Origin of the sequence: Planctomyces sp. SH-PL14 (assembly GCF_001610835.1) — a bacterium.
In the GTDB taxonomy this organism is placed as follows: domain Bacteria; phylum Planctomycetota; class Planctomycetia; order Planctomycetales; family Planctomycetaceae; genus Planctomyces_A.
Map to the genome: position 1 here is coordinate 5,505,609 of NZ_CP011270.1, position 57,671 is coordinate 5,563,279.

Consider the following 57,671-nt stretch of genomic DNA (forward strand, 5'->3'; position numbering starts at 1 on the left):
TCGAATTCCCAACTGACGCTGTTGGCTATGGGCTTCTTTTCCGAAATGAAGAAGGCTCCGCCTTTGTTGTGGCAGATCCACGTCCCAGCCTTGATCCACTCGGCCCATTTCCAAATCGGATAGAGAACAAGGCGACACTGTTCTCCCCAATCCCCCGATGACGTTTCGACTTGATTGAGGATGTTCAGGAATTGCTCACCCCGACGTGGCGGACGCCAGTCGGCCCGGTCCTCATACCCCTCAGGGATCTCAGCGGTGATCTGAAACGTCATCTGCGGCATGTCACGAACTCCGGTTGAAGGTGAAAGAAAAGGCCGGGCGACAGGAGTCAGCGGCGAAGGCGGGCCAGCATTCGCGGCCTCTCGACCATCGCCCGGCTGGACGGTTACTGCGGCGTGGGAGCGACTTCGGGCTCAGCGGGGCGGGCGGGATCGAACGTCCCGCCATGGCTCAAGAAGAGGCTGCGGTTCTTGGCCTCAGACTCTGCGAACTGTGGGTAGGGCGTTCCATCAACGAGCACGACCCGGAAGTTGTCGCCAAAGTCGTAGAACCCGTCTCCGCGACGAATCTCATCATCAATGTGGAATGCTTCGCGGATCTGGCGGAGCCCCATGGCGTAACTTCCGCTTCCGATGTGTTCCGTTGCTCCAAACAGGATCGTGAGGCCCGACATTCCCCACTCCTCAGCGATCATCGCGGCCAACTCTCCGAACGCTCGCATCAGGTCTTGCGCGTCGGCCTTCTCCTCGTCCCCGCGGAAGGTGTGCGACCAACCATCCCTTTTGTCGCCACGAGTGAATGACAGTTCGAACATGAAAGATCTCCAATGGAAAAAAACGGGTGGAAGAAATCCCCCTCGGCCGGGAACCGAGCAGGCGGGCTAGAACGAGCTCAAGGCTCGACCTGCCGAGGGGGATGGGCGGTTAGCCGCGGGTGTACCGGGCGACGAAGTTGTCCACAGAGGTGCGGGAGAAGATGACCTGCGCCCCGTAGTTGTCCCGCTTGAAGACGGGGTTCTTCTTCCCCGATCGGCGATACAGGAACGACCTCGAGCGGTTCGTGCGCTGCATGGCCTCCTCAAGCGTGTACCACTTCTTCGCGACGTCATCCGGGAGGCGTCGTGGTGCGATGGTCTTTTCGGCTGTCGTCATCGTCTCCTCGCTGTCTGTTCCGCGTGGTTGCGGCTTGTGTGCGAGGAGTTCTACACGTGCCTTTTTGTCGTTCCGGAAAGATCGGTCGTTGCCCGGAGATGATCGGAAGAGGTCCGAGAAAGATCGTCAAAGATCGGGCTTGACGGGGTTTTAGAAGCCTGCCGAGAGCCGCCGTTCGGCCCTGGGGTGGCGCCCCCTTACGGGACACCTCAACCCGGAATCCAGCGGGATTTCGTGACACAAAGAGGGCAGGGGCAATTGACCGCGACTTGCCCCTGCCAGTAGAGTTTTGCCGCGGTTGATGCCGCACCGGGGTGTAGCTCAGCCTGGCTAGAGCGCCTGCTTTGGGAGCAGGAAGTCGCATGTTCGAATCATGTCACCCCGACTTGATGGAACGAGAAGCCCTTCGGCGAGAACGTCGAAGGGCTTTCTCATTTGCGGGCTGAGACTTCCGCCATCCAAGCGGCAGTTCAAATAGACGGTTTCCACACTGCCGCCGCCGGCCGGTCGTTGGAGCGTGGCCGAAGCCAGTCGCTCCCGTAAGGCCGTCGGCCTGCTCGCGAATGTCTCCTGGTCGATTTCGACCACCGGCTGCCGGTCAGCGGGATGGCTTTGCGGAATATCACTTCGACCTGTCCAGCGCAAATCGCATCCCGCGGCTCGCGGCGGGGAGCAGGACCGAACCGTGGTCCTCTTCCGGGAACTCGCGGAACAGGACGGACAGCCCCTCGACCTGTGCGGAAGAGAGTCGCTCCGTCATCGCTCGGGCGTTCGAAACCATCTTCCTCGGCTTCAGCATCGCGATGCGGGCCGGGTCGGCGTTCGGCGGAGGCGTCTCCTCCCATGCGCCGCCAGTGATCATCAGCCGGGCGGGAGCTGGCTGCTTCCGCTGCCGCTCGAGGAACGACCGCTCTTCGTCCAGGATCGCTTCGTGGAACCACCAGATCGACGGGCTCGAGGCGACGTAGTTCTGGAAGGCCTCCGGACGCGTGAACAGCGCGTGCAGGGTGAACAGGCCGCCGAACGAGTGTCCGAACAACGTCTGTCGCGTCCGGTCGATCTGGTATCGACTTTCGATCCGCGGCTTGAGTTCCTCCTCGATGAACGCGAGGAACTGGTCGTTTCCCCCCGTCTTTCGACCGGCACCTCCCCCCGGCAGCGTCTTGAGGAACTCCTCCGACGCGGGGCCGACCAGGTCGTAGTACCGCCGGTCCTGATGAATTCGCGGATCGGCTTCCGGATAGCCGATCCCGACGACGATCGCTCCGACGGGATCTCCCTGCGACAGCCGCCGGGCGGCCGCGGCCACGACCGGGAAGTCGGCGTTGGCATCGGTCAGGTAGACCACCGGGGCTCCCGCCTCCTTCGGCTTCCCGTTGGGAAGCGACACGAAGATCCGGTATGTCAGGTCCTTCCGCGACGTGACGTCGAACTGCTCGGTTCGAGGCAGCGAGACGGCGACGGTCGGAAGCGGCTCTTCGGCGATCGCCGGCCACGCTCCCAGCAGTCCCGCGAGAGTGGCGGTCAAAGCGAAGGCTCGGGACAGGGAGAGAACTGGCATGGGATCGGAGAGTCCGGGTGATGTGGGAGGGCGGAGAGAAGGGACGTCAGGGCCGGGGATTCACTGTGTCGTCAGGTCGAACTGATCGAGCTCGTTCTCCCCTTCCCGGATGCTGACGCTGAGCGGAGTCTTCTCTCGATCGCTGTACTTCCCTTTCAGCAAATCCGGCACGGGAACGTCGGACCCGTCCTTAGTGACGTACTCCGCCAGGATCGTGACCTTGTACTCCCCAACCGGAACGCCGTCGTAAACGCGAAAGGTCGTCATCCGGAACGACCCGTTGTCGTCCGTCATTGCGGAGGGGCCGCACGCCTTTCCATCCGGCCACGGCGTGGTCCGGTGAAAGGTGATCGCGGCCCGGACCGCCGGCACTCCGTCGATCAGGAGGCTGCCCGCGACCGGATGGGTCGGCAGTCGCTCCGGCTTCGGTGGAGCTTTCGCGCAGGCCAGGGGGAGAATCAGTCCGGCCAGCAGGGCCGCGAGCCGGATTGTTCCGGTGAGGCGAAGAGTGTTCAAAGTTTAGAACTCCTTCGCGGCGCGGCCGTCGTTGACGTACATCATCTGGCTCACGACGCTCGCGGAGATCGCCTCCGCCAGGAAGTGGACGCTCCCGTCGCACATGACGACATTGGCCCCCTGCGGGTGAAATCCGTAGATGCCGCAGATGTTGTTGCAGTTGACCGCGCATCCCGCCGAGGCGCCGTTCGTCAGCCGCCCCTCCATCCCCGAGTAGTCAAAGAACGCCATCGCGTTCGAAGGGCCGCTTCCCCAATCGGACCAGGGGGGCTGCGTGTACTTCCGGTCGGCATAAGCCGCCGTCACGGAGGTCGGAGCCCCGGTGATCGTCGTGGGGCCGTTCTGCTGCTTCCCCTTGATGAAGTGCAGCGGCCGTCCGGCGAGCTCCACGATCAGGAAGGTCTGCGTCGGACCGTCGGTGATGTCGGCGATGCGGCGGGCTTTCTCGAGCGTGTATTGCGGATCGGTCGCTCCCGCGACAATGCTGATGACGTTCGCGGCGTCGACGAGAGGCCTCCCGTACCCGCCCCCTCCGAAGAGTGCGGTGTAGTCGGAAGCGGCCGTCTTGCGGATTCCGGCGACTCCCAGGTCGCTTGTCGACGTGGCCGCCGTGGGCCAGGTCGTCGCCGCTTCCAGGGCGACGGCCGTCGGGGTGGGGGCGGGCATGGCGTCCCGCTCGATCGCCGACGGACAGCGATAGACCGCCAGCCGGGACTGGGACATCTTCAGGTTCATCGAGCTGGGGGTATCGGCTTCGGACGCATACCAGGGGAGGTTCATGTTGAACTTGTCATAGATCGCCCCCTGGTCGATGAATGGCAGCACCATCAGCCCCCAGCCGTTGATGACTCCGCTGACGCCGCCGGCGTTCGTCTGTCGCATCGGGGGGAAAAGACCGTGCGTGCTTTCGTAGTTATGGAGTGCGAGACCGATCTGCTTGAGATTGTTCTTGCACTGCGAGGCGCGGGCGGCCTCGCGGGCCTGCTGTACGGCGGGCAGCAGGATGGCGACCAGGACGGCGATGATCGCGATGACGACCAGCAGCTCGATGAGCGTGAAGCCACGCCGGGAATGAAATTCTCTTGTCATGAGACGAGTTCCAGAGGAGGGAGCCAAAACAAGGTGGGAGGGAGGTCTGGCTGCACCCGGGCGTCCGGAAAGGCGGGAGACGCGGGGCTTTGGCTCGACAGGACGACAAATCCGCTCACTGCGAAAGCTCACCGGCGGCGGCCGGGCGAGAGCGGCTCATGCGGCCCCCCTTCCGGCTTGCAGGAGCGCGAGCGGCTCGGACCGGCCGGCCGAGATGGCCGGCCAGAGAGCCGCGAGGAAACAGAGGACGAAGGTCAGGGCGTAGCCGACCGCCAGCGCCCCCCACGGCACGGAGAGCGGCGTTGCCACTCCCTCGAACCAGGGATTGCTGACGTACCGGATCAGTCCCAGGCAGGTCCAACCGACGAGGATGCCGAACGCGAGGCTGAGCACGCTGGCGACAAAGCCGACGAGGAGCGCTTCCGAGAGGACCAGCCGCGAGAGCCGCCACCGCGTGACGCCGACGGCGCGCAGGACCCCGAACTCCCACCGCCGTGCCCGGACGGAGGCGGCAATCGTGTTGACGACCCCGAGCGAGACGACGACGAGAGTGATGAGCGGCAGGTAGCCCATGGCCTGGATCGCCGAGCCGCCGCGGGTCCGCAGGCCGTCTCGGACGTCGCTGAGAAAAGTCACCTGAACCGGTTCGGAACCAGGGCCTCCTCCGCCGGGGCCGCCCCCGCCCCCGCCCCGCCTCCGCGACGACCGCTGCCTGGCCCGGCGCCTGGTCCGGTTCCGGGACCGCCGCGCCCCGTCGGGGCGGAGCCCTCCGCCGCGACGCGTTCGCCGCGCGGTGCGGGGGACGCGGTCTCGGCCGCTGCCGCGGAACGTTCGCCTCCCGTGGCGGCTCCCCCTCGGGACCCGCGCGGCGCTGCCGCGGGGGCCAGCGGTCGAAGCCGCTCTTCGAGATCGGCTTTCGTCGCGTCCGGTTCGGTGTTGGCCCAGAAAAACTCGCCGGCCGGCAGAGCGAAGTCCTCGCGAACCTGCTGACGCGGCGCGAAGACGAGCCCCGCGGTCCGGACCGACTGCTTGCGGATTCCCGACGTCTTGGTGATCCAGTTCGAGCCGGGCATCTTCACAATGCCGACGATCGTGTACTCGATCGCCTCGGTCGGCTTCTTCGGCGGGATCAGCCCCAGCCGATCGCCGACCTTCATTCCGGCATACGTGAGGAACGTGTCCGGGACGAGGCAGTTCCGTCCCTCCCTGAGCTGGCCGAGGGCCGCGGCGCGGTCCCCCTGGACGAAGTCGAGCGTGAACAGCGGCGTCTCACCGCCGAACGCCCTGTCCGCGTCGAGACCGATGAGCGAGACGTTGTCCTGCCGGACGGCGGAGTCCCGCTCGCCGCTGCGGAACGGGTCGCCGAGAAGCCGCGTCTGCTCCACCGCGATCGGGAGGAACTGGTCGGCTTTGAAGCCCGGAGTCTGCCGGACCTTCTCGATTCCGGCTTCGTCGAGACCGGGCTGGAACTTCACGATCGTTCCGGGGGTCCACCGGCCGGGCAGGAAGCCGCCGAGCATCGACCAGCCCCACACCTGCGTCGCGGTGTAGAGGCCGAGCCCCAGCATCAGCGACGCCGCGATCCCGGCGGACCGCCACATGTTCGAGCTGAGCTGCGTCCGGACCAGGTTTGTCTGGAGCCGGAGCAGGCCGGCGACGAGCGGGGCGAACGCCCGCTCGACGAGCAGGACGACGAGCGGGGCCAGCAGAATGAAACCCAGGACGGTCGTCGGGGCACCGACCAGCAGGACCAGGGCGAACCGCACCTTCTCGGGAAGCCCCGGCAGGAAGACCAGGATCGGGTTCAGCGCAATCAGGAGAGCGCTGATGATCCCCGCCCCCCAGTACCATCGAGCGGAGGCCGGCGTCGTCGCGACCGGGGCCATCGCCTCGAGCGGACTGATCCGGGTCGCTTTCCAGATCGGGAAGACCGACGCCAGGAGCGCTCCGGCGAGCGAGCAGCCTCCTGTCAGGAGAATGCTCGCGGCTCCCATCGACACCCCTTTCGGGAAGAGCTGCGGACTGGCGCTGGCGATCGCCTTGAGGAGCGCGGCTCCTCCGGCCAGTCCGCCGATCCAGCCGAAGACCGCCAGGACGACCGCCTCCACGAGAACGAGGGCCCCGACCTGCGGCCGGCGAAGCCCCACGGCCCGCAGGACCGCGAGCTGCCGGGCCCGTTCGCTGACCCCCATGCTGAGCGTCGTGAAGATGATGAACGCCGAAGCGAGGATCGACAGCGCCGTCACGAAGTAGGCCTGTTTGCGGGCCCCCTCCGCTACGAACCCCGACGAGAGCTTCGCTTTCACGTCTTCGGGCCGGATGATCTCCGAGGCGGGAGTCGCCGCCGCGACGCTCTTCGCGATGCTGTCGAGCGAACTCCGGGGCTTCAGGCGGATCTCGACGAGATTGGTCCGCGGAGCGGCCCCCGTGAGTGCTTCGATCCGGCTCAGCGGGACATAGGCGCAGAGCGAGGCGGGACCGCGGTTCGTTCCGCCGGGCGCTCCCCCTTTGGTCCGGGTCATCGCGGACTCGACCTCTTCCACCTGCTCGGTGATCCCGACGACGCCGAGCGCCACGACATCGCCCCCTTTGGTCCGGAACTCGATCGTGTCTCCCGGCTTGAGCGAGAGAGCCTCGGCGACGCCGCTGCTGACGACCGCTTCGGAATCCGTTCCCGCTTCGAGCCAGCGGCCGTCGACGAGGGGATACCGCGGTTCGCCCGCCTCGGTCCCGACGATCATCGGCCCCATCCGCCCGAGCGTCCTCCGCGGAGGTCCCGCCGCCCCCTGCGGGCCGGGGGAGGGGGAGGTGGTCGGCGTCGGAGGAGCGGAGGGATCGGCCGCCTTGCGGAACGACATCCGGAACTGGGCGACGGGGTTTGCGGCCTCGACCGCGGGATCGTGCTGGATCGCGGAGACCAGCTCCGGGGCGAGAGCGTCATCGAGCGATTGCGGAACGACGAAGGCGGTGTAGTTGCCGACGAACTCGGCGGTCTGGTCGTCGAACCGGGCGGCGATCGCCTCATAGGCCGAGACGACCCACAGCACGACGCCGACCGCCGCGATCATGGCGACGGCGGTCAGGGCCAGCCGGACCTTGTGCTGGCGGGCCTGCGCGACGAAGAGTTTCCAGATCAGGCTCATCGGGCCACCTCCGCGGCGGTTTCGGCCACGATGTCCTGGTAGCGGCCGGCGAGGGCGTGCGCATCCGGGAACTCGGCCGCGGAGAAATCGGCACAGACCGCCCCGTCCTTCATGACGACGATCCGCCGGGCCCAGATTGCGACCGCCGGTTCATGCGTGACGACGACGATCGCCCGGCCGTCCCGGTCATTCAGTTCCTTCAGCAGCGTGCAGATCGCCTTACCGTTGATGGAGTCGAGACTCCCGGTCGGCTCGTCCGCCAGGACGATCGCCGGGTCGGTCACGAGCGCCCGGGCGATGGCAACCCGCTGCTGCTCCCCACCGCTCATCGCGTCGGGACGATGGCCGATCCGCTGCCCGAGTCCGAGCCGCTCGAGGAGCTTCGTCGCACGGTCCCGCATCTCCTGCGAGCCGCGGGAGCCCTCCGCCATCAGCGGCAGCATGACGTTCTCGAGGGCCGTCAGGGCCGGGATGAGATTGAACTGCTGGAACACGAGCCCGATCCGCCGCCGCCGGAAATCGGTCAGCGTCCCGTCGGCGAGTTCCGAAAGGGACTGCCCTTCCACCGCGACCGTCCCGGCATCGGTCCGGGTCAGTCCCGCCATGACGTGCAGCAGCGTGCTCTTTCCCGAGCCGCTCGCCCCCATGACGGCGACAAACTCGCCCGGCGCGACTCGGAGCGAGACGCCATGCAGAGCCTCGACCGTCGCGGTCCCCTGATGGAAGCGCTTCGTCACTCCCTGGACAACCAGCGGTGCAATCGATGGAGAGACGGGATCGGACATGACGACCTTTCGAGGAACCGAACTCAAAACGTGACGCGCCCCTGCTGAAGCAGCGTGAGGGGCCGGAGCCGTCCGATGGAGAGCGCCGGCCAGACCGCCGCGAGAGTCGAGAGCACGAGGACTCCCAACAGCGCCCCCCCGACGACCCGCCAGGGAACATGGAGGGCCGGATGCAGCCCTCCGAAAAAGCTGATGTATTGGGCCATTCCGCAACCGCACCATCCGGCGAGGAGGCCGAAGCCGAGACTGAGCAGCACCGCCACCAGCCCGATGAGGAACCCTTCCGCCAGGATCGCGCGGACGATCGACGACTGCCCGATCCCGATCGACCGGAGGAGGCCGAGCTCCCACCGCCGGCTGCGGATCGAGGCGAGGATGATGTTGAGGACCCCGAGCCCGGCAATCGCCGTCGACACGAGCGGCAGGAGACTGACGCCCCAGATCCAGCGGGTCGCGTTGTTGCGGGTCATCTGCCGGATGTCTTCGACCGCCATCAGGCGGATCTTCGGACCGTCGTTCTCGCGCGCCTCGGGCGGGAGCGCCTCGGCGTAGATTGCCTTCGCGGCGGCGGTGATCGCCTGGGAATCAGCGTGCTGGTCCGAATAGTCGAGCCACAGGTGCGTCGCTGCAGGAAGCGAAAAATCGTCGGCGACGGTCCCGTAGTTGGCGAACACGAGAGCGGCGGCCCGGTGTGTTCGCGAGCGAAAGCCGGTCAGCTTGGTCTGCCAGTGCCACCCCGGAAGCCGGAGCGCCCCCGCGATCCGGTAGCGGACCGGAGAGGTGGGGGCCTCGGGCGGGACCAGGTCGAACGAGTCGCCGATCGCGAGCTTCGTCTCGGTGAGGAAGTGATCGGGAACGAGGCAGCCCCGTCCCGCGACCATCTCGTCGATCGCCTGCCGGGGATCCCCGTCGGCCCATTCGACCTCGAACAGCGGCCGGTCTCCGCCGAACGCCTTCCGGGGGTCGATCCCGACCAGCACGACATTGTCCTGCCGGATCACCGACGCCCGTTCGGCGCTGCCGGTGACATCGTCCAGGAGCCGCGGCTGTTCGACGACGATCGGCAGGCAGTGCTCGGGATCGACGCCCGGGAGGCGGGCGATCTCCGGGACCTTCGACAGCGGAAGCCCCCCCGACTGAAAGGCGAGGACGGCGTCCGGCGCCCACGGCCCGACGAGAAAGCCGTCGAGCATCGTGAAGCCCCAGACCTGAACGCCGATGAAAAGACCGAGGCCGACCGCCATCGAGAGGGCCGCGGCGGCGGTCCGCCAGACGTGGCTCGTGATCTGGCTGCCGAGGAGCTTGGGATCGATCCGGAACAGGCGGGCCAGCCCCGGGCCGCCGAACCGGTCGACCAGGGCGACGACCGCGGGGGCGATCAGGACGAAGCCGATCGACATCGACACGAAGCCGACCGCCATCGCCAGGTAGACCTGCTGGTCGAACCGCGGCGGGAAGACAAAGGTCACGAGCGGATTGACCAGGATCAGTGCGATCCCCAGGAGAATCGTCCGGATCGGCAGCCGGCTCGCCACGGGGGCCTGTCCGGGGGCCATCGCGTCGACGGGCCGGGCCCGCGTCGCCCGCCAGGCCGGCACGATCGCGGCCAGGAACGCCCCTCCGAAGGTGGCGATCGCCGCCAGGCCCAGGCTGTAGGGACCGATCGTCGTCCCATGGTGCAGCAGCCGGGCCGCGACACGCCCGACGACACCGAGCAGCAGCCCGCTGAGGAGCAGTCCCCCCAGGAACCCGGTCAGCGCGAGGAGCATCGCCTCCGTGAAGATCAGCAGGGAGAGCTGCGTCCGCGTCAGCACGAGTGCCCGCAGGACCGCGAACTGCCGGATTCGCTCCGTCACCCCCATGCTGACCGTGCCGAAGATCACCAGCATCGCGACCAGCATTGCGATTCCGGTCGTCGCATAGGACTGAATCCGGACGTTGTCCGCCGAGGCACTCTCGTCGAGGGCTTCCTCGATCTCGAACGCCTCCTGGAACTGAACAGGGGTGTCGTAGCGGCTGAGCCGGGGCCCCCAGCCGAACCGGAACTTCGTGAGGTCCGTCTCGGACTTCACGGCGACGCCGACAAAGCTGATCTCGGGCGGGCTGCCGAAGATCCGCTCGGCTGTCGCGGTCGAGACAAACAGGTCTCCCGCGCCGGGCGTCCGGATCTGCGGCACGGCATACGTCCCGGCCCCGAGCGACGGCGCGTCCAGCAGCCCGGTGACAATCAGGTCGGTCGGCCGCTCTTTGGCGGTCACGGTAACCGTGTCGCCGAGGCGGACCTGCAACCGCTCCGCAGCCGCCCGGGTCAGGGCCGCTTCGTTGTGGCCTTGGCCCGCCGTCAGCCACTTCCCTTCAAGATCGAACGGAGGGACCGCGGAATCGAACGCGAGAAGCGTGTATTCGGAACGCCGCTCCGGGGGACCGCCGAGTCCCCGCAGCCGGCCTTCGGCCGAGTCCGCAGCCCGTCCGGGTCCGGCATCGGACCGCGGCCGGACGGTCACTCGGCTCATCCAGACCGGTTCCGCCGACGCGACCGAAGGATCGGACCGCATCGCCTCCAGCACCTCGCGCGGAACCGCGGGGTTTCCTTCGGTGGCGATCGGGCCGATCGAGAGCTGGTAATGCCCCAGCGCCTTGCTCGCCCAGTAGTCGAACGTCTGGAGCAGCGAGTCGTACCCCGAGGCAATCCAGATCACGAGACAGGTCGCCGCCGTCGTCGCCAGCGATGTGAGCGCCACACGGGCCGGATGTTCGCGGAGAAAGGCGACCGCCAGCCGGAAGACCTTCCTCATCGGATCGCCTCCGTCCGTGGCTGAAGCGCCTGCTGGTAGGCGGCCGCGATCTCCTGCGGGTCATGGCGGCCGGTGGTCTGGAACTCCGCCTGATTCCGGCCATCCTTGAGGACGACCACCCGGTCGGCCCACATCGCGACGTGCGGTTCGTGTGTGACGATCACGATCGTCCGCCGCTGTTCGTCGCACAGGCCGCGGAGGAGCCGGCAGATTTCCTGCCCGGAGACGGAGTCGAGACTCCCGGTCGGCTCGTCTGCGAGCAGAATCGCCGGATCGCAGACCAGCGCCCGGGCAATGGCGATCCGCTGCTGTTCGCCTCCCGACAGCGCATCCGGACGATGCGTCCGCCGCTCGGTCATGCCGAGCCGATCCAGCAGCGAGCGAACCTTCGCCGTCAGATCGGGGGACTCGGGGGCGGGGAGACGGATGTTGTCTTCCGCGGAAAGACTCGAAATGAGATTGAACGCCTGAAAGACCAGTCCGATCCGGTCGCGGCGAAAGCGGGTCAGCTCGGCGTCCGAGAGTCGGGAGAGATCCTGGCCGTCGACGGTCACGCGGCCGTCGTCAACGTCCGTCAGTCCTGCGAGAGCATGGAGCAGCGTGCTCTTCCCGGAGCCCGAGGCCCCCATGATCGCCACGAACTCCCCCGCCTGGACCGTCAGCCCCACACCCCCCAGCGCGGTGACGGAGTTCCCCCCTTGACGGTAGCGCTTGACCACATCCGTGGCCTGCAATGGCGTTCCAGACAGCATCCGAAGTCACAGTCCCCAAGGTCGATCGCCGCGAGCGGAGAGCCGTCGCGGCGATCACGGCGCAACGTCCCCCTCGTCCAGAACCCGCGATGCCTTGGTACCGCCCCCGCTAGCGATCGCTCCGACCAGCCTGATTCGTGGCACTCCCTATCACCGCCATCGGCCGCAGAGCAAACGGCAGACCACAGCGGGATTCCTTGGAATTCGTTATCCGACACTCGCCACGAAACGCCCTCGTCCGGATTGGCTGGCGAAAAAAGCATCGTTGTTGGCCAGCGAGCGGCCGCGTCAACGCGAACTGGCGAACGACCATTTGCCTCACCGGGCATCATCTGAAACCGCAAGCGATAGAAGTTGTCGTCAAGTCGGCAAGAGGATGCAGATCATGCGCAGCAATGCCCGCAAGAAACTGTTCAATTGGCGTCCGGTCGCCCCGACTGAAAGTGACGCCTCCGTCGCGGGCCTGTCGTGTGGTTGCCGTTGTCGTCGCGTGACTCACCACATGACACGGCCCCGGATGTTGGCGGTGCCCCGCAGCTGTCGTTCCCAGCAATTGACAGCTCGGAACTCCCAAGCTAACACTCAAATTGATGTTTGATCGTGAGCGGGGGAGTCATGGCTGTCGAGACGGGGACGAGTCGTTCCGAGGCGTTCCGTGAACTGGGGTACTGCGTCGTTCGCGGCCTGTTCTCGCGGGAGGAGATCGCCGCCGTCAGTGCGGAGGCGAATCGCGTCTTCGGTCGGAAGGAGCTGATCGACTTCAACAACCTGCGGTGCCGGTGGCTCAATCATCACGAGACGCAGGAGTGCCGGTTCGACTGCTTCGACCCGATCACCGACCTGAGCGACGCCATCGACCGGATGGCCCGCGATCCGCGGCTGCTGGACCTGCTCTCGACGGTGTACGGCGAGGAGGCGTGCCTCTTCAAGGACAAGCTGATCTACAAGCCTCCGGGGGCGATGGGCTACGGGCTCCACCAGGACTACATCAGCTGGGAGTCGTTCCCCAAGAGCTTTCTGACGGTCCTGATCCCGATCGACCCGGCGACGGATGAGAACGGGGCGACCGAGGTCTTTCCGGGGACGCACCGGAACGGGTATCTGTCGGCCATCGACGGGGATTACCACGAGCTCGACGAGTCGGCGATCGCCGGTGTCGAAGGAGTCCGGCTCTGCCTGGAACCGGGGGATGTCGCGGTCTTCGACGGAATGCTGCCGCACCGCTCGGCTCCGAACAAATCTAGCGCGTGGCGCCGGCAGCTCTACCTGAGCTACAACGCCAAGTCCGACGGCGGCGAGCAGCGGGACGCCCATTACCGGGAGTTTCACGGCTGGCTGAAGAAGAAGTACGCCGAGTACGGCAAGACCGATACCTATTTCCGCTGAGCCCCGCGGCCGGCTCCGGTGAGTTCCATGTCGTCGAGAACCCTTCCCCAGCGGCTCCCCGTCTACTACGGGTGGGTCAACGTCTTCATGGCGGCGGTGGCGATGATCGCCACCTTTCCCGGGAGGACGTTCGGCCTGGGGATGATCCAGAAGAAGCTCCTCGAAGACCTGCGGATCAGCGAGCTGGAGTTCACCGGGATCAACCTCCAGAGCTCGCTCCTGGGGGCGCTCTTCTGCCTGCCGATGGGATATCTCATCGACCGCTTCGGCGTCCGGATCGTTTCGGCGTTCGTCATCGGGGCCCTGGGGCTGAGCGTCCTGGGGATGACGCAGATCCAGGGGCCGACTTCGCTCCTGCTGGCGTTGATTCTGATTCGCGGACTGGGGCAGACTTCGCTGTCGATCGTCAGCATGGCGATGATCGGGAAGTGGTTCCGCCGCCGGCTGGGGATCGCGACCGGCGTCTATACCGTGCTGCTGACCTTCGGGTTCATCTCGACGATCGTCGGGATCGGTTCGGCGGTTGCCCGCTTCGACGGCTGGCGGACGCCGTGGAGCGCCGTCGGCTGGGGGCTGCTCGGCCTGGCGCCTTTCACGCTGCTGCTGGTCCGAAACACCCCCGAGTCCTGCGGGATCGAGCCCGACGCTCCGGTCCCGCCTCCCGTGCCGGAACCGGGCGTCGCCGCCCATCGCGACTACACAGTCTTCGAAGCCCTCGCGACCCCCGCCTTCTGGGTGTTTGTCCTCGGGACCTCGGCGTTCAATCTCGTCTTCTCCGCCATGACGCTCCTCAACGAGTCGATCATGGGGGAGAACGGATTTTCGCAGAACGACTCGATGATCGTCATGGCGTATCTGACCGGGGTCGGCCTGCTGGCGAACTTCTTCGCCGGGGCAATCGCCCGGCGGCACCGCCTCGGGGCGCTCCTCGGCTTCGGGCTGGCGATCATGGCCGCCAGCCTCGCCTGCTTCCCGATGATCCGCTCCCACGGGGCGCTCTGGGTCTACTCGGCCGCCTTCGGGTTCGTCGGCGGGTTCGTGACGGTCGTTCACTTCGTGGCCTGGGGGAACTTCTTTGGACGGAGCCATATCGGCCGGATCCAGGGCGTGGCCCAAGTCGTCTCGGTGTTTGCTTCGGCGACCGGGCCGGAGATGATGGCCTGGTGCCGCGAACGGACCGGCTCGTACCACCCGATCCTCTATGTCTTCGCGGGGGCCGCGGCGATCAATGCCGTGGCCGCCTTCCTGGTCCCGACTCCCCGCCTGATTCCGGCCGCCGAGCCCGATCCGACCGTCCTGGACCCGGTCCCCGGTGACACCCCGGTCTCGCCGTACCTGCAACCCACGCCTGCGTCTGCCGCCGCCCAGGAGTAATCCGTGGCCGATCTCCCTGTCATCGAACCGCCGAGCCTCGACATCCCGACCTGCTGCGGAACGTCGTCCGCGGCGGCCCCGCACGATGTCACGACGCGGTTCCATTTCTCGCTGAACGTCTCCGACATCGAGACGTCGGTGGCGTTCTACCGCAAGCTGTTCAACTGCCCGCCGGCGAAGCACCACGGCGACTACGCCAAGTTCGAGCTCTCGGAGCCGCCGCTCGTCTTCTCGCTCGTCCCCAACGCTCCCGGCTCGCAGGGCTCGCTGAGCCATCTCGGGTTCCCGGTCAGCAGCACCGAGGAGGTCCAGGCGACGGCGGCCCGGCTCGCCGCCGCGGGACTCTCGACCACCTGCCAGGACGGGACGGTCTGCGGCTATGCCCGGCAGGACAAGGTGTGGGTCGCCGATCCCGACTCGAACTACTGGGAGATCTACGTCGTCCACGAGGATGTCGACCCGGCGACGGTCCGGTCCGCCTACGACGGCGAGGCTCCCGAGGCGTACGCGCCGGCAGTCGAGGCGAAGGCTCCGGAGCGGCAGATCTACGAGCACCGCGTGACCGATACCGCCCCGGACTGGTCGGGGGTCGAGGAGGGGAGCGTCGACGAAGTCCGGCTGACCGGGACCTTCAACTCGGCCCTGTCCGACGACGATCGGCTGCTGCTCCTGAAGGAGGCGGTCCGGATCCTCAAGGCGGGGGGCGAACTGAACGTGCACGGGCTCGTTTCGAGCGCGCCGGTCGGGGACGTGGCGCCGAACCTGCCCGGCGTGGCGTCGCTCGTGAAGCGGATTCCGACGGAGGACGAACCGCTCCGCGAACTGGCGGCGGCCGGACTCGCCGGCGTGCGGATCACCAAGCTGCCGGAGTCCCCCGTCTTCCAGACCGGGGCTCTCGAGATGCGGGAGATCAAGGTCTCGGCCTTCAAGCCGTCGGAGCGGAGTTCGAAGGCCGGCGAGCGGACCGTCGTCTACAAGGGGCCGTTCGCCCAGGCGACCGACGATTCGGGACAGGTCTATCGCCGCGGGGTGAGGACCGTCGTCACGGCCGAGCAGGAGGAACTGCTGGCCCGCAGCTCCGCGGCGAAGAGCTTTCTCTTCATTCAGGATGAAACGACCTGCGGCGCGGGAGCGAGTTGTTGAGAATCGACCGCCGCCGCCCCTGAGATCCGTCCGACCGTCGTTCCCCCCCCCCGCACCCCGGCTTCTCACACGCGAACCTGCCATGCCCGCCACGCTTGCTCCGCCGACGACCCGCAAGTTTCACTTCGGCCTGACGGTCTCGGACCTCGACCGTTCGGTCGACTTCTACCGCATCCTCCTCGGGGCGGAGCCGGCGAAGCACTATGCGGACTACGCTAAGTTCTCGGTCGAAGACCCGCCGGTCGTCCTGGCCCTGCACCCAGGGAAGTTCGCGACGAGCGGAGCGCTCAACCACGTCGGGTTCCGGCTGGAGAACTCGGAAGCGCTCGTGCGGGTCCAGGAGCGGCTGGAGCTGCAGGGGATCCGGACGCAGCGGGAAGAGGGGGTCGAGTGCTGCTACGCCCTCCAGACCAAGTTCTGGGTCCCGGACCCGGACGGGAATCTGTGGGAGGTCTACACCCTCCATGAGGACCTCGATCACTCCGGCTTCGGCGGCGATGGGCAAGGCATGCCCCCGAAGCCCGGCGTGTCGGCGGCAGCGGTGACGTGGGACCACATGCTGATTCATCCCATTCCGAGCCGCATTCCGCACGAGGACGGGACCGTCGATGAGGTCCGGCTGGAAGGGACGTTCAACATGAGCGTCCCGGCCGAGACGCGGCAGGCCCTCGTGGCCGAGGCGTTCCGTGTCCTGCGTCCCGGCGGCCGGATCTGGATCCACGGCCTCGTCGCCGACCGGCCCTTCACCGACAAGCCGAACCTTCCCGGTCCGGCCGCGATGGTTCAGTGGATCCCGGTCGAAACGCTTCCCGCCGAGGAGCTCGCGCAGGCCGGGTTCATCGGGCTCAACTACGACAAGCTGGGCGACATCCACTGTTTCCGCGTCAACGGGACGGAGCTGCGGCAGCTCCAGCTGGCCGGGTTCAAGCCGACCACGTCGGCCGACGAGCAGGATCACTACGTCCTGTACCGCGGTCCGCTGGAACAGGTGACGGACGACCGGCAGCGGATCTACCGCCGCGGAGTCCGGGTGCCGGTCGACGCCGCCACCTGGTCGTTGTTCCGCCAGTCTCCCTACGACGAACACTTCACCTGCTTCCGCTGCGCGACCTCGCGCTGAATGTTCAGCAGGCGGTCCCGCGTTGTTGAGTCACCCTCGTAAATTCAAAATGTATTGAGGAACGATGCCTTCAAGTTCTCGCTTCACCGTCCTTTCGAGCACTCGCCAAAGGGCATCGAAGTGCTGAAGCTCGGGGTACTCGCGGGGACCATAGCCGGAAACCAGAACGGAGAACTCCTCTTCGCCGTCCTGCACCTTGAGGACTCGAGCTCCAAGATCCTCCATAGGATATTCGTATCGATCACGCAGTCCCTTGAGAGGCCCGACGAACGGACGAAAGAGGTCGGGCTGAATGAGAAACGTCCGCTCCCATCGATGGGATTTGTAGTCGAACCATCTCGCCTCCAGGGACGCGTCCTCGCCGATCGTCTGGAGAGACCAACCGAAAAGGAACTCGGAAAACCCCGAGTACAGGGCGGCCTCCATCGCGAGCAACTTGGCCATGACTTTGTCCCTCCTCCCCGTCGCCCTTCCGCCCCTCAACACGTGACTTGGAAAGATACCGAGTCCGTGCGTGAACATCGTTCCCGGAGTTCTCCCATGAGTGTCCGACGTCTGTTGATGATTGTCACTGTCTGGACACTCGCGGGTTCGTTCGAGATCCCGTCGCTCGCCGGCGACTGGCCGCAGTGGCTGGGGCCGAACCGCAACGGAGTCTCCGAGGAAGTCGTTGAGGCCTGGAAAAAGTTCCCGAAGGCCAAGTGGAAGCGGACGACCGCCAGCGGCTTCGCCTGCCCCGTCGTGGCCGACGGTATCGTCTACGTCCACACCTCCGTCCCCAAGGAGGACAAGGAAGAGGTCATCGCGATCGACGCCGTGACGGGCGAGGACCGCTGGACCGACTCCTATTCCCGCGCGGTCTTCCGCAGCCAGCTCGGCGTCGGGCCGCGGGCGACTCCCAGCGTGATCAAGGGGAAGCTGGTGACGACGGGGATCACGGGGGTCATCACCGGCTACGACGCCAAGAGCGGCAAGCGGCTGTGGCAGATCAATCCCTGGGAAGACCTCAAGATTCCGCGGCCGAATTTCGGCGTCTGCGCGTCGCCGGTAATCGTCGACGACCGGCTCATCGTGGCGGTCGGAGGGGAAGGGGCGAGCATCGTCGCCTATGACGTCGAGACCGGCAAAGAGGCGTGGAAGACGCTCGACGAGCCCGCGGGGTCGGCCTCGCCGATCGTCGTCACGCGGGGCGAAGGAGACCAGAAACGGAACGAAGTCGTCGTCCAGACGACGCTCCGGCTCGTCTCGCTCAATCCGAAGGACGGCTCGATCTACTGGGAGCATCCGCTCGTTTTCCAGCCGAGCGGCGTCTCGCCGACCTCGCTCGTGCAGGGGAACCTCCTGATCTGCTCGACGCAGGACACCGGGACGCTGGCCCTCAAGATCCCGGGCAAGGATGAGACGGCCCCTCCCGCGCTCGAATGGTGGAAGCAGGACCTTGCGAGCTATTTCTCGACGGGGAGCCTCGACGCCAAGGGGCGGGCGTTCATCGTCACGAACCAGGTGATGCCGCTGCCGCGGGCCGATGTCCGCTGCGTCGATGTGAAGTCCGGGGACGAGAAGTGGGTCAAGACGGGGCTCGGCTACTTCCATGTCGGGATCATCGTCCTGGCCGACGGAAAGCTCCTCACGCTCGACGACGCCGGGACGCTCGTCCTGGCGGACCCGACCGACACGGAGTTCAAAGAGCTGGCCCGGGCGAAGGTCTGCGGCGGGACGTTCTGCAACCCGGTCCTGTCGAACGGATCGCTTTTCGTCCGGGACAGTGACGACATCGCCTGTTTCGATCTGCGGGGGAAGGCCGAAGAACCGGCGAAAGAGTAGATCCGGTTGCGGTAGGATGTGTCACAATGGCGGCGGCGTTCGTGGGAGCATGGGGGACAGAAGACGATGGTGAGAACGTGGATCGCCGCCGCGCTGTTTGGCCTCGCGCTCCTGGCGTTGCCGCAGGGCGTCATTCACGCCGCGGAACCGCAGGATGTGGCGCGGGCCATCGACGCGCAGCTGGAGTCGCGGCTGAAGGCGGAGGGGATCGCTCCCGCGCCGCTGGCTGACGACGCCGAGTTCTACCGGCGGCTGTCGCTCGATCTCATCGGCCGGATTCCGACGGAGGACGAGGCCCGGGCGTTCCTCGATGCCCAGGGCCCGCGGAAGCGCGAGGCGGCGATCGACCGGATGCTGGAGAGCGCCGAGCATACGGAGCACTTCGCGAACGTCTGGCGGGCGCTCCTTCTCCCCGAGGCCGAGACCGACCGCCAGATCCGCTACTTCCTGCCGGGCTTCGAGGCCTGGCTGCGGAAGCGGCGGGAGGAGAACGCCGGCTTCGATCGCATCGTCCGCGAACTGCTGACCGTGCCGATCACCGGCACGGAGGCCCGCCCGCAGCTCGTCCTGACCGACCTCCGCTCACCGAACCCGATCGCGTTCATTGCCGCCAAGGAGGCGGACCCGGGCAAGCTCGCCGCAACCGCCACTCGGCTGTTCCTCGGCATCCGGCTCGAATGTGCCCAGTGCCACAACCACCCGTTCGACAAGTGGACCCAGGAGCAGTTCTGGAATCAGGCGGCGTTCTTCGCCGGGGTCCAGCGGAAGGGGCGCGGGCCGTTTTCGCCCGTCCTCGAGAAGCCCGAGACCCGCACGATCGCGCTCATGAGCGACGCGTCGAAGACCGTTCCGGCGGTGTTCCTCGACGGGCAGGACCCGCAGCTGCGAGACGAGGACCGGCCCCGGCTGCAGCTCGCGCGGTGGATGACCACGCGGGAGAACCCGTACTTCGCCCAGGCGACCGTCAACCGCGTCTGGGGGCAGCTCCTCGGCCGGGGGATCGTCGATCCGGTCGACGACTTTCATGAGTCGAATCCCGCCAGCCACCCGGAGCTCCTGGCCTTCCTGGCGGACGACTTCAACAGCTCCGGCTTCGACCTGACGCGGCTCTACCGGGTTCTGTGCCGGACCGAGGCGTATCAGCGGACGAGCCGGCAGAACGAGACGGCGCAGTCCAATCCCCAGGCGTTTGCCCGGATGTCGGTCAAGCCGATGTCGGGAGAGCAGTTCTACGACAGCCTCGCCCAGGCGGTCCGGCTCGAGCAGCGGCCCCCGTCCAAGATCATGACCCGTAACGAAGACCCGGTCCGCCGCCGGTTCCTCGATACCTTCGGCCCTCAAGGCGACCAGCGCGATCCCGACACGTCGGTCATCCAGGCCCTGACCCTCATGAACGGGCCGCTCATCGGGCAGGCGACCGGCGGAGAGTCGCGGCTGCTGTCGGCCCTCAAGGCAACCCACGGCGACGACCGGGAGCGGATCGTCGAATCGCTCTACCTCGCCGCTTTGAGCCGCCGGCCGACGGACGAGGAGAAGGTCCGCATCGGCCGGCATCTCGACGGGGGACCGGCCGAAGAACGCGACCGGCGGCTGGGGGACGTGCTCTGGACGCTCCTCAACAGCGCGGAGTTCCGCTGGAACCATTGAGACAACGCTACGACTCTGGAGAATCGCCGATGGCCGCCCCGACCCCCTTTGAACGATTGCTGAGCCGCCGCAACTGGCTCCTGGGCTCGACCCTGGCCGGTGCCTCGGCGACCGGATGGTTGCCGCTCCTGGCGCGGGACACCGTGGCGAAGGGGCCGAAGCGGTCGTGCCTCGTTTTGTGGATGAACGGCGGGCCGAGCCAGACCGACACGTTCGACATGAAGCCGGGCCACGCCAACGGCGGTCCCTACAAGGCGATCCAGACGAGCGCCCCCGGGATCGAGGTCTGCGAGCACCTTCCGGAAATCGCGAAGTGGATGCACCAGTTTGCCGTCGTGCGGTCGATGAGCACGCGGGAAGGGGACCACGGCCGCGCGACCGAAGACCTGCGGACCGGCTACCGCCCCCAGGGGCCGATCCAGTTCCCGATCCTCGGCTCGCTGGTCTCGAACGAGTGCGGCCCCCAGGCGGGAGACCTGCCGAACTACGTCAGCATCCTCTCCCGCGGGCTGTTCCGCGCCGGGATTCCGCCCGCCGGGTTCCTCGGCACGGAGTTCGCGCCGCTGCTCGTCGATGGGGGCGGCGGAGGCGGAGCGGACCGCAAGCTGACCGTCGAGAACCTGGCGCTGGCCCGGGGCGTTTCCACCGATCAGTCGAGCGACCGTCTCGCTCTCCTGGGGGAGATCGAAAAGCCGTTCCTCGAGGGCCGGCCGGGGATCGCCGCCGAGGGGCACCGGACCGCCTACGCGCGGGGGATGCGGCTGATGAGCGCCCGGGCCGCGGAGGCGTTCGACCTCGACAAGGAGTCTCCCGAGACCCAGGCCCGGTACGGGACGTCGATGTTCAGCCAGGGCTGTCTCCTGGCCCGGCGGCTCCTCGAACGGGACGTGCCGTTCGTCGAGGTCTCGCTCGGCGGGTGGGACACGCACTACGACAACTTCGATTCGGTGAAGAACCTGTGTGGCACGCTCGATAAGCCGTGGGCCGCGCTCATGCAGGACCTCCAGGATCGCGGGCGGTTGGAGTCGACGACGATCGTCTGGATGGGAGAGTTCGGCCGGACCCCGGCGATCAATCCGCAGGGGGGCCGCGATCACTATCCCAAGGCGTGGACCGCGCTCATCGGCGGGGGCGGCGTGCAGGGAGGAGCGGTCGTCGGCGGGACCGGCGCCGACGGGCTGACGGTCGAGGACCGGCCGGTTTCGACGCCGGACTTCCTGGCGACGATCCTGCTGTCGCTCGGCCTCGATCCGCAGAAGCAGAACCTCTCGAACGTCGGCCGCCCGATCCGTCTGACGGACCCCGTCGCCAACCCCGTCCGCGAGATCGTGAAGGGGTGATGCCTTCCAAGGCCGAGAAGCGACCTCGTCCCGTTCTCAAGCTCGCGTGTCGAAGGCTTCAAAGGCGTTGCATCGCCACGACTGAGCCACACCGACGAAGCCATCTCTGCGCTCGGCTGGCTCCTGATGAGAAGAGGTTGGAAACACGGAGACGCAGAGGACACGGAGAGGGACGGTCGGAGAGCAGAGTATGCGAGGCGTTTCGGGAGAGAGTGGAAGCCACAGATCAACACGGATGGACACAGATCGAAGCAGGAAGCCGACCCATTAGCCTGCCCTCCGGTCTCTTTCGTCTCCGTCTCCTCTGCGCCTCTGTGTTTCTGAATTTCAGTCCGCGTTTCTCAATCTCAGTCCGTCTCGCGGAAGCGCGATACGTCGTTTCCGATCCCTCGCTGGCGCTTCGGGCTGGTGGTGGCGAGACACCCGCGAAAAGAGGTTCGCCACGTCCGGCACGGGTCACGCCAGGATGTCTTTGACGACCCGCCCGTGGACGTCGGTCAGCCGGAAGTCGCGGCCGCTGTAGCGGAAGGTGAGCCGCTCGTGGTCGAGGCCCAGCAGGTGCAGCAGCGTGGCGTGCAGGTCGTGGATGTGGACCTTGTTCCGGACGGCGAAGTAGCCGTAGTCGTCCGTTTCGCCGTACCGCATCCCCCCCTTCACGCCGCCGCCGGCCATCCACATCGTGAAGCCTTCGGGGTTGTGGTCCCGGCCCTTGTTCCCTTCGACCGTCGGCGTCCGGCCGAACTCGCCCCCCCAGAGGACGAGCGTGTCATTCAGCAGCCCGCGGTTCTTGAGGTCGGTCAGGAGGCCGGCGATCGGGAGGTCGACTTCGCGGGCGTTCTTGGTGTGTCCTTCGAAGAGGTCGCTGTGCTGGTCCCACTGGACCTTGGAGTCGCTGTGGGTCACCTGCACGAAGCGGACCCCCCGCTCGGAGAACCGCCGGGCCATGAGGCACTGCCGGCCGAAGTCCGCCGTCACGGGATCGCCGAGGCCGTAGAGCTGGTGGGTCGCTTCCGTCTCCTGCGAGACGTCCTGGACCTCGGGCATCGACGTCTGCATCCGGAAGGCGAGCTCGAAGGAGGCGATCCGCCCTTCGAGGTCGCGGTCGGGGCCGGTCTCTTCGAGGTGCGTGCGGTTCATCCGGGCCAGGAGGTCGAGCTGCCGCCGCTGCTCGTCGCGTGAGTAGCGGCCGTTGGCGATGTGCCGGACGATCGCCTGCTGGGCCGGGATGCCGGCGTGGCCGATCGGCGTTCCCTGGTTGGTCGTCGGCAGGAAGGCGGCGCTCCAGTTGTTGACGCCGCCGTGGGCCAGCGTCGGGCAGATCGTGACGAACGACGGCAGGTTGTGGTTCTCGGTCCCCAGGCCGTAGCTGACCCAGGAGCCCAGGCTGGGGCGGACGAAGGTGTCGCTGCCGGTGTGGAGCTTGAGCAGGGCTCCGCCGTGGGCGGGGTTGGTGCCGTGGAGCGAGTTGATGACGCACAGGTCGTCGACCCGCTGGGCCACGTGCGGGAAGAGCTCGCTGACTTCCAGGCCGCTCTCGCCGTGCTTCTCGAACTTCCACGGCGACTTCATCAGGTTGCCGGTCTTGGCGAACGTGACCCGCGGCTTGTCGAAGGGGAGGGGCTTGCCGTCGTCCCGCGTCAGGAGGGGCTTGGGGTCGAACGTGTCGATGTGCGACGGCCCCCCTTTCATGAACAGGAAGATCACCCGCTTGGCCCGCGGAGCGAAGTGCGGCGCCAGCTCCGACACCTTCTTCTCAAGCGCCGCCGTCCCCTCCTTGGCCCGTGCCTCGTCGGCCAGGAGAGCCGACAGCGCCAGATGCCCGAACCCGACGGCAGAGGTCTGAAGCAATCGGCGGCGGCTGGTCGGCGGAGCAGGGACGAACTTCATTCGCTTCTCTGTGGATTCAGGAGATTGAGGAGAGAAGAGTTAAACACCAAGACACCAAGGAGGCACAAAGAGCACAAAGGATCTGCCTCGGGGATGAGTCCTTGGTGTCCTTGGTGAAATCTTTGTGTCTTGGTGTTTAATCCTGATCCGCCGATCTATCGCACGTACAGGAACTCGTTGCTCGTCAGGAGGACTTGAGCCAGGGCCTCCCACGCCCGCTGCTGCGGCTTCGCTTCGGTCTGATCGCCCGGGGGCGGGCCAAAGCCGGTAAGGAAGTCGAGGGCGGCGCGGGTCTCGGGCGCGGTCGGGGAGCGGCCGAAGGCGAGCTGGTAGGCGCGGTCGATCCGCTGCGAATCATCACGGTCCGGCTCGGCGAGGAGGCGGGCGGCGAGCTTCTCCGACGAGCTCAGGACGAGGTCGCTGTTGAGGAGGAGAAGCGCCTGCGGGGAGACGGTCGTCGAGGCCCGGTCGCCGCTGACGACGCTCGGCTCGGGGAAGTCGAACTGCTGGAACAGGTCGTAAACGTGGTTGCGGATCACCGGCAGGTAGATCGACCGCCGCGGGATGTCGTACCCGGTCGCGTCCTTCGAAGTGTGGTCGAAGATGTAGGAGCGGTTCCCCAGCTTGCAGGTGTCGCCGCCGACGGTCCGGTCGAGCGTCCCGGCAACCGCCAGCAGGCCGTCGCGGATCTCTTCGGCTTCCAGGCGGCGGAGGGAGAATCGCCAGTGGAGGCGGTTCTCCGGATCGAGCCGCAGCCCGTCGGGATTGGGATCGGAGCTCCGCTGATAAACCTGCGAGAGCAGGATCACCCGGTGCAGCTTCTTGATCGACCAGCCCTGCTCGACGAACTCGCTGGCGAGCCATTCGAGGAGCGGCGGGATCGCGGGCCGTTCGCCCAGGATGCCGAAGTTGTCGGTGGTGTTGCTCAGCCCCTGGCCAAAGTGCCACCGCCAGACCCGGTTGACCATCACGCGGGCGGTGAGCGGGTGCTCGCGGCGGGTCAGCCACTCCGCCAGCTCCAGCCGGCCGCTCCGCTCCGAAGGGATCGCGGTCATGATCGGCGCGTCGGTCGTGGCGATCGCCCTATCGTCGGCCGGGGCCTCGGTCGAAACCACCTGCAGGAACCCGCGGGGGACTTCCTCGCCGAGGGTCAGGTGGCTGCCGCGGCGATGGATCTTGAGGTTCACCGGTTCCGCCTCGGTCACGCCGAGGGCGGTCGGGAGGACGGGGGCCTTCTTCTCCAGTTCCTTGAGCTCCGCTTCGAGCGTCGGCTTCTCTTCGGCCGTGGCGGCGGTGATCCGGGCCTTCAGGTCGGCGACCTGCTTCGTATGGGCGGCCGCCTGTTCTTCTTCCGCGGCGCTGGCGATCGAGTTCTCCCACCAGCGGGAGACGATCCCCGCCCCCTGCGGCTCCATCGTCTTCGTGCTGCGGAGGATGCCGGCGAGGGCGTAGTAGTCGGCGGTCGGGACGGGGTCGAACTTGTGGTCGTGGCACCGCGCGCAGCCCAGCGTCAGCCCCAGGAACGCCTTCCCGAGGGTGTCGACCTGCTCGTCGATGATGTCCATCTGCATCTTGGTCTTGTCCGGCTCCGCCAGGACCTTTGCCCCGAGCGACAGGAACCCGGTCGCGATCAGCCGCTCCTGCCGGCGGGCGGGGTCGTCCGTCGCGATGAGGTCCCCGGCGATCTGTTCCCTGACGAACTCGTCGTACGGCTTGTCGCGGTTGAACGCCTGGACGACGTAATCGCGATACCGCCACGCGTTCCCGAAGGCGACGTTCTCATCCAGCCCGTTCGAGTCCGCATACCGCGCGACATCGAGCCAGTGCCGCCCCCACCGCTCGCCGTAGGCAGGCGACTCCAGCAGCTCGTCGACAACCGTCGCGAAGGCATCGGGCGCGGGATCGTTCACGAACCGCTCGACCTGCTCGGGCGTCGGCGGGAGTCCGGTCAGGTCGAAGTAAGCCCGGCGGATCAGGACGCGGCGACTCGCGGGTGCGGCCGGAGCGAGCCCTTTCTCTTCGAGGGCGGCGAGGACGAAGCGGTCGATCGGCGTGGCCGCGAGCGACATGTCGCGGACGGCGGGAAGCTCCGGCCGAACGACGGGCTGGAAGGCCCAGAACCCGCGTCCGTCGGCAACGCTCATCCCCATCTTCTTGCGGGGGGCGGCCGGGTCGGCGGCGTCTCCCTGCCGGGGGTCGGGAGCCCCCATCTTGATCCACTGGGCGAGCAGATCGATCTCGGCGTCGGAGAGCTTGTTCTCCGGCGGCATCTGGAGTTCGCTGTCCTTGTAGCGGACCGCCCGCATCAGGAGGCTGGCGTCCGGATCGCCGGGGACGAGCGCCGGGCCGCCGTGTCCGCCCCGCCGCCAGCCTGCCGCGGTGTCGAGCCGGAGGTCTCCTTCGGGCTCGGATCCTTCGGCGGAGTGGCAGTCGGTGCAGTGCTTGACGAACAGCGGGCGGATTTTCTTTTCGAAGAACTCGATTCCGTCGGGGGTCGCGGCCGCGGCCGGGGGGGCGTCATCGGCTCGGAGACTCGACGAGACCGGGTCCAGGGGAGCGACGAGCAGGAGCAGAGTGGGGAGCGCGAGCCGGAGCGTGAGGAGCGGCGGGCGACGGGATGGCATCCGGGAAACTCCCAACGGTCGCGGACAACCGTCTTCCGCGGCGGGGATCGCGGACCGGTGAGGCGGCGGTCCAGGTTCCGACGGCAGAGAGGCGAACGGGGGCGAGGGGCGGGGCAGGCGGGGGACGGGACGAGCCGTGGGGCGGACAGTCTCCGTCGACAAAAACTCTACCCGGAAATGAGCCCCGTCGCGATTCCCGATCCGGGAAAGGATGATTTTGCGCTGCCTAATACTGGGGAGATTCCGGGATCGCGAACCACGTCCTTGCCGGCACAGCGCTGATCGCTCAAACCCAACGTGCGACGGCAGCCGGGGTCAAGGGGGCCTCGCCCCCTTGCCGCCGGAGGCCTCTTCCATGAGGAACCGTGGTAAACAACGGACGTCCCCTTTGTGGTACCGGCGATGAGGACTCCCCGCTCGCCCTGCCATCCCCGCGCGTTGGTGAGGGGGCATACGACACGTCGTCCGCGCTTGGACCCTCGCTCCTTCAGAAAGATCGGGACGAGACGGGCCTCCGGCGGGCAAAGGGGCGTTGCCCCTCTGCACTCCCCACCAGGGGTTACCCCCTGGACCCCGGTTCGGTTGCGCCCGGGATCATCCGTCGATCAATGGCTTCCTCTTCCACTTCGCCGGACCGGCGCCGGCACCAACGATCGCCGCAAAGCCTCCCGAAAAATCTCCACCGGCCGCGACAGGTGCGCAAACTTCCGCGTCACCACCGCCACACCAATCGAATCCGCCTGCTCCGGCAGCGGACGAATATGAAGCTTCGAAGCCCCAGCACTCCCCCCCGCAATGTGCACCAGAGCAATCCCCAGCCCCGCCGCCACATACTGCTGAATGTTGTCCAGCAGCGGCGTCTCCATCACGATCCGCACCCGGTCGACCAGCTGATGCTGCACCAGCACCTGATCCAGCGACCGCCGCGCATACGCCCCCTCAGGCGGAACAACAAGCGGATACGCCACCCAGTCCGCCGGCGTCACGACCCGCTTCCGGGCCAGCGGATGCCGCGCCGGCGTGATCAGCGAAAACGGCAGATCCGCCACAAACTCAAAGTCGACCTGCGGCGGCAACGGCTCCTTGCGGTCCTGAAACACGATCCCGATATCCGCCTGCCCCCGCTCCACCAGCTCAACAATCTGCTTGATCCAGATCAGCACGCGGAGCTTCAACCGCACCTCCGGGTTCTCCGCGGTGAACGTCCGGACCGCCGCCGGAAGATGAGACGACGCCAGATACGGCGTAGCGGCGACCGTCAGCTCCGGCGGCAACTGCAACTGCCGCGCGGCAAACAGCGACTCCAGCGAATCCAGCCCGCTGACGTGCGGCTGAACGATATCAAGGAGCACCCGCCCTTCATCGGTCAGCTCAACAACCCGGCCACGACGGCGGATAAGCGTGGTCTTGAGATGCGTCTCCAGAGCCCGGACCTGCTGCCACACGGTCGGCGTCGAAAGCCCCAGCCGGCGAGCCGCAGCGGTGAAATTCCCCTCAGTCGCAACGACGCAGAAACTCCGCAGTTGCGGCAGCTGGATCTCCTTGTAGCGGTCGGTGCGGTTCATGAGGGAGGGCGAACCCGTAAGGACTGGCGAGCGACGGCCACTCTAAAGGGACCCTCCACGAAATCGAAGCGAGGTCACCCGCGGGCCGTCGAAGAGATGAAACACAGAGACACGGAGAGCACAGAGAGGGGAAGAATAAGAGCCACAGATGAACACGGATCAACACAGATAAAGGCAGGGGACACGAACGGTGTCGAGCCCCCGTCGCGGGATCGTGGCCCCGATGTTCAGGCCCGTCCGGTTGAGGAGTGAGTCGTGAGCGTCGGAAGATGTTTCCAAAGAGGGAACGCCGAAGGCGTTAAACAACTTAGCCTGGGGCAACGCCCCAGGTTTGCGTTGCGTCTCAATCGGTGAGCCCTGAAGGGGCGACACAAGGCCGTTGTTGTGGCGCCCCTTCAGGGCTTCGGATCAATTGTGATCGCCATTCCTGGGGCGTTGCCCCAGGCTGGTTTGTTTCACGCCGTTGGCGTGGCCCTGCTCTCAAGGTCCGCGTTCTCCGGGCCTCCCCGCGTGACGCTCATTCCGCCCATCTCACGCGGGCCCGAACCGTCTCCAGAGCTCCTCGAACGCGACCGCCTCCATCGTCGTTCCGGTGAACTCGTGCTGTTCGTTGATCTCCGACAGGGGGGGGCAGGGCACTTGGCCCAGCCACGTTCCTCCGGAGCATTGGTCTGCATCGGCGAAGTCGACATGACCGTCCGCAAAGAATTCGAGCTTCCGCACCTCGTTCCGCTCCGCGTCCAGCTCCGAAACGAGCCGAACCGGTTCGTCGGGAAAACTGTGATGCCACAGAACGTCGATGTACTCCACGGCGCGTCCTCAATGGTGTTCGGTGAGTGCCACGGCCCTCTCGCGAAGCCCCAATCCTGCGGCGAGTCGTCATTCCTCCTCGTCGTCGTCGTCCTCCTCCTCGGACCCAAACTCCTCGCCCGAGTCCTCCGGATCGTTCCCGCCGGGAGCGAGGTCGCCGAACAGTGCGAACCTCAGGGCCGGCATGCCGAAGGCGATGAAGGCCAGGATCGCGTTCAGCAGGCTGGGCTGGGAGCGGCGATCGATCAGCGGCAGTCCGCCGACAACGCCATGAACGAGATAGGCCGCGCATCCGGCGAAGACGATCCAGGCGACCCCCCGCCACGCCCAGCCGAACCGCTCGCCGTTCCAGAGCCCGAGGAGGACGAAGACCGAAAGCAGTTCGGTAGCGGCGAGGACCACCACGGCGGTGACCGTCTTGAGCCCGCCAAGCAGCGGCAACGCCAGAGCGAAGATCAGGAAGGACGGAAACAACGCCCAGAATACGAATCCGCGGGCCGGCATGCGTGCTCCCCGTGTTGAAATCGGCCCGTGCCTCTCCGGGCGAACGCGCGTCTGAAGGGGGGCGGCGGTTCGCCTCCGGTTACTTCTCCTCGTCGCCGACGTCGAACGTCGCCACGACCTTGATCTCGAAGTCGAGGGCCCGCCAGTTCTTGCCCCAGACCTCGTCGTCCTCGCGGCGGATGTTCTCCTCGCGGACGAGAGCGGAAGTGGAGGAGACGTCCGGGTTGTACATCTCGTAGGCCCCCTCCTCCATGAAGGCGGGAACCCGCAGGCTGCGGAGCCGCTGGAGCGGAGTGCCGGCTCCGGCGGCGAGGATCTCGGCATCCCGCTTCGCCCGGGCAAAGGCGCGGGCCGCGCACTTCTTCTGCTCGTCGAGGGGCAGGTGCGCGACGAACAGGTACTTCGCCACTCCCGGCGAGAGGGTCGGCATGAGGCCGAAGCGGTTGTTCTCTTCCTCCTCCTGCGGGTCGTCCCCGTCTCCACCGTCCTCGCCGTCGTTGACCTTGGAGAGGTCGGCGTCACGGATCTTCTGCTGCAGCGTCCCGATCTCGACCGCCAGCTCGATCGGCTCGCGGGCCTTGAGCTCCCAGTCCGCCGTCAGCGACATCGAGGCCGAGACCTTGCGGGCGGGAGCGGCCGCGGGGGCTTCGGCCGGCGGGGCGTTGCCGGCACCCGCGGCGGCCGCCTTGGGCTTGGCCTCGTCGTCCTCTTCCGCGTTGGCCGCCTCGGCGCCGTCGATCGGCTGGTTCTTCCGGATCCCCGGGTCGCCGAAGCGGATCGACTCCGGGATCGCACCCAGGACCTGGAGCTGTTTGCGGTCCCGTTCGATCAGGACCTTGAGCATCGCCATCGCGTCGGCGATCGACTCTCCGTGGACGACAAGTTCCATCCGCAGCCGCATCTTCTCCGGGCGGAGCCGGACGTTCGCCGTCCCCGACGCCTGGATCCCTTCGGAGCGGATGATCTGAGCCTGAGCTTCGGCGGCCGCGAAGACCGACAGTGAGCACAGGAGGGCGAGCCGGATGGAGGATCTCAAGTCGGGACCTGCGAGCCAGGGGAAGGCGATTCGGGGTCGAGGGGCCGTCTCGTCGATGGGCGGCGCGATCGGAGGGAACGCCCGGTGTGGAGCCCTGCCGCGAGTCGCCCTTCGATGCATCGACACAGACGGACATCGATCGCTGCAGTGTCGGTCGTGGCTGAGCGGCGGGTCAAGCAGACCGCTGGTTGGATGGACGGGGGGGACATTTGCCGATTGGTGGTCACCCAGATACTTGCCAACCGGGTCCAGGGGCACCCTGGTGGGGGATGCAAGGGGGCGACGCCCCTTTGCCCGCCGGAGGCCTGGCCGTCGGAAGATGTCTGAAGGAGCAAGTGTCCAATCGCGGCCAACGTATCGTATGTCCCCTCACCAACCCGCGAGGATTGCAAACCCAGCGGTGTGATATGAGGGAGTCCTCAACCCCGTTACCACAAAGGGGACGTCCGTCGTGTACCACGGTTCCTCACAGGAGTGCCTCCGGCGGCAAGGGGGCGTGGCCCCCTTGACCCCAGCCTGCCGTGGCACGTTGGGTTTGAGCTGGCAGAGTCGTGCCGGCATGGACGCGGTTCGAGACAGCGGACCACCCCCCGCGTCACTTCCGCACCGCAACCACCCGGAACCCGATGTGGTCATATCGCCGCTCCGGCTCAAACCGCACCCGGAACGCGCTTCGGCAGGGCCAGCCTTCGTCCGCCCAGCAGCCCCCGCGGCGGACGCGGGAGAGGGCGCCGTTCCGGCTCGGGGCGGCCGTCTCCCGGGCATCGCGAAGATCGGGATCGGTCCCTCCCGGCAGACGGCCGTGATACCAGTCCCGGCACCACTCATACGTATTGCCGTGCATGTCCCGGAGTCCCCAGGCGTTGGCGGGATACTGGCCGACCGGTGCCGCCCGGCCGAGCGACGGACCCGCCGGCGCGCCGTTGTAGGGCTGGCCCTTGTAGTTCGCCTGCCCGCTCCCGAGCCGGTCGCCGAACGACGTAGCGGTCGTGGTCCCGGCCCGGCAGGCGTACTCCCACTGGGCCTCGGTCGGGAGCCGGAACTCCCAGTCCTCCGGTAGCTCCCCCGCCTCACGGGCCTTTCGCGTGAGACTCGCGCAGAAGCCCTCCGCCTCGGCGAAGTTCACGTTGCCGACCGGGAGATCGTCCTCCGCGGGAAGCTCCTGCGTCGGCTCTCCGGGGAGCGGGCCGACGATCCGCTTCCAGTCCCCCTGCGTCGTCTCGTCCTGGCTCGTCCAGAAGCCCCGCGAAAGCCGGACCTCGACCTGCGTCTCATCCGGCCGCCGCTCCGGCTCGTCCGGCGGACTCCCCATCGTGAACCGCCCCGCCGGACACCAGCGGAGCGTCAGCCCCTGGACCTTCCGCTCGTCGCCGGGGCTCTGGCCGTCGAAGGACGACGAGGGGGCGGTCCGTGCCGAATCGTCCCCCTTCGCTTCAGGCTCGTCACGGCGACAGCCCGGCCCGACGGTTCCCGCCACGACCAGCAACAGGATCCACCGGAACACCACCTCCGCTGAGCCGCGAAACATCATCGGCCTCCCGACCCGGACCCACCCGCAGGAACACCCGTTGTCGCCTGCACGGTTCCTCGACGGGGGGCCCCCTCCGGCGGCCAAAGGGCTGCCGCCCCCTGGACCTCCGGCCCCCGCCTCGACCAACTCCAATGCCGCCGCACCCCTCCACAACCGGCACAGCATGTATTTTCGGCAAACTCGACGTATTCGCCCCGTATAACCCAAAATCCCCATTCTTGCATTGCGTCCGACCGCCCGGTCAAATACCGCGAAACCCTTTGGCGCGACACAACTCAATTTTCAACTACGGGGGCTTGTGATGAAACGATGGATTTTGGCAGCGACGGCGATTGCGGGCCTGTTCGCGTCTCAGGACGCAGAGGCCGGCCGTCGCCACGGATCGAGCGGCGGAAGCCACGGGTCCTCGGGCGGTGACGTCGACTTCGGCTCGTCGGGCGGCTCGTCCGGCGGTTCCTCCGGTGCCTGGGGCGGCTCTTCGGGCGCCTGGGGCGGTTCGTCCGGTGCTTGGGGTGGATCCTCGGGCGGCTGGGGCGGCGGATCTTCGGGCGGCTCCTCCGGCGGACACGGTTCGTCGGGCGGCTTCCGTCACTGGTGGCGCGGCGGTTCCTCGGGCGGCTCGTCCGGTGGTTCCTCCGGCGGCGTCCATGGCTCCTCGGGCGGTGCTTACGGTTCGTCGGGCGGAGCCTACGGCTCGCACGGCAGCAGCGGCGGCGCGTGGGGCGGCTCCTCGGGCGGACACGGCCCGGTTTACTACGGCGGCCCGATGGGCGCCCTCCCGGCTCCGGTCGCCCCGGTCGTCGCGGCTCCGGCTCAGGTCAAGGCCCAGCTCGTGATGCACGTTCCGGAATCGGCCGACGTGTACATGCTCGACCGCAAGATGAGCCTCACCGGCGAAACGCGGAAGTTCGTGACCCCGCAGCTCGAAGCGGGCCGGGTCTACACCCTCACGATCCGCGTCGAATGGCAGAAGGACGGCGTCAGCTACGTCGCCCAGGGCCAGCAGAAGGTCCGCGGCGGCGACCGCTTCGAACTGGAAGCCCGTCTGAACGACGCCGGCTCGGAGCTCGTGGTCGTTCCGCGTTCGGCCCAGCCCCGCGGCTTCGAGTTCACCCCGGCCGCTCCGGTCGTGGCGGACGCCAAGGTCGTCCTGAAGTGATCTGCCCGGGAGAGTGAGAAAACCGGCCCGGAACGCTCCGGTCCGGCAGAATCGATTCTCCCGGCGTCCTGATCCGCGAATGCGTCTTTCGGCACGGGATCCCGTCCCAACAGGGTCCCGTGCCGTTTCTATTTTGGAGGCCGGACCGGAACCATTTCCGGCCCGACGCGTCCACGTGTTGTCTCGCCTCATGACCTCTTCCTCCCCTCCTCCCGACAGCGAAGGAGCCCGCCCCGCGGCCGTCCCTTCCGTGATGGAGTCCGGCCCGAACCGTGGCCCCGCCTCCTGGTGGTGGAAACTCCCCCTCAGCGCCGCGATCCTCTACCACCTCGCCGCGATCGTCCTCGCCCCGGCCTCGATCTCGCCGTCATCGGCCCTGATCCGCGAAACGTGGCGGGGCGTCGGGCACTACCTCCAGTTCGTGAACCTGAACCACGGGTCGCACTTCTTCGCCCCCGATCCCGGTCCCGCGACGCTCGTCCGCTATACGGCCAAACTTCCCTCCGGCGAAGAAGTGAAGGGGCAGATCCCGGACCGCACGCTCCAGTGGCCGCGGCTCCTCTACCATCGCCACTTCATGCTGACCGAGTTCCTGGCCTCGAGCCGGTATCTCGACCCGCGGATCCGGCCTCTCCATGTCCGGGCTCTCGCGCGGCAGATCCTCCGCTCGCAGGGGGCGGACGAGGTGACGCTCGAAGAGGTGACGCACCAGCTCCCGCAGCCCGAGTGGGTCCGGTCCGGGTTCTCGCTGAACGATCCCGAGCTCTTTGAAGTCCAGCCGATCGGCCGATTCGAGCGGGGTGACTTCTGAACGCTCTCTTTCGCGAAGTCCGCTCCACGCTGGCCCGCGGCCTGCGGAACTGGGACCGCTTCTGGTTCGAGCCGCTCCGTCCGGAGGCCCTGTGCCTCCTGCGGATCCTCTCGGGGATGATGCTGCTCTACACGCACCTCGTGTGGGGGCTGGCGCTCGAGGCGTTCTTCGGTCCGGACGGCTGGCAGGATACGCTCCTCGTCGCCACGCGGCAGCAGGAGAGCGGCGCCTGGTCGCTCCTGTGGTTCGTTCCGCCGGAGCATCTCCGGACGTTCCACTATGCAGGTCTCGCGGTAATCGGCTGCTATACCGTCGGGCTCTTCACGCGGGTGACCTCGGTCGCCGCGTGGATCGTCGCGGTCTCGTACATCAACCGGGCGCCGATGGCGAACTTCGGGCTGGATCAGGTCAACTCGATGATCCTGCTCTACCTGTGTCTCGCGCCGTGCGGGGCGGCGTTCTCGGTGGACCGGCTGTGGCAGGCGTATCGCTGCCGGCAGGCGAACCGTCCGGTGCCTCGTCCCGCCGCGACCGTCATGACACGGGTGGCGACGCGGCTGCTGCAGGTCCATGTCGCGGTGCTGTACCTCTTTGCCGGCCTGTCGAAGCTCAAGGGGCAGACGTGGTGGACGGGGGACGCGGTGTGGCTGGGGGCGGCGAACTATGAGTATCAGTCGGGGAGCCTTGAGTGGCTGGCCTGGCATCCATTCCTGGTGAACTTCCTGACGCACGCGACGGTGTTCTTTGAGATCTCGTTCTGCGTCTTCGTGTGGATGCGGCCGCTGCGGCCGATCGTGCTCCTGGGGGGGACGATGCTGCACCTGGGGATCGGCGGGTTCCTGGGGATGTGGACGTTCGGGCTGGCGATGATCCTCACGTACGTGAGCTTCCTGCCGCCGGAGTGGATCGCCTCCGCGGACACGAACCCGCCGCCGCCCGGCCCGCCCGGTCCTCCGGCGAAGTCGCGCGAAGAGGGATTGTCCGCGTCATCGGCCGCTGTGTCGTCGGAGTCGTCACGCCCGGTGAGCCGGGAAGCCGTGCTGCACCTGGGCCTGTTGCCGATCGGGCTGGCGCTGCTGCTGGCCGGATGCGGCGTGGAAGGGGCGGCTCGCGGTTCCGCGGAGGACCAGCTTCTGGAGCGGGGCCGGATGTTTGTGGGGCGGGAGGATTACCCGAAGGCGATCGCCGCTCTGACCGAGGGGTTGGGAGCGGCGCCGGCGGATGCGGATCTGCTCTATGAGCGGGGGATCGCTTATGAGCGGTCGGGGCAGCTTGATGCGGCCCTGGCGGACTACACCGCGGCGGTGGCGGCGCGGCCGGGGTTTGCACGGGCGATGAACAATGAGGCCGCGATTCATGCGCGGCAGGGGCGGCTGGTTGCGGCGGTCGAGGGGTTCGGGCGGGTGCTGGAGAGGGATCCGGCGGATGCGCTGGCGCTGCGGAATCGGGCTCAGGCGCTGCTCGATCTGATGCGGTTTGAGGAGGCGGAGAAGGATCTGCTGCGTTCGATCGAGCTGGATCCGGCGGCGCCGGAGCCGTGGCATCAGCTGGGGGTGGTGCGGGAGCGGGCGGGGCAGGTGGAGAAGGCCATCGAGGCGTTTTCGGCGGCGCTGCGGTTGAATCCGTTGTCTGCGGAGTCGTGGCAGAAGCGGGGGGAGTTGTATCGGCGGCTGGGTCGGGAGGGTGAGGCGCGGCATGATCTGGCGCGGGCTGCGGAGATCAAGCCGGCGCTGGAGTTGGGGGTGGAGGAGATGCCGGTGTTGCCGGTGGAGGAGATCGCGCCGTTGCCGGTCGAGCCAAAGCCCGTCGATGAGATCCCGCTCCCAGAGCGTTCTTAAACCGGGTCCAGGGGCACCCTGGTGGGGAGTGCAGAGGGGCAACGCCCCTTTGCCCGCCGGAGGCCTGGCCGTCGGGTGATGTCTGAAGGAGGGCGTGTCCAGACGCGGACACCGTGCCGTATGCCCCCACACCAACCCGCGCGGATTGCAAAGCGAGCGTGGAGTCCTCAACGCCGGTACCACAAAGGGGACACCCGTTGCGTACCACGGTTCCTCACAGGAGTGCCTCCGGCGGCAAGGGGTGACCCCCTTGACCCCGGCTGCCGTAGCACGTTGGGATTGAGCTATGGGAGCTGCGCCGGCAAGGACACGTTACTCGGCGGGCGGAGTTGTCGTTGGCGGGACGGGCACCACATACATCGGCTCATCCACCGCCACCGGAATCTCCAGCATCGCCCGATACACCGCACCCAGATACCCCGCATCCGACCCCTTATGCAGCACCGGCCCACGGCTCGCCCGCTCCAGCTGCATCGCCACATCATCAATCAACAGCTCCCGCTCGCCAATCGCCCCCTCGCCCAGAAAGTGCAGAATCAGCAACCGGTGGAGATCAAACCGCCGCTTCGCCAGCGGGTGCAGGGCAAAGTCCGGAACCTCGATCCGCGAAGCCTTCGTCTCCGGAGCCGGCGAACTCGAAGTCGCGGCCGCCGCGTCCTCCAGTGCGACCAGCCCCTCCATCAACCGCATCCGCTGCTCGACCGTCAGCAGGTCGGACTGCAGCAGCCCCTGAAGAATCGCAATGTCGTCCACGGTCGCGCTGGGAGCGGTCCCCAGCCGCCCCGCGATCTCGGAGACAAGGTCCGCCAGCGGCCGCTCGACCAGCCGACCCTTCACATCCGGCCCCTGCAACGAGATCCGCCGGACCCGCGGACCCGCCTTCGCTCCCTCGGCCGGCTTCCCGGGAGCCTCGAACTGCGCGGCGTCATTCTTCAGGGCGGTCGCCCACTGCTGGATCGCCGGAGACAACCACTCCATCCGCGGCAGATGCCCGATCCGGTCATGCAGCCGCACGGCGTCGATGAGCATCGGCCGCGACCGCTCGAACTCGGCCCACGCCTGCCACAGGTCGCGGCTCATCCCCGCCGCGGACTCGATCGGCTTCGACTCCATCTCGATCGCATCCAGGTCGCGCCCCACCTTCTGCAGCCCGATCTCGATATCGGTCAGCTCCGCCGAGGAGTGCGGCTCGAACAGCACCTGCTCCTCCGTCCGCGCCAGGAGCGCCGCCACCGAGAGCAGCCGCCGCGGCGCGGAAAGCAGCGGCCACCGCCCCGGCTCCTCAGGCGGACTCATCAGCGCCGTCAGCCGGGTGCGGCTCCTGCGGATCGACTCCAGCAGCGCCTTCTGCGGCGTGACGCCGTCCTTCACGGGGGGCGACGGCTTCGACTCCGCAGACATCGGCTCGGCCTTCTCCGCGGCGATCGACAGGAGCGGGTCTCCATCGGGGGCCGGATTCTCCGCACTGACGAGACGCCCGCCGCGGATCGCGATCGGCCGGTCGGGCGCGGCCCCCCCGGAGAGGGCGGTGCGGAACTCGCCGAGCGACAGCGTCTGGTCCTTGTTCCTGTCCGCGGAGGCCGGGGCGGCGAGCGTCCCCCGGACGGCGGCAAAGAACCGCGTCGCCGACAGGTCGGGCCGCAGGAACTCTCCGCCGTGCGGAGGCCGTGAGACCAGGATCGTCGTCGGTCCGCCGGCCGCAGGACCCGCTTCCGCTTCCGCGCTTGCGGGCGGAGCGGCCGTACTCTCTTCGGCGGCCACCGAAGGATCGACGCGGCCTGGAGCCGCGAGGCCGGCAAGGTAGTCGTCGAGATAGACGCCGAGGCCCGGCTCCAGCGGAAGCGCTCCCGGCTCGAGGACGAGCAGGCGGCACTGCGCGGGGGCGGCATCCATCTGGCGGACAAGGTCCGCAATCGGAACAACCCCCTTCCACTTCGCCCCCGCCTTGGCGTCGGCAGCGGCCCCGTCTCCCGAAGGAGTCGGGTTCAGCCGCGCGTCACCGCAGACCAGCGAGGGAACGCTGAGGCCGGGGACGAGGTGCGTGCGGACGTAGACCAGCAGACTGTCGCCGGGAGCATGCCCGGAGAGCGCCTCCCGCAGCCCGCTGCGGACCTGCGCTTCCGTGGCGGCGGGAATCGGCGTGACCCGCAGCGGGGGATGAAGGTCCGTGGACTCGGAGCCGTCCGCCTCGGACTGCCCGTCAGCGATCCCCTGCAGGGCGGACCGGCTGGCGTTCGCGTACGGCAGGAAAGGGAGGTCGATCCGGTCGTTGGGGGCCGCGATCCAGACGATGTGGAGCGAACGGCCGGGAACATCGGCCACCGGGGCGGGACCGCTCTTGAGGAACGGCGTCGCCAGCGCGGCCGCCACGACGCACGCGACCAACCCCATCAGGAGGCGATCGGCCACCAGCCGCCCGCCCGTGAGCGGGGGCCCTTCGGGAGCCTTCCAGCGCTTGCGGTCAGAGGCGGCCATCGAAGCCCCTCGCGCGATCGCCGGAGACAATCGATCCCTCGGCCGGGCTCTCGACCGCGGCGCTCTTCGGAGCCAGCCAGCTCCGGACGGCGTTCACCGTCCCCGCATCCGTAAGCCGCATGAAGCACAGGGCCAGCACGGCGACGAGCAGGACCGTGTTGAGGACCGCCAGGGCCGTCCGGCCCATGTGGTAGCGGGAGTCCGCCTGGATCGCCTCGTAGGTCCAGCTCAGCTCATCCTCCTGCTCCATGACCTTGTAGAAGACGCTCTTCACGAACGCCTGCCGGTCGTCCTCGACCCCCGTCGCCGCAAAGTACAGCCCGCCGAACAGCAGCGCCTCGGGGTCGTCCGTGCTGCCGTACCCGTCCGAGAGGACGGCGGTCAGCTGCTCCTGGAGCTCGGACCGCATCCGGCAGAGCAGGGCATAGAGCTTGGGATTGCCGGGCTTCATCAGCCCGTCCGACTGCGTGAAGAGATGGTACGTCCAGTCCTCGAACGCCCCGCAGGCATGACGGACGACCGCCTCGACGAGCTCCGGCTGGGGCTGCGTCCACAGGTCGTTCCCCTTGCCGAAGCGATGGGCTTTGACGGCGTCCCGCCCGAGCCGCCGCACGAGTTCGCGGAACCCCGACTCCGTCTCCATCCCCCCCACGAGGGCCGTTACCGGGCAGCGGAGCTGAAGGCCGTCCCGCAGAAGAGTCAGGTCGCTCGCGACCGCCTGCCGGATCTTCTCGGGCATCGGGTTCCCCGCGCCGCCGAAGGCCCGGAACGGCAGGATGCTGATGATGCCGTTCACCGGGACGTGCGGCTGGCGGGCGAGCCGCAGGAGATGGCACAGCGCGCGGACCCGATCCTCCATGAGGGCGATGTCCGCCTCTTCGAGCTCCGGCGGCGGAGCGGCGAACGAGATCTGGTCCATGACGGCGAGCGACCGCGTCGCCGCCCGGACCGCGTCGGCCTCGGGGAAGTGCATCGTTCCCCGGCCGGCACCGCCCGCCATCGCGGGGACCGGCGTGGGGGGTGACGCCAGGTACTGGCCGATGTCTCCGCCGGGGACGGCGATCGTCTTCGAGAGGCGGCCCGCGGCGCGGCGGACCGAGTCGGCGCTCGCCGGGGGGGAGAGGGTCCGGGTGATCTGCCCGACGAGCGAAACGTCCGTCAGGCACAGGAAGACGGCGTCCCGGTTGGCGTACCAGTAGAGGGGGGCCGGGGGGGCGTCGGCCGCGGGGGCGACGTCAAACTTGATGTCCGCCGACTGGATCAGCGCCTTCAGCGCGACCTCGTGCTCGAGCCCCGTCACGAGAAAGAGCGGAGTCTCGGCCAGGCGGATCCCCTTCTGCTCGAGCGTCGCCACTCCGGAGCGGAACGCCTGCTCGATATCGCGGAACCGCGGGGCGTCCCCTTCGGCCCAGCGGCGGGCGAGGTGGTAGCCGACGAACGGCAGGACCCCGGCGACCGCGACCAGCACCGCCGCGAGCCGCGGATCGCGCCAGGCAGGCGAGTCCGGAGCGAGTCCGCCGGGCCGGAGCAGCGCGACCGCCGCCGCGACCGAGAGGATTCCAAAGAGAGCCAGGAACAGCGCGACCCGCGCCGGGAGGGTCATCCCCAGCACCCGCCGGGGGGTGGCAAAAAAGCCCAGGAACCGGGAGGCCATCCACGCCGCCGGCGCCGTGAGCCGATCGATGATGGCCAGCGGTTCCCTCATTCGGCATCCGCCTTCGCCTCGGCGTCCGGCTCGGGCGGCGGGCCGGACTTCCCGGGCTTGCCGGCGGCGTAGGACCAGCCGAGGGTGGCGAGGACCAGCAGCAGGACGAGCGTCGTCAGTCCGTTGGCCAGGAACTGGTACTTGCTCCGCAGGGGCCGCGCGGTCTCGCCCGGCTCGGGCTTCACGGGGATCGGCGGGCGGCCCTGGCGGAGGGCCAGGCCGCTCCGGACCTGCCGGGCCCAGACCTTGATGTCGGAGGGGAGGCTGTACTGCTTGAGGGTCGAGCCGTCGCCGGGGTCGTTGCGGTAGACGCCGCGGAAGCCCAGGACGACGCAGATGTAGTAGGCTTCGAGCCCGTCCTTGAGGGAGAACTTCTGGGCCTGCTCGGCCTTCTGGAAGAAGACGGAGGGGGCCTCGGTGGTGCCGAAGAACTCGTACTCGAGGGGGTGCTGTTCCCAGTCGGCGGCGGCGGCGAAGTTCATGACCTCGTCGATCCAGGCCGCGATGGCGTACTTGGCGAGCTTCCAGTCCTCGTTGTTGGCGAGGGCGGTCTCGGCCCCCTGGAAGGCGGTGATGAGTCCGGCGCGCTCCTCGAAGATGTCGAGCTGGGCACCCTGCTCGATGCGTTCGAGCATCCGGATGGCCCGGAGGAAGAGGGGATCGACCGCCTTTGCAAAACGGGGAGTCATGGGTCTCTTTCGGTGGCCGCGTCGCCCGCTGCCCTTGTCTGTCGTACCCGGTCGGCGTCCGCGGACGTGGGGATGCGGGCGGAACTCGTGTGGACGAGGTGGTAGCCCGCGACGTCCGGGGAAGGGATTTCTCCGGGGTTGCGTTGCCAGTCTAACCGGGTGTGACGGGGGTGTCAGCCGACGATTTTTCGGCGGAGAGCATTTCCCGGCGTGCCCGGCGGCGTCCGTTCCCCGGGGCCCGGCCGGGGCCCTGGCGAGGGGGACAGGGGGCCGGTGTCGTTCCCCGGGCTCCCCGTCCGCCGGAGGCCCGACCGTCGGAAACCGTGGAAAACGGGTTGTGTCCGGTCCACGGATGTCTGGCGACATGGTTGTCGCCCTCCAGTCGGCGCGCCGGGTCGCGTTCCCTTCCCCGTGATCTCTGTGCCTCTGTGTTTCCTTCTTCCGGACGAATTCGGAAACACAGAGGCACGGAGGACACAGAGAAGAGGAGAGAGGCGGGCCGAGACCGCCGTTCCTCTACCGGGGGAAGGATTGATCGGCCACGAAATCCCCCTCTGCCCCTTCGCCCGTCCACTCTCCCGCCCCGGAAGCGGACGAATCGGGATGCCCAGACGTCCGCCGATCTGCAAGAATGGCGGTCGCCTGCCGGCCCCCTCACTTCCGCACTTCCCCCGCGTTCCAGACTGAGTCTGACTGCCGATGAGAATTGTCCTCGAGGTGAGAAACGGGCCGCGTTCGGGACACCGCACCTGGCTGGCGGACGGGCAGGAGCTCAAGATCGGCCGGACCGAGTGGGCGGACTTCGCCTTCCCGGACGACCGCACCATGCCGGACGTGGGCCTCGTCCTCAAATGCGGCACCCGCGGGTGCGACGCCAAGTCCCCCTCCGACCGGCACCGCTTCCTCGTCAACGGCCAGCCGGTCCTGACCCACACGCTCAAGGACGGCGACATCCTCCAGGTCGGGAACACGGAGTTCCTGGTCTCCGTGCCACTTGCCGGGAACGACCGCCGGATCAGCGTCCCCCTGATCTGGACCAAGGGCCCCCGCTCGAGCGCGACGATCCCAAACTTTCCCTACGAGATGCGGCGGTGCCATTCCGGCCTCGTCTGCTACCGGGCCGACGCCGCGCGGTTCCCGATCCGGGCCCTGCTGCCGATCCTGGCCCGCCGGATGATCCTGTACCTCCTGGTGAACGGGGACCTGGCGGCCGAGGAAGAGAAGCCCGGGCTGGCCGCCTACCGCGAGTTCCCGCACGACATGACCCGGCCGGACGACGTCCTGGTGGCGAACCTGCGGGTCGTGACGCCCATGGACCCGGTCGACCGGGTGGCGCTCGCCGCGCGGCTCTGGCCGTCCGGGTGCGTCACGTGCGTCCTCTCCTCCCGCGAGCCGGACCACTTCATGACGCACCTGGCGTCGAGCGCCTTCCTGCTCTCGCGGCACGAGATGCTGCTGGAGCGGCTGGAGGGGGCGACGAGCTCGGTCCTCTCCGACGCCTTCCGCGGCGTGGCGGCGGTGGTCCTGCCCGACTCGACCGCCTCCTGGTCGATGTTCGCCGACCCGCAGCCGCGTCCCGTCTGGCAGAACCTGGGCCTCCCGACGGCGCCGCTCGGCCCGGCCAACAGCGTGAGCCGCGAGATCACCGACTCCAAGCGGTTCGGGTAGCCGGGCCGGGCGGGGAGTTAAACACCAAGACACAAAGAAGGCACCAAGTGCACAAAGCCCGGGAGGGCGAGGCTCCAGCCGAGCCGCGGCGGTGGCTTCCGAGCCCGCTGTGCCCTCAGCATCTCCGATGAACGAGGGCCGCGACGTGGCGTCGAATGCCGAGATCGAGATGCGCTGGGTGGATGCCTGGGAGGCCGTGCACGACATCGTCGGCGACCGCCGCGACGTGCCGGTTCTGCTCCCGGACTACTCGGTCGTGACGGTCCCTGAGCTGCTGGGCTGGCTGCAGGACTCGGTCTATCTGGGGTACGCGGTCCGGGTTGAGGCGGGTTGGGTCGGGCACCGGCAAGGCCTCATCGCTCATCGCACGCCACCCGACTTCGACGAAGGAAGGAGTGGGCCACAGATGAACACAGATGCACACGGATAAGAAACGTCTCCGTGGCCTCTGCGCTCTCTGTGTTTCAAGAATCCGCCGGGGGGGCCAGAAGGCGAAGACCAGGCGACGTTCCTCCCGCCCGTCGCCCCTTCGTGTTCTTGGTGCCGTCTTTGTGTCTTTGTGTTTAACCGCCTTAAACGCTCGCCCCGCGCACGAAAACGCCCGGCGATTGCGGTCGATCGCCGGGCGTCGTTCTTCGTGTTCTTGGTGCCTTCTTCGTGTCTTGGTGTTTAACTCTTCTTCACACCACTACCGCGCGGCGATCGTCGTCCGCGCGGGGGCGTCGCCCCGAACCATGTCGCCCCGCTGCGGGTCGGTGTCCGGTTCGCTCGGCCAGAGGTTGACGTTGCCGTCGCGGCCGACGCTCACGAGGAGCCCCTTCCGCGAGACGTCGAGGGCGGTCACCGCCTCTTCGTGACGGGTCATTTCCACGAGCTCGCGGGCATCGACGATCCCCGCCATCGTGTCGACGCGGCCGAGGCGCGGGTCCCAGACGCGGAGCGAGCGGTCGCGGCTGCCGGTCACGAGACGCATCGTCGGGCCGGTCCCGAGGAACCCGACCGCCTGGACTTCGCGGGAGTGGCCGACGAGCCGACGCAGCGGGGCGGCGTTCGCGGCGGCGTCCGCGCTCCACAGGTAGGCGTTGCGGTCCGCGGCGACGAGAATGAACTGGCCGTCCGGCGAGAAGCGGCCCGTCACGAAGGGGACCGTTTCGCCGTTGAGCTCGGTCTTCGGCAGGCTCAGGACGCGGAGTTCCTGGCCGTTCTCGACCGACCACAGCCGGGCCGTGCCGTCATCGCCGGTGCTGAGGATCTGCGTCCCGTCCGGCGAGTAGATGACCGAGCGGATCGCTCCCTTGTGGCCGGCGAGCGAACGGACTTCCTTGAAACCCGCTCCCGCTTCCCAGGTCCACTGCTTGATCAGGCCGTCCGAGCCGGAGGTGACGAAGTGGTACACCGCGCCGGTCGCCTTGGGCGAGAAGTCGAGGCTCCAGGTCGGGCCCTTGTGGACCGTCTCCAGCTTGGCGATCGCCTTGCCGGTCTTTGCGTTCCAGAGCTTGAGCGACTGGCTGCAGTTCCCGACGATCGCGCCGTCCGCCGAGAAGGCGGCCTGCGGGACCTGGTAGTGCGGCCGGTAGCTCAGCTTCATCGAGAAGCTCTGGGCGTCCCAGCGGTAAACCTCGTGGCCGTGGATCGTAAACAGGTCCCCGCTCTTGTCCGAGAGGACCGCCACGGGGGCCTGGAGGGCGACGGGGAAGGCCCGCTCCTTGGCGAGCTTGGCGCCCCGGTCCGAACCCGCTTCCCACGTGGCGATCGAGGCGGGCTGGTTGCCGGCCGGCTCGAGGAGGGTGTGGAACGTCAGCGATTCCGGCGCGAAACGGACCGCCCGGAAGCCGGGCTCGCCCGTCTTCGGCGTGGCGAGGACGCGGACCGCCATCGTCTTGAGGTCGACGATCGCCAGGCCCGACGGATCGGCGACCTTGCTCCCCGGCTTGGGGGCCGGGACGACGATCACGACCGCGGCCGAGTCGTCGTCCGAGACCGCCAGGCCGTCGACGAAGCCGTCGACCTGGGCTCCGGCACCGGCGGCGAGCGTCGGTCCGGTGTACTTCCGCAGCGAGCCGTCGTCGGCGGCGATCAGGAGGTCATCGTTCGCCAGGGTCCGGATCTGGACGACGGGGGTCTTGCTGGGGGTCAGGGTGGCGGTGATTTCTCCGCTCGCCGCGTCCCACACGAAGACGACCCCCTTGTCGGTCCCGCCGTAAACCTTCTTCCCGTCGTTCGAGATCGCGAGCGACGTGATCCGCTCCGAGGCCGCCCCCTTGCCGGCGAAGTCGCGGACGAACTGGAGTTCGCCGTCGGTGATCTTCCACAGCTTGGCGAGCGACGCGGGGTCGCTGCTGCCGGTCACCATCCACTGGCCGTCGCGGGTCACCGCGAAGCCGCGGAGGTTCGTTCCGGTGCGGGCCGCCGTCGAGATCTCGCGGCAGCCGTCCGCCCCCACGTCCTTCCAGACGCGGACGATCGAGTCCGCTCCGCCGACGATCAGGTAGTCGCCGCGGCGCTCCATGGAGAAGACCGAGAAGTCGGTCCCTTCCGCGAGGGTCGCGCCGGCCCGGAGGGCGGGCTCGTCCTCGAGGACCAGGACCGAGACCGCGCGGTTGGTTCCCGCTTCGAGCTCGACGATCCGCGACGTGTGGTCGCGGCTGGCGGTGACGAGCCGCTTCCCGGCGGCATCGAACCGGACCGAGAAGATCTCGTCGTTGGCGTGCGGGCGGATGACGTCGGCGCTCTGCTCGGCACCGGTGAACTTGAGCGTTTCGCCGGCCCGGGAGAGTTCCCAGCCGAGGAGTTCGCGGTCCTGGCCGATCGAGACCACGACCCCCTGTCCGAGGGGCGAGATCACGGCGCCGAGGACCGGCGAGCTGTGGCCGCGGAGGACATGCTGTTCCCGCTGGGCCGCGACGTCCCACACCTTGACGAGGAAGTCGTCGCCGGAGCTGACGAGCTGGCGGCCGTCCGCGCTGAAGTCGAGCGAGCGGACCGTGACGAAGTGGGCGGCCGACTCGGCGTCGGTCACCGAGACGTCGCCGAGGCGGGCGGCGTCGCTCTCTCCCTTGCCGGAGTGGAGTTCCTGGTAGGTCTCGACGAAGTCGTCCTGGGCCCGGTCCGCCTGGGCGGGACCGCGCTTCGAGAAGGCGGCCGCGACGGCGGAGCGGACGGCGTCTCCCTGGCTGACCGCCCGCAGGTCGCGGGGGGACCAGAGGAAGATCCGGCCGGTCTCGTCGGCACTGGCGATGCGGTCCCCGTCCGGCGACACGGCGACGCTCGTCACCGGGGCGGCGTGGGCCCGGAAGTCGGTGCGGGTCACGAGGCGGTACTGTCCTTCGACCTTGTCGAGGGCCCACACCTTGACGCCGTCCGTGCGGCGGCCGGCGTAGGCGGCGGCGACGATCGTTCCCTTGTCATTCGTGACGCTCGAAAGGTCGACCACCTTGTCCGGATGCCAGGCGGTGGCGACGACCTGCGGGGCGCCCGAGTCGCCGATCTCGACGAGCCGGATCGTGCGGTCCGCACAGCCGGCGGCCAGGAGCGTCTCGCTCAGGAAGGTCGCGTCGGCGATCGTTCCATTGGTGATGGCGGCTTCGCCGAGGAGCTTGCCGTCGGCGGCGTCGCGGATCTGGAGCTGTCCTTCGGTCGTGGCGACCGCCAGGCGGGCGCCGCTCCGCGACGGGAGGGCGAGCGAGGCGCCGGCGACCGTCGCGACCGGACGCGCGGCGAGCGCCACGCGGCCCGAGGGGTCGACGTCGGCCCGCCGGACCTCGCCGTCATGCAGGACCACGTAGGCGGCCCGTCCGTCCGGCGAGAGCCGCACGGAGCGGGGAGTGCCGCTCGGGAGCGAGGCGCTCGAGGTGGTCGGCCGGACTTCCCGCAGGAGCCGCTGGTATTCCCAGCCGAGCGGGATGCGGTCCCGATCCGCCTGGGCCCGGATCTCCGAGAGGACCTCGCGGGCCCGCTCGAAGTTGTTCTGCTTGATGAGAGCGAGGACGCTCTGGATCTTGGTGAGGTACTGCTCTTCTGCGGCGAGCTGGCGGGACGATTCGGCCTGCTTTTCGGCTTCCTTCTTGAGCTCTTCCGCCTTCTGCTTTTCCTGGGTGGCGAGCATCGTCGCCTGCTCGGCGGAGGCCTTGGCCTTCTCGGCCATCGCCTTTGCCATTTCGGCGTTCTTCTGGGCCGCTTCGGCCTGGGCCAGGTTCTTCGTGGCCGCGACGACGAGCATCTCGGCCTTCTTCGCGTCCGCGTCCGCCTTCTTGGCGTCTTCCGCCGCCTTGGCCGCGGCGATCGTCGCCTTCATGGTCTCGGCCTGGGCCAGCTTGGTGTCCTCAGCCGCCTTGATCTTGTCCTTGTTGGCCTGGACGAGGTCGGTCTTGGCCTTCTCGGCGTCCATCTGCGCCTGGGCCGCCTGGTTGGCGGCGAGCTTGGCCGTCTCTTCGGCCTTCTGCGCTTCCCCGAGGGCCTGCTTCTGCCGCTCGACCGCCAGCTTGGTGTCGTCGACGGCCCGCTGGGTTTCCTTCCGGGCGATCCCGGTCGCGATCTCCGCCTCTTCCTGGGCCTTCTTGGCGTCGTCGGTCTTCTTGTCGGCCAGGGCGGTTGCCTGGACGGCGTCGTTGATGAGCTTGACCGAGAGCGCCCCGCCCCCGATCAGGACGAACAGCAGCCCCAGCGACGCCCGGCGGAGCCAGACGATGCGGGACTGGCGGCTCTTCCGCTCCTGCTGGCCGAGCCGCAGCTTCTTGGCGACCGGACGGTGGGCGTCGAGCCCTTCGTCGAGGAGCGAGAGGCCGAGGTCGAAGTCTTCCTTCTTCCCCGCCTTCTCGGCGTACTGGACCCGGGCCTGGATCAGCCCCTGGCGGGCCTCGTCGTTGTCGGCCCACAGGGTGAGGGCTTCCTCGTAGCTGAAGATCGCCCGGTTGAACTTGTTGTAGTCCCCGCTCTCATTGGCCTCGTCGAGGTCGCTCTCGGCCTTGTTGACGAGCTTGATGCTCTCCGCGTGGGAGAGGTAGCCGCGGACCGCCGCCTGGAAGTGCTGGACCGAGGCGTAGCGGTCGACTGGTTCCGTCGCCATCGCCTTGCGGGCGATCTGGATCAGCTCGTTCCCCTCATGCTTCTTGCTGACCGGGAGGATGATGTTCTGCGCCGCGTTCCGCAGGCACTCCGTGGCGTTGTTGCCGGTGTGCGGCGGGTAGCCGGTGACGATCTCGAAGAGGGCCGCCCCCAGCAGGTAGATGTCGCTCGCGGGGCCGATGCGGGTGATCGGGCCGGTCGCGAGTTCCGGGGCCATGTAGGCCGGGGACCCGCCGAGGCTCGCCGTCTGGTGGACCGTCTCGGCCTTGGCGAAGGTCGCCGTCGGGACCGCGAGCCCCCAGTCCATGAGCATGACGACGCCGAAGTCGCCGATCATGACGTTTTCAGGCTTGATGTCGCGGTGGATCACGCCGCGGGAGTGGGCGAACGCCACGGCGTCCCCCACCTTGAGCAGGATCTCGATGTTGGACTCGAGCGTCCGGGCCGCGATGTCCTTCACCCACGGCGTCCCCTCGACGATCTTCATCGAGTAGAACAGCGAGTCGTCCGAGCCGCGGGCGACGTCGTAGATCGGGACGATGTTCGGGTGGTCCAGGTGCCCGGTCACGACCGCTTCCGAGAGGAACTGGTCGCGGCGGGTCTTGAGAGTCTTGGCCAGCCGGCCGCTGCTGTGCAGCCGCTCCCGGTCGGCGTCGGTCAGGGGCTTGATGACCTTGAGCGCCACCTTGCGGTCGAGCGACCGCTGCTCGGCGACGTAGACCGTCCCCATCCCCCCCTGGCCCAGGACCTTGACCAGGCGGTAGTCGCTGGCGACGACCGGCGCGGAGCCGATCGCCTGCATGGTCCGCTCGCCGACGTTGAGGCGGGTCTCGGTCCCGACCGAGGCGGAGCGGCGCTGGGCCTCGTCCGGCAGGGCGAAGTCCGCCGCCTTGGCGCCGGTGATCTTCTTCCAGTGGTCGATCTCGTCTTCCGGCAGGTCGCGGGGATTGATCGAGGTCGAGGGCCCCAGGTCCGCCAGGCTCTGGTGGCTCACGAGGGTCCGGGAGAACGAGTCCGCCACCGCCGCGAAGGCGTCGGCCGCGATCGTCGCCTCGAGGTCGTCGACGGGACCGGAGACGAGGGTCTTGGAATTGAGGATGTCGAGGTCGGGATCCGAGACGACCGTCCGCGAGTTGATGAGGTCGTCATCCGACCCGGTGCCGGCGGGCGGGGCCGTCGGCGCGAAGGTCGGGAACGCCGGGGCCGGCGGGGCGCCGCCGGGGACCGTGGCCGAGCCCAGCACGGCGGCCGGCGGAGCGGCGGGGGCCGCAGGAGCGCCCGGGGCCGGCGGGGCCTTCCGGTCGATCATGTCGATGTTCGTCGCCGAGTCGATCTGGACCGAGTCCGACGGCGGGACGAGGGTCTGGCCGACTTCCGGGTTGCGGTACGGGAGGTCGTCGTCGCTGTCGAGGCCGGCGATGTTGATCATCGGCTCCGAGACGGGCGACCCGGGGGTATCGGACTCCGATGGATCGAAGACCTTCTGCTCCGGGTTGGTCGGGTTGATGACGACCGGCGCCGGGTCGGTGAAGTCGACGATCTGCGACTCGAACACCTCGGAGGCGAAGGCGTACGTCCCCTGGACCGGGTTGACCGGATCCGGAATGTGCAGCGTCCCCTTGAGCTTCTTCTTCTGCTCGTCGTCCTGACGCGCCGGATCTTTGTCGGATGGAGTGGTCATGATTCGGTCACGCGATCGGGAGTGACTGGCGAGGGGGCCAGTGAAGGACCAGGGCTAACGGGACACAGGGGTGACAAAGACAGAGTTGGACATCAGGAGTTGGCCCGGCGGCGGCGGCGGGCCGACCGGCTGAACGGGTTTTCGGCCGCTTTCCGGCCACCCTTCCAGGCGGCGAGGAGGAGCGGAACGCCCGCGAGGGCGGCCCGGGGAGCGGCGTCCGTCGCCACAGCCGGACCATCACTCAGGGTATGCTCGATTTCGGTCGCGAGAGAAGCCCGATCCGGGTCCGCCACCGCAGGAGACCGCCGGGAATCCGCTCCGGCGGCGGACTGCGCCGTGCCGCCCGACTGGTCGGATTCGTTGCCGTTTGGAATCGAAGCGTCGAAGGAGACGTCGTCCAGGGCGCCCGCCCCTTCCTCCTCGAGGGCGGTGTCGTCCCCCGACTTCTCGATCGTCGAGCGGATTTCCTTGAGCTGCAGCTCCGTCGGGAGGTTCTCGAGGTCGACGTCCGGCGAGCGGACCGCCTTGTCGATCACGTCGAAGCGGAAGACCGAGCGGGGGTTGCCGGTCTCGCCCATCCGGTACCGCAGCTCGTAGCTGCCGTCCGGCAGGTTCTTGAGCAGCAGCTCCAGGTTGTTGCCGTCCAGGATGTCCTTGGGGAGCGTGACGACTTCCGGCTCGGCGTTCGGGTCGTCCGCAATGATCACGAGCTCGAACGTCAGCTCGCGGGAGGCGGACCGCTGCGGCGTCTGGCGGATCGGCTCCACCGGCGTCGTCGGGAGCGAGACCGACACGAACTCGGAGACCTGCAGCGGGAAGGCCCGCTCGAGGACGACCTCGCTCTCGGTCTGGACCGGGAGGGTGATGAAGGTCACCACGCTGCTGAGGAGGATCTCGACCCGCCCGTTGTCGAGGGCGTCCGCTCCGTTGAGGCCGGTTCCCTGGCGGACATCCGCGGCGTTGACGCTTCCGGGGGAGTACTGCTCCAGGTTCCGGAACTGGGCCGGGATGTCGGTGGAGCTCGCCAGCCCCAGCGTCTCGCCGGTCGCGGTGTTGATCGGCGACAGGGCCTGGCCGTTGACGCTCGACGCCAGGACGACGATCGACGGGTCGTGCGAGACGGCGAAGTCGACGAAGAACAGGTTCGGGGAGCCCCCCGGGAGGGTTCCCGGCACGCTCAGGGCGAACTGGTCCGCCTGCGAGTAGGTGTGGGAGAGGATCGTCGGGTTGCCGCCGGTCAGGTAGGTCGCGTTGGCGTCCGCGGTCCACCCCGTTCCGCCGAACGAGACCCCGGTGTAGCGGGGGCTCGTGTCCAGGAAGCCGAGGAAGTTCGTCCCGTCGAGGTCGCCCCAGTCGACATGGACGTTGAGACCCAGCTCGCCCGCCACGCCGACCGTGTCGAGCGTGATCGAGACGTCGCCGTTGTTGCCGATCGGGACCTGGCCGCCGGCGGTGGTGTAGTAACCCGCCCGGTCGAAGTTCTTCGCGATCGCGTAGGCCAGGGAGGTGACCGGGTTGACGGTCATGATCGTCGACTGGCCGGAGGTGAAGACGAAGTTCCCCCCCGCCACGAGCGTCGCCGAGGCGGCCGCGGTGTTGAAGACCATCAGGGTTCCGCCGACGCCCAGCGGGCTGACCGCGGTCCCCTGGAAGACGATGTCCCCGCCGCTCCCCTTGGCGACCAGCAGGGCCGTGCTGGCGTTGGCGTCGAGCGGGGTGGCGTCCCCGGCGGTGACGGTCCGGACCGTGATCGTCGAGCTGGCGGCCCCTCCGGCCCCCAGGTTGGTGGCCGGGGTGTTGGTCCCGGCGATGACGTCGAGCGTCACGCGGTCGAGGTCGTTCGTCACGACGGCGATCGAGCCGTTCGCGGTCACGACGTTCTCGAGGATGATGGCGTCGGTCTCGAAGACGAAGACGCCCCCCGTCCCGATGATGTTGGCGAAGAGGCTCGTCACGCTCGTGTCGAAGAAGTCGGCGCTCGTGCCGAGGCCCGTCACGGTCGTGACCGAGAGGACGTTCGCCGTCACGTTGACGTTGGTCCCGTTGCCGTCCGTGACCGCCCCGGCGGTCAGTGTGACGTTGGCGGTTCCGCCGGCGGCCGTGATCCCGTCGATCGCGTTCGGAACGCGGGCTCCGGCCGCGACCGTCCCGATCGCGACGCTGTCGACATCGAAGTAGGCGACGTCGCCGGTGCCGGTCGTGGCGGCGAAGACGTCGACGTCGTTGTTGGCGCTTCCCAGGCTGATCAGGGTCCCGGCCGCAGCCGAGAGGTTGGCCGTCGTCAGGATGCCGCCGGCGGTCTGGGTGATCGCCCCCGCCGTGGAGACGAGGCGGATGTCGCTGGCGGCGGTGATCGCGGTCTCGAGGCTCAGGTTGCCGCCGGCCAGGAGCTCGATGTCGAGGGCCGCCGTCACGCCGCTGCCGGCGGTCGTCACGAGCGCTCCGCCGGGGATCGCCACGATCCGCAGGTCGTCGGCGTCCAGGAAGTAGACGTTGCCGGCGGTCGCAGCGGCGGTGAAGAAGTCGACGTCGTTGTTCGCCAGGGCCAGGTCGACCGACCCGGCCGCGAAGGCGCTCAGGGTGGAGCTGGTGATGATCCCGGTGGCCGACTGGACGATCGAGCCGCCGACCGCCTGCAGCCGGACGTCGTCCCCGAGAGCGGTGATCGCCTCGTTCACGCCGATGTTGAGGCCGGCGAGAATCTCGACGTCGAGCCCGGCCACGATCCCGGTCCCGCCGCCGATGCAGATCGAGCCCGCGACCGCCCCGACCGTGACGTCATTGGCGTCTTGGAAGTAGACGTTCCCGGTCGTCGCCTCGGCGGAGAAGATCGCGACGTCGTTGACGAGCGTCGAGAGGTCGACCGAGCCGGCGGCCCGGGCCAGGAGCGAACCGGCGCCGATCGCCGCCGTCTGCGTCACCGAGCCGGTGTCGGACTGCAGCCGGACCGTGCCGCTCGACAGGGCCAGGTTGATCGACAGCGAGCCGACCGACCGCAGATCGATCTCGGCCGGGGCGGTGACGCCATTGACGGCGCCGGTCACCAGGACCCCGCCCGCCACGTTGCCGAGCGTGAAGGTGTCGGCGTCCATGAACCGGACCGCCGAGCCGGCGGAGGCGGCAAAGACGTCGACGTCGTTGTTCGCGAGGCAGAGCTCCACCGACTGGCCGGCCCCGTTCGCCTGGGCGCTCAGGTTGGCCGCCGTGATGGCGCCGGTGGCGGTCTGGCTGATCGAGCCGGCGGTCGACTGCAGCCGGACGTCGTCCCCGAGGGCGTTCACGACCTGCTGGAGGCTGAGGTTGCCGGCCGTGAGGAGTTCGACGTCGTTCGCGCCGTTGGCCGTGATCCCGTTGACCGCCGTCGTGACGCACGTCCCGGCGGTCACGTTGCCGACGATGAGGTCGTCCGCGTCGCGGAAGTAGACGAAGCCGTTCCCCGTGACGGCGGCGAAGGTATCGACGTCGTTCGCGAGCCGCAGGTCGACGTTCGTCGCCGCCTGGGCGCTGAGGCTTCCCGCGGCGATGGCGCCGACGCCGCTCTGGGTCACCGCGCCGGTGGTCGACTGGAGCCGGACATCGTCCCCGAGAGCGGTGACCGCCTGCTGAAGGCTGAGGGCGCCCACCGACATGACTTCGACGTCGGTGCCGCCCGTGATCCCGTTCACCGCGGTGCTGACGAGCGTCCCGCCGGTCACCGAGCCGACGATCAGGTCATCGGCGTCCCGGAAGAGGACGAATCCGCTCGTCGCGGTCGCGGCGAAGACGTCGACGTCGTTGGCGGCGGCGACGCACAGGTTGACGTCGATCGCGGCCTGGGCGCTGAGGTTGGCGGCCGTGATGACGCCGGCGGCGGTCTGGGTCACGGAGCCGGCGGTCGACTGGAGCCGGACGTCGTCCCCGGCGGCGGTGACCGCCTGCTGGAGGCTCAGGTCATTGACCGTCAGGACTTCGATATCGGTCCCGGCCGTGATTCCGTTGACCGCCCCGACGACACAGAAGCCGCCGGCCACGGAGCCGACGATCAGGTCGTCGGAGTCCCGGAAGAAGACGTCCCCGGTCGTGGCGGTGGCCGCAAAGACGTTGACGTCGTTGGCCGCGGTCCCCAGGTTGACGTCCGCCGAGGCCTGGGCGCTGAGGTTGGCGGTCGTGATGATGCCGGTCGCCGACTGGCTGATCGAGCCGCCGGTCACTTCCAGCCGGACATCGTCGCCGATGGCGGTGATCGCCTGATCGACGATGATCTCTTCCCCGGCCATGATCTCGACGTCGACCCCCGCCGTAATGCCGGTCACCAGGTTGGTGACCAGGACCCCTCCGGCGAGGCTGCCGACCGTGACGCCGTCGAAGTCGCGGAAGTAGACGCTCCCCACCGTCGAGGTCGCGGCAAACTCGTCGACGTTGTTGACGGCAATGCACAGGGTGACGTTGTTGAAGGCCTGGGCGCTGAGCCGGCCCCCGGTGATGACTCCGGTCGCCGTCTGCGTGATCACGCTGCCGGTCGACACGAGGCGGATGTCATCCAGCTGGGCGGTCACGACGGCCTGGATGCTCAGGATCGCGGCGGTGCGGATCTCGATGTCGCCGGCCGCTCCCGCTTCCGCGGTCGCATCCCCCGCCACGACCCCGGTCGCGCCGGTGACGCAGATCGAGCCCGCCACCGTCCCGATGACGAGGTCGTCGACGTCGTTGAAGTAGATCGAGCCGGCCGAGGTGGTGGTCGCCGCCGCGAAGGTGTTGACGTCGTTCCCGAGCTGGAGGTCGATGTTGCCCGAGGCCCGGGCCACGAGCGACGTCGCCACGATCGTGCCGGTCCCCGACTGCGTGATCGCGCCGTTGTCCGCCTGGAGCCGGACCGTTCCGCTGGTGAGCCCCTGGGTGATCGCGAGGTCCCCCGAGCCGGCCCGCAGGTCGATCTCGCTGGGAGCGGTCACGCCGGTGACGTCCCCGGTCACCAGCACCCCGCCGAGGACGGTCCCGAGGGTGAAGGTGTCGGCGTCCATGAACCGGACCGCGACGGCCGCGCTGGCGGCGAACGTGTCGACGTCGTTGGGGGCGACGCACAGCTCGACCGACCCGCCCGCTCCGTTGGCCCGGGCGCTGAGGTTGGCGGCCGTGATGACCCCCGCCACGGTCTGGGTGATCGAGCCCGCGGTCGCCTGGAGCCGGACGTCGTCCCCGTCGGCGGTCACGACCGCCTGGAGGTCGAGGGTTCCGCCGGTGAGGATCTCGATGTCTCCCGCTCCGCTGGCGACGACGCCGGTGGCGCCCGTCGTGATGCAGATCGAGGCGGCCACCGAGCCGACGACGAGGTCATCCGTATCGCGGAAGTAGACGAAGCCGGAGCTGGTCGTCTCCGCGGCGAAGATGTTGACATCGTTCGCGAGCCGGAGGTCGACGTTCCCGGAGGCCCGCGCCAGGAGCGAGCCGGCGGTGATCGTCCCCGTTCCCGACTGGGTCACGGAGCCGTTGTCCGCCTGGAGCCGGATCGTGCCGCTCGAGAGGGCCTCGGTGATCGCCAGGTCCCCGGAGCCGGCGCGGAGGTCGATCTCGCTCGCGGCGGTGATCCCCGTCACGTTGTTCACGATCAGCACGCCGCCGGGGACCGTCCCGAGGGCGAAGTTGTCGACGTCCATGAACCGGACCGCGACCGCCGCGCTCGCCGCGAAGGTGTCGACGTCATTGTTCGCAGTGCACAGCTCGACCGACTGGCCGGCGGCGTTGGCCTGGGCGCTGAGGCTGGCGGCGGTGATGACCCCCGCCACGGTCTGGGTGATCGAGCCGGTCGTGGACTGGAGCCGGACCGTGTCCCCCGCGGCCGTGACTTCGGCCTGGAGGCCGAGGGTCCCGACCGTCAGGATCTCGATATCGCCGCCCGCCACAACACCGGCGTCCCCGGCGATGCAGACCGATCCCGCGACCGTCCCGACCGTGAGGCCCGACGTGTCGCGGAAGTAGACGAAGCCCGCCGTCGCTTCCGCTGCGAGCGTCCCGGCGTCGTTCGCGAGCTGGAAGTTGATGTTGTTCGAGGCCAGCAGGAGGAGGTTCGTGGCGGTGATCGTCCCGGTCCCCGACTGCGTCAGCGAACCGTTGTCCGCCTGGAGCCGGATCGTGCCGCTGGAGAGCGCCTCGCTGATGTTGAGGTTCCCCACGCCCGCCCGGAGGTCGATCTCGGTGGGAGCCGTGACGCCGGTCACGCTGCTCGCGACCAGGACTCCCGCTCCCACGGTTCCGAGGGCGAAGGTGTTGGCGTCCATGAACCGGACGGCAACCGCGGCGCTGCCGGCGAACGTCCCGACGTCGTTGGCCGCGGTGCACAGCTCGACCGACTGGAACACCCCGTTGGCTTGGGCGCTGAGGTTGGTGGCGAAGATGGTTCCGGCGGAGGTCTGGGTGATCGATCCGTCATCCGCCTGGAGCCGGACGTCGTCCCCGATGGCCGTCACGGCCGCCTCCAGGCCGAGCTCGCCGCTGGTGCGGATCTCGATGTCCTGGCCGGCCTCGAACCCCACGACCTGCTGCGTCACCAGGACGCCGCCCGTGACGGTCCCGACGGTCACGCTCCCGGAGTCGCGGTAGTAGAGGAAGTCGGCCGCGTTCGCGCCGGTGACCGCCGCCACGACGTCGACGCTGTTCGAGGCGGACCGCAGGTCGATCTCCGCCGTCGCGCGGGCGCTGAAGTTGGCGGCCGAGACCCCGCCCCCCGTCTGGACGATCGAACCCGCCGTCGTCTGGAGCCGGACCGTGTCATCCGCCGCCGCGATGTCCTGCAGGAGGCTGATGTTCCCGCCGGCCAGGATCTCAACGTTGTTCCCCGTGCCGCCTGCCGTCACGCCGCTGGCGCCGCCAATGCAGCTGGAGCCATTCACGAAGGAGATCGTCAGGCCGTCCGTGTCGTTGAAGTAGACAAAGCCGTCCGTCGTCTCCGCGCTAAAAACGTCGACGTCGTTGGCCAGCCGCAGGTCGACATCCGTGCCGGCCCGCGCCAGCAGCGACGTCCCCGTGATGATCGCCCCGGCGTCCTGCGTCACCGAGCCGGTGTCGGACTGCAGGCGGACCGTCGTGCTCGTGAGGGCCTGGTTGAGCTGGAGGTTTCCGCCCGCCCGGAGGTCGATCTCGTTCGGGGCGGTGACGCCGTTGAGATCGGCGCTCAGGACGCTCCCGGCGGTCACGGTGCCGAGCGTGAACGTGTTGGCGTCCATGAACCGGACCGCCGAGCCGGCGGTGGCGGCGAAGGTATTGACGTCGTTGGGGGCGAGGCACAGCTCGACCAGGTTCCCGGCCTCGGCGCCGAGGAGGTCGGCGATCACCGGGGCGGTGGCGTCCTGCGTGATGTTCGTCGTGGCCCGCAGCCGGACCGTGCTGCCGGCGCTCGTGCCGACGTTGACGCCGCTGACATCCGCGACGAAGACGTTTCCGGCCGTGACCGTCGAGAGGTTCACGCTGTTGGTGTCGCGGAAGCTGACGAACTGCCCGCCGCCGGTCGCCGCGGCGGCGAAGTCCGTGACGTTGTTCGTCGCCAGTGAGAGGTCGATGTCCCCGGTGTCGGAGACGGCCGCCAGGGTCGCCCCCGTGATGGCGGCGGTCTGGGTGATGTCGCCGCTGGCCCGCAGGCGGATCGTCCCGTTGCCGGAGGCGATGGCGTCGCTGATGACCAGGTTCCCCGCGTTCACGAGGACCGAGATGTCTCCGTTGGCTCCGCTGGCATTGAGCCCCGAGACGGCGCCGACGGTCCCGACCGTCAGGCTCCCGGCGGCGGCGACCTGCTCCAGGAAGATCCCGCCGGAGGTCGTGGCCCGCGCGGCGACGGTGCCGACGGAGATCTCCAGGCGGTCGGCGGCGGTCCCGACCCCGCCGCCGGTCCGCAGCTCGAGGGCCGACGCGGTCACGTTCAGGGCGCCGGCGTTGGCGTCCGTGATCGCTCCGGTGATCTCGAGGCAGACGGTGGCGGTCGTCGAGACGATGTCGACGGCGACCGAGTCGGAATCGGTGTAGTTGATGACGCCGGACGCGTTCGCCGTATCGGCGGCGTTGCGGGCCTGCAGGTTGATGGTGTCGAAGTCGTTCGTCGCGAAGTCGAGCGTGATCGCCGCGCCGGCGTCGTTGAGGGTCTTGACCGAAAGCGTGGTCCCGACGAGCTGGCCAGAATCGGTGATCGCATCGGTCCCCGAGAGGGTCACGGTGCTGGCGGTCCGGATCGTCGCGACGTCGAAGCCGGTCTGGTCGACGTAGGTGATCGCTCCCGCGGCGTTCGCCACATCGGCGGCGTTGCGGGCCTGCAGGTTGACGGTGTTGAAGTTGATCGTCGCCGAATCGAGCGTGATCGCCGCGCCGGCGTCATTGAGGGTCTTGACCGTCAGCGTGTTCCCGTTCATCAGGGAGGTGGACCCGGTGATCGCCCCGCCGGCGGTCAGCGTGACGTTCCCCGTCGTCGTGATGGTCCGGACGATGTCGAAACCGGTCGCGTCGCGGTAGGTCAGGTTGCCCGCCGCGAAGCTGTTGCCGAGAGCGTTGAACGACTCCAGCCGGATCGACGCGAAGTCGTTCGTGGCGTTGTCGAGGACGATGTCCGCGCCGGCGTTGTTGAACGTCCTCGCCGTCAGCAGCGTGCCGGTGAGCTGGCCGGAATCGGTGATCGTGCCGGTGCCGGACAGCGTGACGGTGCTCGTCGTCAGGGCGGCCGCGACGTCGAATCCGGTCGCGTCGAAGTAGGTGATCGCCCCGGCGGCATTGGCCGCGTCGGCGGCGTTGCGGGCCTGGAGGTTGACGGTCGCGAAGTCGTTGGTCTGGTTGTCGAGGGCGATCGCGGCGCCGGCGTTGTTGAGCGTCTTCACGATCAGCGACGTGCCGGTGAGCTGGCCCGAATCGGTGATCGCGTCGCCGCCGGTCAGCGTGACGCTGCTCGTCGTCAGGGCGGTCTGGACGTCGAATCCGGTCGCGTCGCGGTACGTGATCGCGCCGGCGGCGTTCGCCGCGTCGGCCGCGTCGCGGGCCTGCAGGT

36 protein-coding genes and 1 tRNA gene (2 of these 37 cut by a window edge) are annotated in these 57,671 nt (G+C 68.3%); 13 read left to right on the forward strand and 24 right to left on the reverse strand.

Annotated elements, in window-relative coordinates; all coding sequences use genetic code 11:
* The 3 genes from VT03_RS21070 to VT03_RS21080 all read right to left on the reverse strand — a co-directional run.
* Positions 1 to 281 carry the 5' portion of a hypothetical protein gene (locus VT03_RS21070; protein WP_075094814.1) on the reverse strand. Its footprint begins 106 nt before the window's first position, so the window shows 281 of its 387 coding nt (coding positions 1-281); it begins with the start codon at positions 279 to 281; its stop codon lies off the left edge, out of view.
* 104 nt (positions 282 to 385) lie between these two features.
* Positions 386 to 814, reverse strand: a complete 429-nt coding sequence (locus VT03_RS21075) for a hypothetical protein (protein ID WP_075094815.1) — start codon at positions 812 to 814, stop codon at positions 386 to 388.
* Between the two features lie 109 nt (positions 815 to 923).
* Positions 924 to 1,151, reverse strand: a complete 228-nt coding sequence (locus VT03_RS21080) for a hypothetical protein (RefSeq protein WP_075094816.1) — start codon at positions 1,149 to 1,151, stop codon at positions 924 to 926.
* 310 nt (positions 1,152 to 1,461) lie between these two features.
* Between VT03_RS21080 and VT03_RS21085 the strand changes: the two genes are divergently transcribed.
* Positions 1,462 to 1,536: transfer RNA gene (locus VT03_RS21085), tRNA-Pro, on the forward strand.
* Between the two features lie 237 nt (positions 1,537 to 1,773).
* Here the strand turns inward: VT03_RS21085 and VT03_RS21090 are convergent.
* From VT03_RS21090 to VT03_RS21125, 8 genes are all read right to left on the reverse strand, one after another.
* Complete coding sequence (locus VT03_RS21090; RefSeq protein ID WP_075094817.1) at positions 1,774 to 2,712, reverse strand: alpha/beta hydrolase; 939 nt, start codon at positions 2,710 to 2,712, stop codon at positions 1,774 to 1,776.
* 60 nt (positions 2,713 to 2,772) lie between these two features.
* Positions 2,773 to 3,228 (reverse strand): hypothetical protein, encoded by a 456-nt coding sequence (locus VT03_RS21095; RefSeq protein WP_075094818.1) that lies wholly within the window; start codon positions 3,226 to 3,228, stop codon positions 2,773 to 2,775.
* 3 nt (positions 3,229 to 3,231) lie between these two features.
* The gene (locus VT03_RS21100; protein ID WP_075094819.1) at positions 3,232 to 4,317 is read right to left on the reverse strand and encodes a DUF1559 domain-containing protein; all 1,086 of its coding nucleotides are present in this window, start codon (positions 4,315 to 4,317) and stop codon (positions 3,232 to 3,234) included.
* A gap of 156 nt (positions 4,318 to 4,473) precedes the next feature.
* The gene (locus VT03_RS21105) at positions 4,474 to 4,953 is read right to left on the reverse strand and encodes an ABC transporter permease (RefSeq protein WP_075094820.1); all 480 of its coding nucleotides are present in this window, start codon (positions 4,951 to 4,953) and stop codon (positions 4,474 to 4,476) included.
* The gene (locus VT03_RS21110) at positions 4,950 to 7,460 is read right to left on the reverse strand and encodes an ABC transporter permease (RefSeq protein ID WP_075094821.1); all 2,511 of its coding nucleotides are present in this window, start codon (positions 7,458 to 7,460) and stop codon (positions 4,950 to 4,952) included. The genes VT03_RS21105 and VT03_RS21110 overlap by 4 nt, the downstream gene beginning before the upstream one ends.
* Positions 7,457 to 8,245, reverse strand: a complete 789-nt coding sequence (locus tag VT03_RS21115) for an ABC transporter ATP-binding protein (protein ID WP_075094822.1) — start codon at positions 8,243 to 8,245, stop codon at positions 7,457 to 7,459. Before VT03_RS21115 ends, VT03_RS21110 begins: the two co-directional genes overlap by 4 nt.
* Before the next feature lie 23 nt (positions 8,246 to 8,268).
* Positions 8,269 to 11,040 (reverse strand): ABC transporter permease, encoded by a 2,772-nt coding sequence (locus VT03_RS21120; protein WP_075094823.1) that lies wholly within the window; start codon positions 11,038 to 11,040, stop codon positions 8,269 to 8,271.
* Entirely contained in the window at positions 11,037 to 11,792 is a 756-nt protein-coding gene (locus VT03_RS21125) for an ABC transporter ATP-binding protein (protein WP_075094824.1), read from the reverse strand. The genes VT03_RS21120 and VT03_RS21125 overlap by 4 nt, the downstream gene beginning before the upstream one ends.
* Positions 11,793 to 12,407: 615 nt before the next feature.
* On the opposite strand from VT03_RS21125, the gene VT03_RS21130 reads away from it, so the two are divergent.
* From VT03_RS21130 to VT03_RS21145, 4 genes are all read left to right on the forward strand, one after another.
* Positions 12,408 to 13,178 carry a phytanoyl-CoA dioxygenase family protein gene (locus VT03_RS21130; protein ID WP_075094825.1) on the forward strand — a complete coding sequence of 257 codons (771 nt, stop codon included), beginning with the start codon at positions 12,408 to 12,410 and terminating at the stop codon, positions 13,176 to 13,178.
* Between the two features lie 27 nt (positions 13,179 to 13,205).
* Positions 13,206 to 14,552: an MFS transporter gene (locus VT03_RS21135; RefSeq protein ID WP_075094826.1), complete on the forward strand. Its 1,347-nt coding sequence runs from the start codon at positions 13,206 to 13,208 to the stop codon at positions 14,550 to 14,552.
* A 3-nt stretch (positions 14,553 to 14,555) separates the two neighbouring features.
* Positions 14,556 to 15,695 (forward strand): ArsI/CadI family heavy metal resistance metalloenzyme, encoded by a 1,140-nt coding sequence (locus tag VT03_RS21140; RefSeq protein WP_075094827.1) that lies wholly within the window; start codon positions 14,556 to 14,558, stop codon positions 15,693 to 15,695.
* Between the two features lie 82 nt (positions 15,696 to 15,777).
* Positions 15,778 to 16,815 (forward strand): ArsI/CadI family heavy metal resistance metalloenzyme, encoded by a 1,038-nt coding sequence (locus VT03_RS21145; protein WP_075094828.1) that lies wholly within the window; start codon positions 15,778 to 15,780, stop codon positions 16,813 to 16,815.
* 30 nt (positions 16,816 to 16,845) lie between these two features.
* On the opposite strand, the gene VT03_RS34315 is transcribed toward VT03_RS21145, so the two are convergent.
* Positions 16,846 to 17,259, reverse strand: coding sequence for a hypothetical protein (locus tag VT03_RS34315; protein WP_197489033.1), 414 nt, complete (start codon positions 17,257 to 17,259; stop codon positions 16,846 to 16,848).
* Positions 17,260 to 17,355: 96 nt separating this feature from the next.
* Between VT03_RS34315 and VT03_RS21155 the strand changes: the two genes are divergently transcribed.
* The 3 genes from VT03_RS21155 (at position 17,356) to VT03_RS21165 (ending at position 21,626) form a co-directional block, all read left to right on the forward strand.
* Complete coding sequence (locus VT03_RS21155) at positions 17,356 to 18,639, forward strand: PQQ-like beta-propeller repeat protein (protein WP_075094830.1); 1,284 nt, start codon at positions 17,356 to 17,358, stop codon at positions 18,637 to 18,639.
* 66 nt (positions 18,640 to 18,705) lie between these two features.
* Positions 18,706 to 20,286 carry a DUF1549 and DUF1553 domain-containing protein gene (locus VT03_RS21160; protein WP_075094831.1) on the forward strand — a complete coding sequence of 527 codons (1,581 nt, stop codon included), beginning with the start codon at positions 18,706 to 18,708 and terminating at the stop codon, positions 20,284 to 20,286.
* Positions 20,287 to 20,315: 29 nt separating this feature from the next.
* Positions 20,316 to 21,626 carry a DUF1501 domain-containing protein gene (locus VT03_RS21165; protein ID WP_075094832.1) on the forward strand — a complete coding sequence of 437 codons (1,311 nt, stop codon included), beginning with the start codon at positions 20,316 to 20,318 and terminating at the stop codon, positions 21,624 to 21,626.
* A 456-nt stretch (positions 21,627 to 22,082) separates the two neighbouring features.
* Here VT03_RS21165 and VT03_RS21170 read toward each other — a convergent pair whose 3' ends face one another.
* The 7 genes from VT03_RS21170 to VT03_RS21200 all read right to left on the reverse strand — a co-directional run bounded on the left by VT03_RS21170 (position 22,083) and on the right by VT03_RS21200 (position 31,580).
* Positions 22,083 to 23,513, reverse strand: a complete 1,431-nt coding sequence (locus VT03_RS21170) for a DUF1501 domain-containing protein (protein WP_075094833.1) — start codon at positions 23,511 to 23,513, stop codon at positions 22,083 to 22,085.
* A gap of 155 nt (positions 23,514 to 23,668) precedes the next feature.
* Positions 23,669 to 26,137, reverse strand: coding sequence for a PSD1 and planctomycete cytochrome C domain-containing protein (locus VT03_RS21175; RefSeq protein WP_075094834.1), 2,469 nt, complete (start codon positions 26,135 to 26,137; stop codon positions 23,669 to 23,671).
* Between the two features lie 605 nt (positions 26,138 to 26,742).
* Positions 26,743 to 27,702, reverse strand: coding sequence for a LysR family transcriptional regulator (locus VT03_RS21180; RefSeq protein ID WP_075094835.1), 960 nt, complete (start codon positions 27,700 to 27,702; stop codon positions 26,743 to 26,745).
* A 531-nt stretch (positions 27,703 to 28,233) separates the two neighbouring features.
* Positions 28,234 to 28,512, reverse strand: a complete 279-nt coding sequence (locus VT03_RS21185) for a DUF6881 domain-containing protein (RefSeq protein WP_075094836.1) — start codon at positions 28,510 to 28,512, stop codon at positions 28,234 to 28,236.
* A gap of 69 nt (positions 28,513 to 28,581) precedes the next feature.
* Positions 28,582 to 29,016 (reverse strand): hypothetical protein, encoded by a 435-nt coding sequence (locus tag VT03_RS21190; protein WP_075094837.1) that lies wholly within the window; start codon positions 29,014 to 29,016, stop codon positions 28,582 to 28,584.
* A 79-nt stretch (positions 29,017 to 29,095) separates the two neighbouring features.
* Entirely contained in the window at positions 29,096 to 30,052 is a 957-nt protein-coding gene (locus VT03_RS21195; RefSeq protein ID WP_075094838.1) for an SIMPL domain-containing protein, read from the reverse strand.
* 595 nt (positions 30,053 to 30,647) lie between these two features.
* Entirely contained in the window at positions 30,648 to 31,580 is a 933-nt protein-coding gene (locus VT03_RS21200; RefSeq protein ID WP_075094839.1) for a formylglycine-generating enzyme family protein, read from the reverse strand.
* 304 nt (positions 31,581 to 31,884) lie between these two features.
* Between VT03_RS21200 and VT03_RS32850 the strand changes: the two genes are divergently transcribed.
* The 3 genes from VT03_RS32850 to VT03_RS21215 all read left to right on the forward strand — a co-directional run bounded on the left by VT03_RS32850 (position 31,885) and on the right by VT03_RS21215 (position 35,391).
* On the forward strand, positions 31,885 to 32,742 hold the full coding sequence (locus tag VT03_RS32850; protein WP_082846404.1) for a TIGR03000 domain-containing protein: 858 nt from the start codon (positions 31,885 to 31,887) through the stop codon (positions 32,740 to 32,742).
* Between the two features lie 190 nt (positions 32,743 to 32,932).
* Positions 32,933 to 33,553, forward strand: a complete 621-nt coding sequence (locus VT03_RS21210) for a hypothetical protein (protein WP_156514670.1) — start codon at positions 32,933 to 32,935, stop codon at positions 33,551 to 33,553.
* Between the two features lie 116 nt (positions 33,554 to 33,669).
* Entirely contained in the window at positions 33,670 to 35,391 is a 1,722-nt protein-coding gene (locus VT03_RS21215; RefSeq protein ID WP_075094842.1) for a tetratricopeptide repeat protein, read from the forward strand.
* Positions 35,392 to 35,703: 312 nt separating this feature from the next.
* Here the strand turns inward: VT03_RS21215 and VT03_RS21220 are convergent, their stop codons facing one another.
* From VT03_RS21220 to VT03_RS21230, 3 genes are read right to left on the reverse strand one after another with little or no spacing between them, the layout of a single operon-like run.
* Positions 35,704 to 37,866: a hypothetical protein gene (locus VT03_RS21220; protein WP_075094843.1), complete on the reverse strand. Its 2,163-nt coding sequence runs from the start codon at positions 37,864 to 37,866 to the stop codon at positions 35,704 to 35,706.
* Positions 37,853 to 39,571 carry a type VI secretion protein IcmF/TssM N-terminal domain-containing protein gene (locus VT03_RS21225; protein ID WP_075094844.1) on the reverse strand — a complete coding sequence of 573 codons (1,719 nt, stop codon included), beginning with the start codon at positions 39,569 to 39,571 and terminating at the stop codon, positions 37,853 to 37,855. Before VT03_RS21225 ends, VT03_RS21220 begins: the two co-directional genes overlap by 14 nt.
* A complete protein-coding gene (locus VT03_RS21230; protein ID WP_075094845.1) occupies positions 39,568 to 40,260 on the reverse strand; it encodes a DotU family type IV/VI secretion system protein in 693 nt (230 codons plus the stop codon). The genes VT03_RS21225 and VT03_RS21230 overlap by 4 nt, the downstream gene beginning before the upstream one ends.
* Before the next feature lie 699 nt (positions 40,261 to 40,959).
* Between VT03_RS21230 and VT03_RS21235 the strand changes: the two genes are divergently transcribed.
* Both VT03_RS21235 and VT03_RS21240 read left to right on the forward strand, forming a co-directional pair.
* Positions 40,960 to 41,928: a hypothetical protein gene (locus VT03_RS21235; protein WP_075094846.1), complete on the forward strand. Its 969-nt coding sequence runs from the start codon at positions 40,960 to 40,962 to the stop codon at positions 41,926 to 41,928.
* A 109-nt stretch (positions 41,929 to 42,037) separates the two neighbouring features.
* Entirely contained in the window at positions 42,038 to 42,358 is a 321-nt protein-coding gene (locus tag VT03_RS21240) for a hypothetical protein (RefSeq protein WP_156514671.1), read from the forward strand.
* A 258-nt stretch (positions 42,359 to 42,616) separates the two neighbouring features.
* On the opposite strand, the gene VT03_RS21245 is transcribed toward VT03_RS21240, so the two are convergent.
* Positions 42,617 to 48,673, reverse strand: coding sequence for a WD40 repeat domain-containing serine/threonine protein kinase (locus tag VT03_RS21245; protein ID WP_075094848.1), 6,057 nt, complete (start codon positions 48,671 to 48,673; stop codon positions 42,617 to 42,619).
* 92 nt (positions 48,674 to 48,765) lie between these two features.
* Positions 48,766 to 57,671: the 3' portion of a beta strand repeat-containing protein gene (locus tag VT03_RS21250; protein WP_075094849.1), read on the reverse strand. Its footprint extends 4,147 nt past the window's final position; only the last 8,906 of its 13,053 coding nucleotides appear in the window; its start codon lies beyond the right edge, outside the window; its stop codon occupies positions 48,766 to 48,768.

Bases quoted from the DNA above. Each gene is read 5' to 3' on its own strand.
- VT03_RS21075 (WP_075094815.1), bottom strand. From the start codon at position 814: ATGTTCGAACTGTCATTCACTCGTGGCGACAAAAGGGATGGTTGGTCG.
- VT03_RS21080 (WP_075094816.1), bottom strand. From the start codon at position 1,151: ATGACGACAGCCGAAAAGACCATCGCACCACGACGCCTCCCGGATGAC.
- VT03_RS21090 (WP_075094817.1), bottom strand. From the start codon at position 2,712: ATGCCAGTTCTCTCCCTGTCCCGAGCCTTCGCTTTGACCGCCACTCTC.
- VT03_RS21100 (WP_075094819.1), bottom strand. From the start codon at position 4,317: ATGACAAGAGAATTTCATTCCCGGCGTGGCTTCACGCTCATCGAGCTG.
- VT03_RS21110 (WP_075094821.1), bottom strand. From the start codon at position 7,460: ATGAGCCTGATCTGGAAACTCTTCGTCGCGCAGGCCCGCCAGCACAAG.
- VT03_RS21115 (WP_075094822.1), bottom strand. From the start codon at position 8,245: ATGTCCGATCCCGTCTCTCCATCGATTGCACCGCTGGTTGTCCAGGGA.
- VT03_RS21120 (WP_075094823.1), bottom strand. From the start codon at position 11,040: ATGAGGAAGGTCTTCCGGCTGGCGGTCGCCTTTCTCCGCGAACATCCG.
- VT03_RS21125 (WP_075094824.1), bottom strand. From the start codon at position 11,792: ATGCTGTCTGGAACGCCATTGCAGGCCACGGATGTGGTCAAGCGCTAC.
- VT03_RS21130 (WP_075094825.1), top strand. From the start codon at position 12,408: ATGGCTGTCGAGACGGGGACGAGTCGTTCCGAGGCGTTCCGTGAACTG.
- VT03_RS21135 (WP_075094826.1), top strand. From the start codon at position 13,206: ATGTCGTCGAGAACCCTTCCCCAGCGGCTCCCCGTCTACTACGGGTGG.
- VT03_RS21145 (WP_075094828.1), top strand. From the start codon at position 15,778: ATGCCCGCCACGCTTGCTCCGCCGACGACCCGCAAGTTTCACTTCGGC.
- VT03_RS34315 (WP_197489033.1), bottom strand. From the start codon at position 17,259: ATGGCCAAGTTGCTCGCGATGGAGGCCGCCCTGTACTCGGGGTTTTCC.
- VT03_RS21155 (WP_075094830.1), top strand. From the start codon at position 17,356: ATGAGTGTCCGACGTCTGTTGATGATTGTCACTGTCTGGACACTCGCG.
- VT03_RS21160 (WP_075094831.1), top strand. From the start codon at position 18,706: ATGGTGAGAACGTGGATCGCCGCCGCGCTGTTTGGCCTCGCGCTCCTG.
- VT03_RS21165 (WP_075094832.1), top strand. From the start codon at position 20,316: ATGGCCGCCCCGACCCCCTTTGAACGATTGCTGAGCCGCCGCAACTGG.
- VT03_RS21170 (WP_075094833.1), bottom strand. From the start codon at position 23,513: ATGAAGTTCGTCCCTGCTCCGCCGACCAGCCGCCGCCGATTGCTTCAG.
- VT03_RS21175 (WP_075094834.1), bottom strand. From the start codon at position 26,137: ATGCCATCCCGTCGCCCGCCGCTCCTCACGCTCCGGCTCGCGCTCCCC.
- VT03_RS21180 (WP_075094835.1), bottom strand. From the start codon at position 27,702: ATGAACCGCACCGACCGCTACAAGGAGATCCAGCTGCCGCAACTGCGG.
- VT03_RS21190 (WP_075094837.1), bottom strand. From the start codon at position 29,016: ATGCCGGCCCGCGGATTCGTATTCTGGGCGTTGTTTCCGTCCTTCCTG.
- VT03_RS21200 (WP_075094839.1), bottom strand. From the start codon at position 31,580: ATGTTTCGCGGCTCAGCGGAGGTGGTGTTCCGGTGGATCCTGTTGCTG.
- VT03_RS32850 (WP_082846404.1), top strand. From the start codon at position 31,885: ATGAAACGATGGATTTTGGCAGCGACGGCGATTGCGGGCCTGTTCGCG.
- VT03_RS21210 (WP_156514670.1), top strand. From the start codon at position 32,933: ATGACCTCTTCCTCCCCTCCTCCCGACAGCGAAGGAGCCCGCCCCGCG.
- VT03_RS21215 (WP_075094842.1), top strand. From the start codon at position 33,670: ATGATGCTGCTCTACACGCACCTCGTGTGGGGGCTGGCGCTCGAGGCG.
- VT03_RS21220 (WP_075094843.1), bottom strand. From the start codon at position 37,866: ATGGCCGCCTCTGACCGCAAGCGCTGGAAGGCTCCCGAAGGGCCCCCG.
- VT03_RS21225 (WP_075094844.1), bottom strand. From the start codon at position 39,571: ATGAGGGAACCGCTGGCCATCATCGATCGGCTCACGGCGCCGGCGGCG.
- VT03_RS21230 (WP_075094845.1), bottom strand. From the start codon at position 40,260: ATGACTCCCCGTTTTGCAAAGGCGGTCGATCCCCTCTTCCTCCGGGCC.
- VT03_RS21235 (WP_075094846.1), top strand. From the start codon at position 40,960: ATGAGAATTGTCCTCGAGGTGAGAAACGGGCCGCGTTCGGGACACCGC.
- VT03_RS21245 (WP_075094848.1), bottom strand. From the start codon at position 48,673: ATGACCACTCCATCCGACAAAGATCCGGCGCGTCAGGACGACGAGCAG.